Below are 57,671 nucleotides of genomic sequence, written 5' to 3' on the forward strand. Positions count from 1 at the left end.
ATAATAATGATCATATAAAGATATATCAATCAGAAACATCCGCCAAATTCTCGCCCTTTACTTCCGGTGCATACCATAAAAAAAGATGAATACAGAAATATTATTTCATAATAACAAGCATTGTTATTTTAATGGGGTGGGAGGAAATTAAGTTCACTAAGGAAATTCTGATAAAGATAACTTTAGCCCCCTGAAATTAACCATGATGATGTCAATAATGGTTAATTAGCTGTAGAGCAAAATGGATATCGCCCAGGCGATTATAGACTTTACTGCGGGTTAGATAACCCGCAAAAAGCAACAACAAGGAATGGATCATGTCTACACCCGCGAATTTTAATGGCCAACACCCAGTGATTGATGTCAATGACGCAGTTATGTTGCTTATCGATCATCAAAGCGGCCTGTTCCAGACCGTTGGCGATATGCCAATGACTGAACTGCGTGCAAGAGCAACGGCTCTGGCAAAAATCGCCACCTTATGCAAAATGCCGGTGATCACCACCGCGTCTGTGCCGCAGGGGCCAAATGGTCCGCTTATCCCGGAAATTCATGAAAACGCACCTCATGCTCATTATGTCGCGCGCAAAGGTGAAATTAACGCCTGGGATAACAAAGAGTTTGTTGCGGCGGTAAAAGCGACAGGTCGTAAAACACTGATTATTGCCGGTACCATCACCAGTGTATGCATGGCATTCCCGGCCATTAGTGCGGTAGCTGAAGGTTTTAAAGTCTTTGCAGTCATCGATGCTTCCGGCACTTACAGCAAAATGGCGCAGGAGATCACCATGGCCCGCGTCGTACAGGCTGGCGTTGTGCCGATGGATACTGCCGCAGTTGCGTCCGAACTGCAGAAAACCTGGAATCGGGAAGATGCAGCGGAATGGGCTGAAGTCTATACCAAAATCTTCCCGGCTTATCAGTTGCTGATTGAAAGCTATACCAAAGCCCAGGATGTCGTGAAAAATAACGAACTGCTGGACTCTCAGCGCGCTTAACTTTTTCCTTCTTTCACAAACGCCTGTTTAGTATAAGCAGGCGTTTTGTCATATGCGGCATCAACCCCTGTCAGCCATTACGTCCAGCCATAACACCCCCATCGACATCCCAGATGGCGCCAGTCACCCATTGCGTTTTGTCTGACAACAGGAACGCGACGGATTCAGCCACATCACGCGGCGTACCGACCCGACCAATCGGATGGAAGCTGTCAAAGCTACTCATCACACCTTGTACGTCTTCTTTCGGGATAAATCCTTCGTAGATAGGTGTATGCACGACGGCTGGCGAAACGGCGTTGACGCGAATACCGTGAGAGCCCAGTTCGATAGCCAGATTTTTGGTCAGAGCATGCAGACCCGCTTTTGCCATTGAGTACGCTGAAGAAGGCGTTGCGCCAATCGCCTGTTGTGCCCACATCGAACCAATATTCACGATGGCCCCCTGGATGTTAGCCGCCACCATATTTCGCACGACATCGCGGGTGATAAAAAATGTCGCACGGTTGAGGCTCATGTACAGTTCATAATCTTCAATGTCATGCTCAGTAAACGGTTTGGGGAAGAAGACCCCGGCCGCATTCACCAGCAGGTTAATGTCTTTGTGCTCGGCGTTCACCGTTGCCATTACCTGCTTCATTCCGGCGTCTGACATCAGATCCGCCACAATGACCGCCACATCACCCAGCGTCGCCAGTGCCTGACGGGCCCGTTCCGCTTTCTCGGCACGATTGCCAACCAGTACCACGCGGCCACCACCCTGAAGGATCAGCTTCGCGGTTTCAAATCCGATACCACTGGTGCCACCCACCACTAACAGTTTTTTTCCGGCAAATAATGCGTTCATCGCTAACCTCATTTAAAGAGTGTGTTGATGCACTAAAGATGCCAGCTGGCGGCGGTACTGACGAATGAGAAGAAATAGCGTATCAAGAAAGAAAATCTATCTTGCTGGCGTATACTCAGAACACTCAACGAGAAGGGAAAATGGCAAATGCGTTCACTCAACCGGCTAAAATGGTTACATGCTTTTGAAGCCACCGCCCGTCATGGCAGCTTTACCGGCGCAGCGCAGGAATTGGGTGTGACGCCTGCGGCCGTTGGTCAATTGGTTCGCGCGCTGGAAGATTGGGTAGGCCATCCGCTGCTGCATCGTACCCGTTCAGGCAAAGAACGTCTTACGTTGGTCAGCGAAGCACAGGAGGCGTTGCGCGAGATAACACAGGGACTGGATAACCTGGAATCCGGATTAAATAAACTTCGCGGTCGGCGGTCGCGTTCTGTGGTGATCATCACAGCCTCTCAGGTACTGGTGATGAACTGGCTGATGAGCCGTCTCAACCGTTTTTCACAGGCACATGAAAATATTGAGCTACGCCTGAACGTGACGGAAAAGCTGATGGATGTCGCCCACGGCGAAGCCGATCTGGGGGTACGCTGCGGAAAGGGTGACTGGCCGGGGGTGAACAAAACCTGGCTCATGGATGAAGAAGCCGTTCTGGTCTGCAGTCCACGAATGGTACCGGCAGATAAAATATCCTGTGGTGAATGGCTGGCGGCACAGAAGCTGATCCATGATGATACTCCCCATCCCGGTGCCAATTTCCCCGCCTGGAGCGATGTCCTGTCTGCCACCCATGCACCAGCCGTTCGCGATAACGGGCTGCATATCAACTCTACCTCAGCAGTTATTCTGGCAGCGCTCAGCGGCCAGGGTGTGGCTATCGTGCGCCGTGCTCTGGTGCAACAACTGCTCACTGACGGGCAACTGGTTCAGCTTCATCCCAACACCCGCTGGCCCCTGGCGTGGTCTTACTACATCGTCACTCCACAGCACACAACCATGCGCCCGGAGGTGAAAGTATTTAATGACTGGCTGATTGCGGATGTGCTGGCGGAGATCAATCCCTTCTCTGCTATGATACCTGCACACAAATAAGACAAAACAACATGCAGAGGAAAAGATGAGCTCCACCAGAAGAGGGATGATGAACGTCCTGATTGCCGCCGTATTGTGGGGAAGTTCAGGCGTTTGTGCACAGTACATCATGGAGCAAAGCCAGATGTCGTCACAGTTTCTGACCATGACGCGCCTGATTTTTGCCGGACTCATTCTGCTGATGCTCTCTTTTGTGCACGGCGACAAAGTCTTCTCCATTATCAAAAACCGCAAAGATGCCATCAGCCTGCTGATTTTTTCCGTGGTTGGCGCACTCACTGTACAGCTAACCTTCCTGCTGACCATTGAAAAATCCAACGCCGCGACCGCGACAGTGCTGCAGTTTTTGTCACCAACCATTATCGTGGCGTGGTTTTCTGTGGTGCGAAAAGCGCGACCGGGGATCTTAGTGCTCACAGCAATATTCACCTCGCTGGTTGGCACATTCCTGCTGGTCACCCACGGTAACCCGACGTCGCTGTCCATTTCACCTGCCGCACTGTTCTGGGGTATCGCTTCTGCATTCGCCGCGGCTTTTTATACCACCTATCCTTCAACGCTTATCGCACGCTACGGAACGTTGCCGGTCGTCGGCTGGAGTATGTTGATCGGCGGCATGATCCTGCTGCCGTTCTATGCCGGGCAGGGAACAAACTTTGTGGTAAATGGCAGTTTGATTCTGGCGTTTTTCTATCTGGTGGTTATCGGCACGTCGCTGACGTTTAGCCTGTACCTGAAAGGTGCGCAGATGATTGGCGGCCCGAAAGCAAGCATTTTGAGCTGTGCAGAACCGCTGAGTAGCGCGTTGCTGTCTCTGTTGCTGCTGGGCATTACATTCACCCTACCTGACTGGCTGGGCACACTGCTGATCCTCTCTTCCGTGGTGCTGATCTCAATGGACTCCCGCCGCCGCGCCAAAGCGGTTTAATACCCACCGGCGCGGCAACGGGCTACGATTACCAGCCCGGAACCGCGCCGCCGTTAAAGATGGTTTCCGCCGCCCTGGCCACTTCCGGTGACTGATAAGATTGCAGGAATTCTTTTACATTCTCTGCATCTTTATTGTCTTCTCGCGCCACCAGGATATTCACGTACGGTGAATTTTTGTCTTCTATAAACACGCTGTCATGCACCGGAGAAAGCCCGGTTTGCTGAATATAAGTGGTACTGATAATCGCCACATCCACTTTCTGATCGTCCAGCACACGCGGTAACTGCGCACCTTCCAGCTCCATAATTTTCAGATGCCGTGGATTATCGGTGATATCCAGCGCTGTTGGCAGCAGGCCAGTATCCGCTTTCAGAGTGATTAATTTCTCTTTTTGCAGCAGTAACAGCGCCCGCCCGAGGTTAGTCGGATCATTAGGAATGGCAATCGTCGCACCGTCTTTCAGCTCAGCAATGGTTTTGATTTTTTTCGAATAGCCGGCCATTGGGAAAACGAAGGTATTGCCTACCGCCACCAGCTTATAGCCGTGCGCTTTATTATCTTGTTCAAGGAACGGACGGTGCTGGAAGACGTTGGCATCCAGTTCGCCATGATTGGTTGCATCGTTGGGGAGCAGTGAACCACTAAATCCAACCAGTTCGACATCCAGGCCGTACTTCTCTTTAGCCACTTTCTTCGCAACTTCCGCGACATCCTGCTCTGCCCCGTTAATTACGCCGACTTTGATATGCTTTGCATCACTGCTCTGCTGATCGCAACCAGCCAGCAGTAATCCCGCCAGCAATATTGCCGCCCCGGCCCCGAAATGAGGTATCTTCAGCTTCACGTTTTTATCCTTTTGAAATAACCGCCTGATGGGTAATGAAATGACTATAACGGGAAGGCCGCTGCGGTTTAAAAAACGAAAAAGCATCAGCAAGAAGAAAAAAGCATAACGGGAACAAGATAAATTAGTCGAAAGATGCCGTTAGTTCATCACTTGAAAGCCCGGTGATAATTAGCACCAGTTCACGATCGATTCCCTTCTCAAGCATGGCATGGGCTATCCGCAACGCTTCATCCTTTTTGCCTTCACGTTTGCCCTCTAGCAACCCCTCCTGCAGGCCACGGCGATGACCCGTTCTTCGCCCCGATTCACGTAAGCATTCTGCAATCGTCATTAATCTCTCCTTATGTTGGGGAACGCGCAGGGCAACCTGTCGAATAAACGCCTCAAAACGCGGTGCGCTGCCAGACTGCACCAGGTAATTAAATAGCGTTTCTACCTGGCTGTCATTAGCGTGTCCCTTAATCAACAGGGCAACCAGTTTATCGACCAACACCATCAAATCGCGCTCGCGTATATGCTTCTGGACAAGTTCCAGGAGCGCCACTCGCCGGTGCTGCATAATCTCATCATCAGAGACCACCGAGATATCGACCAGCGGGAAGGCCGCGCCATAAAGCTTCCGTGCAGTTTCTGGATCGTCAAATTCATCCAGCCAACACAGTGAAAAAGGGTACGGGCTGGCGACACCATGATAAAAAAGTATCGGAACCACCAGCGGCAGCGTTTTGTGGCCGGCATCAAGGTGATTCTGCATCGCGGCAATGGCGTAACGCATCATCCGGAATGCCATATGAGCATCCGGTGAACTCTGGTGTTCAATCAACGCGTAGATATAGCCTTTTCCGGTCCTCGTGTTTAGCGACCACAGAACATCGGAATAACTGGCACGCAGGTCTTCCTCAATAAAACTCCCTGGCTCCAGTTTCAGTGTGTTCAGATCGCAACGTTCACGTAATGGTGCTGGGAGATAAATATCAAGAAAATCCCGTGCCGTTTCTGGATGGCTTAAGAATTTTTTAAATACGGCATCATGCGGCGTAGAAGTTGTTGGTTTTTTCATGGCGGTCCGTCACCAGAAGAACAAGATGACGTAACCTTACTCGCCAGTCGCACACACAACATCTGGGAACTTTTCTATCTGCGAGGCGGCTTGGCGGATAAATACATGCTTTTGCAATGTATTCATTTTCAGGGAATAGCGTTCGCAAAAATGCCCAGTAAGCGTGATCACTTCGGGGCATTTTTTATAGGCCATCCGGCGATAGCAACATCACACCAGAACTTTCACTATTTCCATTAACCTGACGACATCTTCAGGTCGGGTATTACCGCTATGTGGATCAATAATCGAGCTGTAAACATGCGGCATCACGCGGGGTACTCCCGCCTGCAGACAGGTTTGCAGGATAACGCCGAAGTTATCAAGATCGATTCCACCGGTCGGTTCAATCAATGTCATGCCGTTTCGCGCCACGGTCGTCGCCAGTGCGTACAGCTCAGGGAGCGACTGTTCACCGCCCATCGGGAAGAACTTCGCCGCGTGAGCCCCTGAATCGAGCATCATACGTACTGCTGCATCGCAGGAAACGCGGGCTGGCGTGCCCTGGCTGCTACTGACGCCGGTCGAGATCAACACCTCCCCCGGCGTGCCCGTCGGGCTGACCAACGCGTTGATATGGGTCTGTTCACCGCCCGTTGCCGCCAGCGCTCCGGCAGCAAAACCACAGCCGGTAAAGGTTTGGTTGACGTGTGCCGGATGGACCTGTGAGGCAATCATCGCCGCTTTGTAATACTGCGCCGGGTCGCCCGCCCCCAACCCTACAGAGATTGACGGCACATCATCCATCCAGCGTTTAACTTCGCGGACGCCTTCCTCAACCGAAGCAAATTGTGCGGAAAGTATGCCGATCACCGCATGGCCTTCAGCAGCCTCATAGATCTCACGGGCATTAGTGATATCCTTCGCCAGCACGTTAATCGCCACTTTATTACGATAAAAATTAATGTGCTGCATGCTCTGCAATCTCCTTTAATCGTGCCACGATCAGTGCCATTTCCCCTTCGGCAAGCGTACGCGGGTCAAGGCTAAAAACCCCCTGATGAAGGTTGTAACGGCGAGCGTAAATGGCGATATCGCCACCGCGCAACTGCGCTTCCACGGCATATGCATCCAGCCCCAGCGCTTGCGCGTTCACCCGAATACGAATCCGCCAGATAGCGCGACCGGCCTCGTCCTGCTCGATATCCGCATTCAATCCGCGAATGTCTGAAATCGCCTGTGCCACGGGTTGAAGTTCCTCGGCAGCCACCACAGTCTGTCCCTGATGGTAGTTTTCCAGCGCATAGACCAGCCCGACCATATTCTCCTTGCCGATTTTCATCGCTCTGGCAATTCCGTGATGCTGGGCTTTACAGGCCGCAATCCACTGTTTCTTCCCGGTGATAAACCCGGACGTCGGCGCGTTAAAAGCTTTTGCGCCGCTGTAGACCACCATATCCGCCCCGCTTGCCACCCAGGCGTGCAAATCTTCCTCTGCGGCGGCATCGACAATCAGCGGCAGGTTATAGACCTGCGCCACCTGCACAAAATCGGCAATACCCAACATACCTTTCTGCACGCAGTGGTGCGATTTCACGTACAGCAGCGCGGCAGTATTGTCGTTAATCGCGCTCTCCAGCTGCCAGCGGGCCACCAGATTACTTGAACCGACTTCCACCACACGTCCGCCGCCTAAGCGGATCGCGCTGGTGATGGGCGCCCCGTAGTCAACGTTATGCCCGCGTAGCATGACAACTTCATTCGCCATACCAGAGCTGTCCGGCATCAGCGTGACTCGCGCCCGGTCGCCGCGGGTAATGGCCGCAGCAACGGCGATAGCAATACCCGCCGACGCGCAGGAGGTGATATAGCTGTCCTCCGCGCCGGTAAAGCGGGAAACCAGCTCGCCGGTGCGATCCACCAGCCGATCAATTTCAACAAAGGCCGACGCTGCTCGTGCGGTGGCTTGCATCACTTCCGGCGCAACGCTGGAAACCCCCAAAATGGTCATCTTGCCGCAGGCGTTAATGACCTGTTTTAGGCCGAGTTGTTGATAGATATTCTGTGTCATGGCTTACAGCACTCCTAACAGCGAACAGACCACACTGAGCGCGACAATTGACAGCAAAATGGTGGTGTAACGCGGCCCTTTCTTCACCAGATAGAAGTAGATGGCGAACACCGCCGCCAGCGGTAACAGGCCGGGTGCAATAGAGTCGAGGATCTGCTGAACCACCACTTCAGAGCCTTTCAGGGCACTGAGTTTTAGCGGTGTGGTGATCTTGACGTAGCTTGCAGAAAGCGCCCCCATCATGATCAGACCCAGCACATTCGCACCGTAGATCAGTTCTTTAATTCGCCCCCCTTGCAGCAGGCCGATAATCGAATCACGTCCCAGCGTATAGCCTTTGTGAACCATGCCGTAGCTGATTGCCAACGTGATAGCTGGGTAGAGAATGAGCGGCACAATACCGCCCATCGCGCTGCCATTCGCGGCGAACGGGATGAAAATAGCAATTAACAGTGGCATGACGGCGGCCCAGATTATGGAATCGCCCATCCCGGCCAGCGGTCCCATTAATCCCGTTTTAATGCCGGTAATTGAGGCATCGCTAATTGGCTCGCCGCGCGTTTTCTGCTCCTCCATCGCAATGGAGATCCCCTGAATCACCGCACCAAACGTCTGCTCAGAGTTGAAGAAGTTCAGATGGCGTTTCAGCGCCTCTACCTGCTCTTCTTTTTGCGGGTAGAGTTTTTTGATGATCGGCGTCATCGAGGCGCAGAAAATCAGGCTTTGCAAACGTTCATAAGAGCTGGAAACTTCCGCGCCCAACCAGTAGATAAACCAGGCTTTGGTGATATCTGCTTTGGTCAACGTGCCACTTTCACGCGCACGTTCAACCAGTTCATGCTGCATTACGTCGCTGCTCATCATGCTGCTCCTTCATTTTTCGCCAGACCTTTAATCAGGAAGGCCACGCAGGTACCAAAGATTGCCATCGCCATGATGTCCACCTTCAGGTACAGCACTGCAAAGAAACCACCGATAAACCACGGCAGCAGGCTCTTTTTACCGATCACCATAATGGTGATGGCGAAGCCCAGCGCAGGCAAAATGCCGCCCATAATTTCAAAGGAGTGCGTCAGCCAATGCGGCATCAGCTTAAGGAAGCTTTCCACGACATCCTGACCAAAATAGTTTGCGGCGAAGACCACCGGGAAACGCAGGACCAGGCCAAGTAATGCCGGATAAAGAAACGCACAGCGCATAATGCCCGCCATGTTTGCCGTTTCCGCATGCTTGTCGGCCATATGTACCCACGCCGCGTTTAACGTGCGGCGCAACTGGTCGAGGAATACGCCGATGACGCCAAACGGGATCGCCAGCGCGATAGCCAGGTTCGGGTCCATACCGGCCTTCACGGCGATAGGAATTGAAATGCAGGCAGCCAGCGCTGGATCAGAGGGCACGTTGCCGCCCGGTGTAGACGTCACGCCGAGGTAGACCAGTTGCATACCCGCGCCAATGATCATTGCCGTTTCCATGTTACCCAACAGCAGGCCAACGAATACGGCAATCACTACCGGCTGTAGCAACATAGCGGAGAAGGTGTAGCCAAGGCGTAATCGGGCAAACCAGTAATACAACCCCATCAGGCTTGCGAAGACTAAAGTATCCATAGTTAAGTACCCTGTTATCAAAGAATTAGAATTTTTTCAGGATATCGTCCAGCGACTGCGGCTTATCTTCCGGGATGGTCTGGAAGAACACCTGAATCCCACGATTTTTCAGGTCGCTCAGAATGCCGACGTCTTTTTCATCCAGCGTAATGTTCTGGAATACCGCTTTGCGGTTTGGCCCACCGCCCAGTCCCCCCACCTGAATAGTGGTGACATCAAAGCCCAACTGAACCGCTTCCTGAACCGCCGCCAGGGAGGGGAACAGCACCAGAACCTTTCCGTCACCCAGTTGATTCTCTTTCCAGGCAGCGGCAAAACTTTGGTTACCGAAGCAATCCACTTTGATGTTCGGCGGCGCGGCCATCAGGTAGATGTTTTTCATAAACGGATCGGCATCAAGCTCATCGCTGACCACCGCAATCCGATTTGCCTGAGATTGCCCGACCCACTTGGTGACGACCTGCCCATGAATCAGACGGCTATCAATACGACATAAGACGATGTTTGCCATGGTGTTTCTTCCTTATTGTGATTGTTGTAATTGACGTACGTGAGCCACAACGTCCAGGCAACTGCTACGCCCGGCCTCAACCAGATCCGCCACACAAGCAGTCAGTTGGCCATGCTCACGCTTGTCCAGCGCCTCCAATAGCAAAGAGGCATTTAGCCCGGAAATCACTGCCACCGGGTAATCAGCGCTTAGCCGCGCCGCGACATTAGAGGTAGTACCGCCAATAAAATCAGTGAGGATCAGTGAGCCTTCTGGCATGATTTTCACTACGGCTTCGACGCGCTGATAAAACTCGCCAAGCGTATCAACAGGCATCAGCGCAATTTCCGTTACGCCTTTAATTTCGCCCATTACCATACGCAAGCTGTTGCAAAGCTGTTGCCCCCAGCCGCCATGGGTCAGCAGCAGGATCTGGGGCAAGGATTCAGTGGTAGTCAAAATGGCCTCCTGGCTCGATTACATAGACATAGGTAAACAGAGCAAAGGCTGTGCCAGAATTTGTGTCACGCGGGGGAGGTGTAGGTGCCGACGGGGCGCAAAGCCCCACCAGACGAGGGATTAACTGTATAACAGTTCGTAGATATAAATATATTCCGCGTCCGATAACCGAATGGCGTAGGCCTCTTCAATCGGCAGGAAGGCGGATTTAATGACACTAAACGCGCGAACATCCAGATCTGGCTTGTTCTCCAGCGCCATCTGTAACGGTTTGCGGTTAATCACGATACGCTCGACCATACAACAGCAGTGGATCAGGAAGCGCAGTGTCACCTGGCGGCTCGGTTTCAGCGAAAGCGTGGTGGTCAGATGGTTAAGTACACCTTCCATCTCCTTCAGAATACGCTGAGGGTTAAGCACTGAAATATGGTTAATGATACTTTCCATGGTCAACGCACTGATAAAACGCATCGCGCTGCGCTCCATCTCCAGACGGCGCTCACTGCTTGAAAGATCCGGCGTCAGCAGACTGAGCACCAGTTCAGGCCCCTGCTCGGAGAACAACTCTTCAAGCGAGATAAACGGGATATCAGGCAGTCCCGGCTGGAAAGTACCGACAATGCCTGCCAGTCGTTCGCTGGCGTTAATCGCCTGCTGAATGCGCTCCAGGCTGCGAACTTCGTTGTAATCAAGGATCACCATCCGCGTATCCTGCGACATCAGCTCACCAAAACTTTCTTCCAGCACCTTTTTGATTTTTTCCGCCGTGCCCATCCCGGTGATGCAAGAGATAACCAGCACTTTGCCACTGTTTTCCTGCTGTGGTGTACAGAGCTGGCAGGGTATATTTTTGCTCTGCATCAGTGCCGCCAGTTGCGGTAAATCGCTGGTTTCATAGCTTAAATCTAGTCCTATCTCCAGCAGACTGGTGAGCGTGATATTGGGCATCAGCAGAACGTCTATCTGGAATAATTTGCTGATCGTGCTACCAAAATGAACTAATGAGCCAATATCTACCATCAGGATTAACCGCCGATATTGCCGGGCCTGGATCATCTGCGTCAGGGCTTCCAGCGTGTCATGCACCGACTGCTCAAAAGGCATATCGATTGCGCTGAACACCTCGCGTTCCAGCACACGATTCACGTACTGCGCCTGGCTTGTGGCGGTCGTCGCGCCGTGGGCAATCAAAATCACCCCGCAATCCGGGCTGGCATCAATCCGTTGGCGGTAATGGCGGCACTCCTTGAGGAACAGGCACAGCCAAACCACTTCCGTTGCCGGGCACTGAATATGCAGCAGTTCATTGATTTTTCGGCATAACAGCGTGGCGTTTTCGTATTCATCTTTACAGCGGTCGAGGATCAGGCTGGAAGAATAAAGTTGTGGAATAAGCCCGCGCTGCACGTAGCCAATCAGCGCCAGGAAGTGTTTTCGCAGCGGGTTAACCAGATTTTCCGGCAGCGTGAAGCCAAGCACCTGCTCAACGCAGCCGATCAGCAGCGTGACTCGCTCTTCAATCTGATCGCCATAGCGCGGGGGATGCGCCACGCTGTCGCGACTATAGAGACCATATTCAAAAATCGAGCTGAGCTTGTTTTTGAGGATTGCCAGCGTTTCGGCTGGCGGTACATTGCTGTTACGCAGGTTGATATATTCCCGGGTCAGGAAGCTGTAAAAGAGATCGCTCTCTTCAATTTCAGCCCCGGTTGCCAGCGAATTTTTCAGCGCAGGTAACGTTCGGGCATCAATGCTCAGGTGCTCTTTACCTTCGAACAGCGCCCCAACTAGCAGACGTTGTTCCGGTGTGGCGTTAAACGGGATTTCTGCCAGACGTTTATCCAGCTGTAGCGTATCGCTGTGCTCCGTCATTCCCGAGGCCCAGGCCTGGGCACAGAGAAACTGAATGTCGCTCTTGAGCTGGCCAATGTTGCCTTCTAACGGTTTGTTCAGCAGCCAGAGCAGCAAAGTGCGGTCGATACTTACTGTTCGCTCGATTTTACGGCTCTCACGCTGTAAGAATCCGACAATCAATTCAACCTGTTCTTCCACCGAGCGCTGGCGGATGCCGGGGAGATCGATACACACCTGAATACGCCGCTGGAAGGTGCGCAGCAATGCTGAGCTGACAGGTTCGGTGGTTGCACAAATCAGACGAACCGAAATAGAACGCGCCATGGCGCTTGAACCCAACGGTCGATACTCGCCTTTGTCGAGAATAGAGAACAGCTTTTCCTGACCTTCATACGGCAAACGATGCACTTCATCGAGCAGCAGATAACCGCCGTCGGCCTGCTCGACCAGACCGGGTTTATTCTCGTTTGCTCCGGTAAACGCCCCCTGTCGATGACCAAACAGGTGTGAAGAGAGCAACTCCGGGTTATGGGCGTATTCCGCGCAGTTGAAATAAACCAGCGGCGGGGGCGCGCCCGTTGCGCGTTCACAGGCAAAACGGTGCATCAGTTCAGCAAAAAAAGTTTTGCCGACACCAGAAGGCCCCGTCAAAAGAACGTGGAGTCCGTGGGGATAAAGCACCGCCGCGCGGCCTTTTTCCACCGCATCGCGCAAACTGCGGTCGTAGCCAATCAAGCCAAAAAAAGGATCGTCTGCCGCCCGGTTTTCCTGAGCAGGCAACAGATCGGCAACGGTTTGTACTTCGCGCTCAGACTCATCGAGTTTGCGCCCCAGCAGCGTTTCAATCGCCTGGCGATGCAAAAAGAAGACCGGGCGCCCGCGGCTTTTAATCGCCAGGCCGTCGTTCCAGAGCTGATTGAGATCTTTACTGACCGAATTACGCGCCAGTCCAAGGTTAAAGCCGATAGCTTCCGCTGTGAACGCCGTTTCCTGCGCCAGATGGGCAAGATTCAGCCCTCGCGTCAGTCGTTCCAGCTCTCCCAGTATTATCTCAATCCGTCTCATCTCTTTACCGCTTAAGAAATAAATGATTGTTCAGAACATACACTATTCTGCTGCGCAAGAAAGTGAGGCGGCATCCAGTCGTTACGGGCAATCCTCCCGGACATCAAAATGTTTTTGATAAATAATGGCGTGCAGCGCCTGATTCCGGGAAATTATCGAGGGTCATTCGTAGCTGATAGCCGTTCTTTTGATAAAACGGCAGCGCCTGGAAACTCATGGTATCAACCAGCGCATGCAGACATCCTCGCTCACGTGCCGTCTGTTCTGCTACCTGCATCAGCTTTGTGCCATAACCGTCTTTGCGCAGGGCGTCATCCATCCATAAGAACTCAATGCACAACCAGTCGCCTTTGATTTTGCCGATCAGCCCACCCCGAATCTTATTGTGTTCATCACGCCAGTAGACCGCCAAATCGCCAAAATTGGTCGTTTTCAGGAACTGGAAATTGTAAGCACGCAGCCCGGTAAGCAGCGCATTTTGATCATCTTCTGTAACGGTATCAGTAATCTGTATCTGCATCCTATCCTCCTGAAAGACTACAACTTCTGGCTGATTTATTTTTAATCGTTAACACAGGCTGATGAGTGAGCCGTATGCCGTCTACACTTACTCTTGAGATGATGCGCATCAACAACAAGGATTATTATCATGAAATTAGCCGTTTTTCCGATCATTGCCGTCCTTTTCACGCTACCGGGCCTGGCACAGGCTGACTCGGCTTACGGCGGGTTACAGTCGGTGCACGAAAAGAACACTGTACTCAAGGATTTGCGCAAACTTTGCACCCCACAGGGGTCGCCATCAGATGAAGTGTGGGAAAAAACAATTATGTCTGATACACGCAATCAGCAGCATATTCGCGAAGCTATTGTGGCGATAGAAAGAAATAATCAGAACAACTACTGGGAAGCGCTTGGCAAAGTTGAATGCCCTGATTTATAGCCATTATGTTGTAAAATGAGCACTGTAACCGGTTTCTGTATCGCAAAAACACGTATTGTTGCCACAACTAATAAAGAGTAAGGGAGCAACAATAATGCGATACCGTTTTCCTGCGAACTTCTGGTGGGGCAGTGCCTGCTCCGCGCTGCAAACGGAAGGTGATAGCCTCAACGGCGGCAAAAGCCAGACCACATGGGATGTGTGGTTCGACCGCCAACCGGGTCGTTTCCATCAGGGAATTGGCCCGGCGAACACATCCACGTTTTATCAGCATTGGAAACAGGACATCGCCCTTCTCAACCAGCTGAAACATAACAGCTTTCGTACATCACTGAGCTGGTCACGCCTGATCCCAAACGGCACGGGTGAGGTGAATCCAGAGGCCGTTGATTTTTATAACAACGTCATCGACGAGCTGCTGGCTCAAGGTATTACGCCCTTTATCACCCTGTTCCACTTTGACATGCCAATGGTGATGCAGGAGAAAGGCGGCTGGGAAAACCGTGAAGTGGTCGAGGCATTTGGCCACTATGCACAGACCTGCTTTAACTTGTTCGGCAATCGGGTGAAGCACTGGTTCACCTTTAACGAACCGATTGTCACGGTAGAAGGCGGTTATCTGTATGATTTCCACTACCCTAACGTGGTGGATTTCAAACGCGCCGCGACGGTGGCGTACCACACCATTCTGGCACATTCAATGGCGGTTCGGGCCTGGCACGTCGGAGGTTATGACGGCGAAATCGGCGTAGTGTTGAATTTAACGCCTTCTTATCCACGCTCGCAAAACCCGGCAGATGTAAAAGCCGCACACCATGCAGACCTGCTCTTTAACCGTAGTTTCCTCGATCCAGTGCTGAAAGGTGAGTACCCGGAAGACCTGGTAGAACTGTTGAAAGAGTACGATCAACTGCCAGCATGTCTCCCCGGCGACAGCCAGCTGATAGCTGATGGCAAAATTGATCTGCTGGGCATCAACTATTATCAGCCGCGCCGCGTGAAATGTCGTGATAGCGCAGTCAATCCGAACGCGCCGTTTATGCCGGAATGGTTATTTGATTACTACGAAATGCCGGGACGTAAAATGAACCCTTACCGTGGCTGGGAAATATATGAGCCGGGTATTTACGATATTATTACCAACCTGCGTGATAATTACGGCAATCCACGCTGTTTTATTTCTGAAAACGGTATGGGTGTCGAAAATGAGCAGCGTTTCATTCAGCAGGATCAGATAAACGACAGCTATCGTATTGAATTTGTATCTGAACATCTGAAATGGCTACATAAAGGCATTAGCGAAGGCTGCAATTGTCTTGGCTACCATATGTGGACCTTTATTGATAACTGGTCATGGCTGAACGGATACAAAAACCGCTACGGTTTTGTCCAGCTCGATCTGGAAACGCAAAAACGCACGGTGAAAAAGAGTGGCGAATGGTTTGCTCATACCGCCGAAAACAATGGTTTTGATTAAAACCAACCTGGATGCCGGATAGCGATCCGGCATACCGAGCTTTAGTTTATTGCATACCTTTTATGCGAACTTTCGCCGCCACCAGAAGCGCCGTCAGCAGCATCAGAGCACCTGAGAGCATCAAGGGAGACAGCAAACCAAGGTTATCGAGCGCATACCCGCCAATCGCGGCACCGCAGGTGTTAGCCAGTTGGATCACGGCGACCTGAACGGACCCGGCTTTCTCTGCCTGATCGGCCAAAGAACGGGTGATCCACGTCGACCAGCCGACCGGTACCAGCGCAAACGACAACCCCCAGATAATCGCAATGGCGGCCGCCACCACTTTGTCACTCCCCCACAGAATCAGCACCAGCGCGCTGAGCGCCAGCACCAGCGGTGCACCGGCTAATGCCAGTTTGACCGAACGTTTCAGGATCACCGACGAGAGCGACGTCCCGACAAAGCTGGCAATACCAAAGCTCAGCAGCACCAGCGTCAAACCATCCACATCAAATCCCGCCAAATTCATGTACACCGGGCGGATGTAGGTAAAGAAGGCAAACTGCCCGGCAAAGGACATGAAGATAGCCATCATGCCAGCCATTACCCCCGGTCGTTGCAGCAGGCTAAACACGTTTTGTTTCTGATGTGATGGCTCACCGGGCAGCGAAGGCAGCGATCTCACCACCCAGATGGTGCACAGCACGCCCATCACCGCCGCGGCATTAAAGACGTTGCGCCAGCCAATGATGCCGCCTAAGAAACTCCCCAGCGGGGCGGCAATGACCAGTGCGATAGAGACTGCGCCAAAGATCACTGATAACGCTTTCGGCACCGTCCGTGCAGGAACCAGACGCATGGTCAGCGATGCCGACATCGCCCAGAACCCTCCGAGCGCCAGACCGAGGCAGGCACGACCAATCAACAACAGGGTAAAAGAGTTGGCAAAGGAAACCAGCAGGCAGGAGATTGTCAGCAGTACCGAAAAGAGGATCACGACATAGCGACGATCGGTTGCCTGAATAATTTGCGTCACGAACAGGCTGGCAAACATGGCGACAAACGCCGTTACGGTCACCGATTGCCCGGCAACACCTTCCGAAATACCGAGGTCCTGCGCCATTGGCGTCAACAAACTGACGGGCAGAAATTCAACGGTTATCAGGCAGGCAACACAGAACGCCACGGCAAATACCGCCGACCAGTTCGGTCGGGTATTTGCCTCAGCGCGGGATTTTTGTTCAATAGCGTCACTCATTTTGTTACCTGCGTGGGGTTATTGTAGAAAAGTTACGCAGTGTAACATTAAATTTGTGACGTATTTAACGTTTCAGCAACTGTTTATCGCCGGATAGCGACGTCGTCTTATCCGGCCTACAACAGAGGATCTTTGCTGACCCAATTAAGCGTCACGTGCAGCCCTTGCCAGCCCGACTATCCACTCCTGATGACCGTTAATCATCGGATTAGGCAGCGTGCGTGCCAGCTCCTGTGCCGGAACACCACGCTGCGACTCCTGGGTCAGAATACGTACGCGCCCGCCAGGTAAATCTTCAAACAGCCAGGCATGGACAACATCCAGACGCGAATCAGCATCCCCTTCCGCCCAACCGTGCCAGGCAATACGCGCAGCCTGACCATCGACCGGTGGCGCATATTCGATGACTTGCGCTTCAATTGGGAAGCCAAAGGTTGTGAAACGGAAACGGGCGTTCATGCTCAGTAACGGTCCAGAGCCATCGTGAAACCGGATATCCGCCACATTGCTGTAATACGTCGGCCAGCGCGTTGTGTCGTTGAGCTGAGCCCAGACAGCGCGGGTGCTCAGTCCGGCAACAATGATTTCATTGGAGGCAAAGTTATCGGTCGTCCCTGGCAAATACGCCTGTGGCCAGATAATTGCGCTTTGTTGAGTCGCTTGTTTCATGATGAACCTCGTCGTGTAAGTTAACGAGGTTCATCATGCGCGGGAGAGAGATATAAATATAATGACGATTAAAAATATCCGTCATCATATATTTTGATATCAGTGCAACCAGTGCACTCCATCTTCAGGTTGAAAAAAGGCGTTATAGCGCATCTGAAACGCATTTATCTCCTGCATATCCGGCTCCATTTCGCGCAGAAAACCCAGCGCCAGGCGTACCTGTGCGTCGGTAATCGGCGCGGCCAGCCGGGCTTTTTGCAACACCCGGTGCCACTGCAGCAGATTCTGTTCACTACCGTCTACAATGACGATTTGCCAGATTAGCAGCACCTGGGCAGCATTTTGCAGATGCGATTCGTCAGGTCGATGGAGGTACTGTAAAAACGCCTCTCCCTGCACTTTCCCCATCTGATCGATCATCGATTCTACCGGCACGACATCAATACTCAGACGTTCGCTCAGACGGCGAATCGCGCGCCGTGACCCGGACGTCAGTACCCGAAAACCCACAACAAAAACAACAACCAGCGTGGCCAGCATTATCCAAATCATGCGCACATCCATTACCCGACAGGACGCCCATCATAGCGGCAAATTCACCTGTGTCGACGACTGAACGTGTCATAATGTGACTTATCGAACCCATGAGCAGACATCATGAAATCTGATATCAGAATCCTCGATCTTAATCTGTTGAAAACGCTGGATGCCCTGCTGGATGAACGCAACGTTACCCGGGCGGCGCAACGACTATCGCTCACCCAACCGGCGGTTAGCGGCATGCTAAATCGTCTGCGCGATTATTTTGACGATCCGCTGTTTGTCCGCACACCGCACGGTATTGTCCCGACATTACGGGCTCGCGAAATGGCTGCGCCCATCAAACAGATCCTCAGCGACATTGATATCCTGCTTAAGCCCGCGCAGTTCGACCCGCTCACCGCGGTACTCACCTTTACCGTCGCCGCGACCGATTACGCCCTTAAAGCGGTGATCGTGCCGTTTATCGCCGCGCTTCGCGCACGTGCGCCAGGTATTCGTGTGCGGGTCGTTCCCGTTGAGCAGGAGCAGCTAACAACACAGTTTGAGCAGGGTAAAATTGACCTGGCGCTGCTGACGCCGGATTCAACACCGGATAATCTGCACAACCGCCCGTTATATAACGAAGAGTATGTTTGTCTCATGCGTCATGATCATCCCGATGCCCATCAGGCGTTAACACTCGATCGCTTCTGCGCGCTGGAGCATGTGCTGGTTTCTTATAAGGGGGAAAGTTTCTGGGGGGTCACCGATGATGCGCTGGCAGATGTTGGACGAAAACGACAGATTGGTTTGTCAGTCAGCAGTTTTCTGGTTCTGCCGGATATCCTCGCGATTAGCGAGATGATTGCCGTCGTCCCTGCCCGGCTGGACTATACCGATCCCCGGATGCACGTTGTGCCACCGCCGCTGCCCATTGCTGGTTTTACTAAAAGTATGGCCTGGCACGAACGCACGCACCGCGATGCGGCGCATCAGTGGCTACGCAATCTGGTGCATGAAACCAGTCAGTCTAAACCATAAAAAAACCCGCCATGAAGGCGGGTAAAAGTTACCACTACACACTTAAGCGACTTTCAATTGCTGGATCTTTTTCTCGCGACGAATTTTACGTTCTTCAAACACGGCCACGATAGCCATCAGGCAGATACAACCGATAGCGGCGGTATCCAGCGCGGCGAAGGTACCTGCCCAGCCAGTCAGACCGAAAACCGGTGTACCATCAGCAATCATCCCCAGACCCAGCTTGGCGAAGCTGTCACCGATCAGATAGGCAAATGTCCCTTTAATCCCATCGGCAGCGCCGATCGCTTTTTTCGGTACGAAACCAACGGCTGCGACACCGATTAACAGCTGCGGGCCAAACACCAGGAAGCCGAGGGCAAACAGCGAAGCCAGATAGACATACTGGTTGCTGGCGTGCTGGTAAACACCCAGTGTCGCAATGATTAATGCCAGAGCCACACAGGCCACCAGCGCCCGGCGACCGTTTGCCAGGTCAGAGAGCCAGCCCCACAGCAACGTACCGACCAGCGCACCCACTTCAAACAGAGTAAAACCCTGAATCGCCACTTCTTTGGAAAGCTTCAGTTCCTGGAACGCGTACACGGTAGACCACTGGTCGATACCAATACGGACCACGTACAGGAAGATGTTGGAGAAACACAGCAGCCAGATCACTTTGTTTTTCAGCACATACTCAACAAAGATCTGCCACTTGGTCATGTCATTTTCTTCGGTCTCTTTGTCTTCTTCGCTGATCTCTTCACCGAACAGTTCTTCAGCTTTCCCCAGACCATAAGATTCCGGGGAGTCGCTGCCATAGCGCAGGCCGATAAAGCCAACAATCAGGGCGATAATCGATGGGAAGATAAACATACCAATGACGTGACCGTCGAACAGGTAGTTGGCACCAAACAACGCCACACCCGCCGCACCGGCACCACCGAGGTTGTGGGAAATGTTCCACATACCGAGGTAAGAACCACGTTTACGGCGAGGTGTCCATTTGGTGATGGTGGAATAACTACACGAACCGCCAGTACTCTGGAAGAAACCGCTCAGCGCGTAGAAGGTAATCATCAGGAACAGGCTGGTTGAACCTGCGCCCATGCTGGCACTGAAGCCGAGCATACAGATAGCAGAGAGGATCAACATAAACGGCAGGAACTGCTTGGTGTTTTTGCCATCCGCGTAATAAGAAACCAGCGTTTTACCCACGCCGTAGGTGATGGAGAAGCCCAGGCCAATCATCCCCAACTGCGTCATGCTCAGCCCGTAGGTGGAGATCATGTCGTTCTGCGCGATGTTGAAGTTTTTGCGGATCAGATACATGGTCAGGTAGCCAATAAAGACCACCAGATAGGACTGCATGAACGGTTTGAACCACATTTTACGCCGCACATCGAGCGGCAGATCCAGGGTTGGCTTGCGCACCTGGTTTAAGAAGGCCAGCATAGGACTCTCCGAGCTAATTTTTATACCTGCGAATAGCAGGCATTGTAAAAATCAGCCCGGGATCACGCCTGAGACAGCGTCCAGGTGAAACCGGGAAAATTTCTTAGTTTTGCCCCACTCAGGGCAAAAAGGTGAGGTGCATCACGCTTCGTTGAGATCGCGCGGGGCCTGGGCGTTTAAAAACGGCAGCAGCAGCAGCGCGGAAATTCCCGCCGCAATAGCGATAACCACAAAGAATCCTGTCCAGTGCCAAACCTCCATCACCTTCGCCAGCGGCCAGCCGGAGAGTGAAGCGCCCAGATAGGCAAACAGCCCGACAAACCCGGTTGCCGCGCCCGCCGCCTCTTTATGCGAGCACTCCGCCGCCGCCATACCAATCAGCATTTGCGGGCCAAAGACGAAGAATCCGGTGGTGAAAAAGCACGCCGCCTGCATCACGTAGCTGGCGAACGGCATCAGCCACAGCGAACCGACTGAGAGCAAAATCCCGGCGGCAAAAATCAGGTTCATTGGCCCACGATTACCGTTGAACAGCTTATCTGACCCCCAACCCGCCACCAGAGCCCCGATAAACCCGCCCAGTTCAAACATGGTCACTGCGGTGTTGGCGGTCACCAGATCGACCCCCAGCGTTTCTGACATGTACAGATTACCCCAGTCGTTGATCGCTGCACGTACCACGTACACCAGCACATAACACAACGACAGCAGCCAGATGTAGGGATTCAGCAATACATAGCGGGTGAGAATTTCTTTGCGGGTTAAGCCTGCGCCCTCCTGCTGCTGGGCAATTTCTAACTCATCGTGCCGCCAGTCGCCAACCGGGGGTAAGCCAATCGCCTGCGGCCTGTCGCGCAATCGCCAGCACAGGAAAAATCCCACCACAATCGCCAGTATTCCGGCAATCATCATTCCTGCACGCCAGCCATAATGCAGCGCCGTCGCCGCCATCACCATCGGGATCAGCGCCCCGCCGACGTTATGTGCGGTGTTCCATAGCGCCCACCAGCCACCACGCTCGGTACGCGAGTACCAGGCAGTCAGCAAACGGGCGCATACCGGCGATCCCCAGCCCTGAAAGAACGCATTCAGTGCCCACAGTAGCGCAAAGGCCCAAAGCGAGGTCGAGAAACCAAACAGGATGTTTACCAAGCCGGTTGCAATCAAGCCAATGCCCATAAAATAGCGGGCGTTGGAACGATCGCTGACGATACCAGAGACAAACTTCGACAGGCCGTAAGTGATGTAAAACAGCGTTGCCAACAGACCAATATCGCTGCGGGTCAGCACACCGCTGGTCAGGATATCCGGCACCGCCGCGTTGAAGCTTTTGCGCGTGAAATAAAACAGCGCATAGCCAAGCCAGATGGTGGTCAGAATATGCCGCCGCCAGTAGCGATAACGGGCATCTACTTCACTTTTATTGGTAATGAGTGGCGCATTCGCCGGGGCTTTTAGAAACTGAAACATTGCCATTCCTTACACATAACGCTGAGGCAAAGAGACGCTGACCCGCGTACCGTGCGTACAGGATATCGAAAGCTTACCGCCGAGGGCCGTAATGCGCTCGCGCATCCCGGTGAGGCCAAATCCTTGCTGATTCGAACCCGGCGGCAGGCCGCTGCCATCGTCCTCAATCACCAGCATCAACCGCTCATCCTGTAGCCAGCCCTGCAACGTCACCGCGCTGGCATTGGCATGCTTAACAATATTGTTTAGTCCTTCCTGGCAGACGCGAAACAGCGTCACCCGCTGACTCTCGCTGAGCTCTGATTCATCAATATGCCAGTCGAGGTGGCTGACGATACCGCGACTTTCCAGCTCCATTTCCCGCATCAACGAACGGATAGCCTGCTCCAGGGTTAAATCATCTAACTGGCGCGGGCGTAAACGCCCCAACAGGCGACGTACCGAATCGTATACCCCGAGTGAAAGCTGCTCAATATGCGCCCCACTGCGCTTCACGCCCACGTTCTCCGGCGCCAGTCGCTGAACGATACCGGCCTGAGTACGAATCGCGGTAATGGTCTGCCCAATGTCATCATGCAGTTCACGCGCCACGTCGCGGCGCACGCTTTCTTCGGTTTCCAACAAACGCTCCGCCAAACGATGATTGCGTGCCAGCTCGTTTTGCAGCGACTGGTTGAGTTCACGCAGGCGCTGAATACCCGCGCCGAGCAGCAGACCGGTCAGGCTCTGCGCCAGCAAGGAGAGCAGCAAGTCGACGGGATGGTCGTGCCAGGTCTGGCTGGCAATCAGCGCGATGGCATTCATCAACGTGGCGATCAGCGCCCCCTGCCAGCCATAATGCCAGGCAAGTGCAATAATCGGCAGCGCCAGGCAAAACGGCGTAAAGCGTGACAGCTCATTCGGCAGACCCAACTGCAACCACAGGCTGACACTGAACAACAGCAGATACCAGATCAGATGTCGTCCGCGCCAGTTCACGGGTTGAGAAACCACCGCAGGTCCCAGCGGCAGCCAGGTGGTGCTGGTCAGATAGTGCCAGAACACCAGGCAGATCGGCGCCAGCGTCAGTCCACCAGTGAGTGTTAGCAGCAGCACGGTCCAGGCCTCTTCACCTTGCCCAAGCCATGGTAGCGATTGCAGCAATGCCGCCGCGGTCAGTGCTGCCCCCTGTAATAACAATGTGCGCCAGTCACGCTGATGGCGGAAACGTGAGGTCAGTGCGACGGGAAGTAAGGTGAGAAAGCTACCGATCACCAAAAGTGGCAGATGGGACAGTGCCACTTCCAGTGCCAGCCAAAACAGAAGCAGCCATTCCGCGCCCAGCAGCACCGGCCAGTAGCCGCGCGGGCATTGCAGCATCAACCCCAGGCGCAGGCCGAATGGAAACAGCAGCACTGCCAGCTCCGGGCGTTCAACCAGATGCAGGCTGATGCTCCACAGGCAAAACCATGCGGCAGAGAAGATAAAAAAGCAGGCAACAATGGTGACTAACCGGGAAAAGAACGTGTTCATTGCCAGCCGTCAAACATCCGCCGTGCCAACTCAACATCGTTGCTTACGCCCAACTTTTCCATCAGGTTGGCGCGGTGCACGTGTACCGTTTTTGGTGACAAGCCCAGTTCAGCCGCAATCTCTTTGACTGCCATCCCTTGCGCCAGTTTTTCTGCCACCTGACGTTCGCGTTTGGTGAGTGGGTCCTGACGCCCGGCCGCCAGTTTGACGGCGATATCCGGCGTTAAATAGCAGCCGCCGGTCGCCACGGTACGCACCGCGGCAATCAGCTCATCGGGGCTACAGCGTTTTGAGAGGAAGCCTCGCGCCCCTGCGTTCAACGCCTGCTCCACCAGCGCCGGGCTGTCGTGGACGGAGAGCATGATAATCGCCATGCCTTTTGGCAACTGGCTTAGCAGTTCGAGGCCGGAAATGTCAGGCATGGAGATGTCGCAGATACAGACCTGCACGCCGCGCCCTGGCAATCCTGCCAGCGCCTCGCTACCTGAGCCAAACTCAGCCACAACCTGCAAATCGGGTTCCAGCCCCAACAGTTGGGCAAACCCGGAACGGACGATAAGGTGGTCGTCGATAAGGGCAACGGTAATCATGGGTTATGTCCTGGTACTGGAAAACGCCTGATGGCGCTGCGCTTATCTGGCCTACAAGAAGGTAGGCCGGACAAGGCATGAATGCCGCCATCCAGCAAAGGCGATTACCTTAACGATATACACTTCATCCTTCAAGCGGCCTCTGCCTTGAGCGGATTACTCGAAGAAGACGGTAATTTTGTTAAACATTGAGGGATCAGACTGGTTGCGTGCCACTTTCACCACATCTTCCAGTTTGTCGATCTGGCTTATCATCTGCTCCAGACGTTGGTCGTCATTCACCAATAGCCAGATACGGCTCTTATCACTGTCCTGAATCGGTAGACAGAGGATCCCTTCCACGTTGAACGCACGGCGGGCAAACAGTCCACAAACGTGGGTCATTACACCCGGGTGATTGCGTACGGTGAGTTCCAGGATTACGTTGTCATGAGTCTGCTGTTGCATGGCTTATTCCCCCACCATTTCAGTGTTTGCCGCACCCGGCGGTACCATCGGGTACACTTTTTCTTCTGCATCAATACGTACGTGGATCAGCGCAGGTCCTGGACGATTAATTATCTCCTGCAGCGCCGCCTGTGGATCCGCTTCATGATTTAAATCGCAGGTTTCGAGACCAAAACCGGCGGCAATCTGCATAAAGTTAATCATCCCCGGATAGGTCGCAGCAAATACGCCTTGTTTATAGAACAGGCTCTGCTGCTGATACACCAGACCCAGCGCTTCGTTATTCATCAGGATGATTTTAATATCCAGCTGATTTTCACTGGCAGTCGCCATTTCCTGAATATTCATCATCAGGCTGCCGTCACCGGAGAAGCACAGCACTTTCTTGTCCGGGTTCGCCAGCGCCGCGCCAATCGCTGCGGGCAGACCGAAGCCCATGGTCCCCAGACCACCAGACGTCAGCCACTGACGTGGGCGATTCAGCGGGTAGGCCTGCGCCGCCCACATCTGATGCTGGCCCACGTCGGTAGTGATGATGGCGCTATCGTCTACGCAAGCCGCAACGGCGTTAATCAGCCCATAATGGCTGAGCGGATCGCTTTCCTGTGGAATGGTACATGGAAATTCACGCTGCAAATCCGCCACCATGTGATGCCACGCGTCGCGCGACTGCGCCTCAATTAATGGGATCAGCTGTTCCAGCACCTCATTCACATCCGCCTGAATGGCTACGTGCGGCTGTTTGATTTTACCCAGCTCGGCACGATCGATATCCACGTGGATAATCTTTGCATTCGGGCAGAACTGCTCGGTTTTACCAATCGCCCGGTCATCAAAACGTGCGCCAAGAACAATTAATAAATCAGCTTCTTGCAGAATAAAGTTGGTGCTGCGTGCGCCGTGCATGCCCAGCATACCTAACGACAGCGGATGCGCTTTTGGCAACATGCCCAGCGCCATTAAGGTCATGGTTGTGGGCAGCATCGCTTTTTCCGCCAGCTCACGTACGCGCTCAGGTGCGTTAATCACGCCGCCGCCGAGATACAACACCGGACGTTGTGCCGCATTGATCATGGCGGCAGCATCGCGAACGCTGTCCGCGCTAAAGGTTGGCGCAGGGGCTTTTTCTGCAGGCTCCGGCATCTCTTCAATGTCAAATACGGCTGTTTGAATGTCCTTAGGTATGTCTATCCACACCGGGCCTGGGCGTCCTGACTGCGCAATGCGGAAGGCATCGCTCATGACCTGCGGTAATTCATTGATATGGCGAACCAGATAATTGTGTTTGGTGATGGGGATAGAGATGCCGTAGGTGTCAACTTCCTGGAAGGCGTCAGTGCCGATCATAGAGGCCGGAACCTGCCCGGTGATACACACCAACGGAATAGAGTCCAGGCGCGCATCGGCGATAGCAGTAACCAGGTTAGTTGCCCCCGGCCCGCTACAGGCCATACACACCGCAGGTTTACCCTCGGTTCGTGCCATCCCCTGGGCGATAAACCCCGCACCCTGTTCGTGGCGCGCCAGGATATGACGGATTTGCGTGCTTTGGCTTAAGGCGTCGTAGACGGGGAGAATTGAGCCGCCAGGAATACCGGTGACGACTTTAATTCCCTGACGTTCCAGGAAATGAACGATGAATTCTGCGCCCGTAAAGCGCGTACGCTTGGATGTGATGCCCGAACTTGCCATGCTCCAGTCCTTTTATTCTGGGCCTTTGCTCCGGGCAGGTCTCTTATACGAAAAACCCCGCCCGGTTTGCGCCGGCGGGGTTTTGGAATCGTGTGTTGTTCCGGACCCTACGGCGCATTGCCGACGACCACCACCACACGCACGACGACCGCTGCGCGAGATGGCGCAGTTTTTAGTAGGGTCGCAGTCAGCATGGAAGGGTTCATTAGGGACCTTGTCTGTTTGTTGGTTAACAGGATTTATACAAACACAGGTTTTTCAGCGTGACAATGGAAAATTTTTCATCTGCGCAAAAATGCGTCAAAGATCACGTTTAGCTGTACGCAATGTAAAAACAAAAAACCCCGCCGGGGCGAGGTTTTTTTCAGGGTTTGCGGCTGGTAACCGCAGAACACACTGTGTTACGTCAACGCAAGAAGTATACGCGATCGGCAACGAACGCGCAATTTAAGGTACGGATTTTGACGTTTCTGAGTATGGATCGCTTTGCGGATTTTGTCCATAAAATACTGTTCATACATACAGTATTTATCTATACTGTGAATGTTCGCAGTGCGCGAGGGGGCCGCTGTTTTACCGGCGCAACAAAGTCCTGGCTGAAACGGGTGGTGCCGTCAGCGCCTTAACCCCCGAAGTGAGCACACTGTGTTACGTCAACAAAGGTGCTGGCAACAGGCAGCGGCGAGGTACGCCAGCACCGTGCTCCTTGTACCAAAAGGAGAGCGTATGAGCCTCGTGGATATCGCTATTCTTATCCTCAAACTCATCGTTGCAGCACTGCAACTGCTTGATGCTGTTCTGAAGTATATAAAATAGTTCAGATTCAAGTCGCACTTAAGGGGAGCGGGTTATCACCTGCTCCCCTTTCACCTTCTCCCAGGTGCTTGTGTCGAGCCAATATGTTACGTTTTTATGACATTCTCAGGGAAGAATACCGCTATGACTCTTTCTGTTTTCTGCATTTTACTGTTCGCCGCGCTGCTTCATGCCAGCTGGAACGCCATTGTTAAAGCAGGAAATGACAAACTGTACTCGGCTATCAGCGTGAGCGGCTCGGCTGCGATTATGGCTCTGATTCTCTTACCCTTCGCCCCCCAACCCTCTGCCGCCAGCCTGCCATTTTTGGCGATTTCAACCGCATTACAGGTGGTGTACACCGTTCTGGTTGCCAAAACCTATCAGGTTTCGGACATGAGCCAGACCTATCCCATCATGCGCGGCACCGCCCCATTGTTGGTCGCTATCATCAGCGTCCTGTTTCTCGGCGATAGTCTGTCAATGCTGGCCTGGGTGGGGATTGCCACAATCTGCCTGGCGATCCTCGGCATGGCATTTAACGGACGCAGCAGTTCACAACGAGGGATCGTTCTGGCGCTCATCAATGCCTGTTTTATTGCCGGCTATACGCTGGTTGATGGCACCGGTGTTCGGCTTTCAGAGACTGCTCTGGGCTACACGCTCTGGACCTTCTTCCTGAACGGCTCCTGCTTGTTGAGCTGGGCGATGATTGCCAGACGCCGCGAAGCCTCCCGCTATCTGGCGCACCAGTGGAAGAAAGGTATTCTTGGTGGTATTGGCACCATGGGCTCTTACGGGCTGGCACTATGGGCGATGACTCAGGCCCCGTTGGCGGTGGTAGCCGCACTGCGTGAAACATCCATTCTATTTGGCGCGCTGCTCGCCTGGTTGCTGCTAAAAGAGAAAGTCGCCGGAGTACGCCTTATCGCTGCCGGAGGTATTGCCGCCGGCGCAGTATTGCTACGTTTGTCATAATCGCGCTGTCGACCTGATGCAATCCGGCAACATTTGTTGCCGCTATTTGTTTACATTTCCTGCCGTTCATCGTTGGAACATTCCAGCCCACTATCTGGCCTTCTTTTTCTGTTGTGGTAGATTCCACGCGCATTTATGGGAAAGTGCAGCACCTTATTCTTATTTTTTCTTCATTTGAAAAGTAATCAGCGAAATGAAAAGGCATAGAAGCGTCAATTTGTTGTTGATGTTGGTATTACTGGTGGCGGTGGGTCAGATGGCGCAAACCATTTATATCCCTGCGATTGCTGATATGGCGCGTGAACTGAACGTTCGCGAAGGCGCGGTGCAAAGCGTAATGGCTGCCTACCTGCTGACCTACGGCGTGTCACAACTGTTTTACGGCCCGCTTTCCGACCGCGTAGGTCGTCGCCCGGTGATCCTCGCCGGGATGTCTATTTTTATGCTGGCTACGCTGGTCGCCATTACTACCCATAGTCTGACAGTATTGATCATCGCCAGTGCCATCCAGGGGATGGGCACGGGCGTTGGCGGTGTGATGGCGCGAACCCTACCGCGAGACCTGTATGAAGGTACTCAGCTTCGTCACGCGAATAGTTTGTTAAATATGGGTATCCTGGTCAGCCCGTTGCTGGCACCGCTGATTGGCGGCATGCTGGATACGCTGTGGAACTGGCGCGCTTGCTATATTTTTCTGCTGATTCTATGTGCGGGCGTCACATTTAGCATGGCGCGCTGGATGCCGGAAACTCGGCCTGCTGGCGCGCCACGTCCACGGCTTATTGCCAGCTACAAAACCCTGTTTGGCAACGGCGCATTCACCTGTTACGTGCTGATGTTGATCGGCGGCCTGGCAGGCGTTGCCGTCTTCGAAGCCTGCTCTGGGGTATTGATGGGCGCGGTGCTGGGTTTAAGCAGCATGGCGGTCAGTATCCTGTTTATTCTGCCTATTCCGGCGGCGTTTTTCGGCGCATGGTTCGCCGGTCGCCCTAACAAGCGATTTTCAACGCTAATGTGGCAGTCGGTTACCTGCTGTCTGGTTGCCGGGTTGATGATGTGGATCCCAGGTTTGTTTGATGTGATGAACGTCTGGACACTGCTGGTTCCTGCCGCGTTGTTCTTCTTCGGTGCGGGGATGTTGTTCCCACTGGCAACCAGCGGCGCAATGGAACCTTTCCCGTTCCTGGCAGGTACTGCCGGCGCGCTGGTTGGTGGCTTACAGAACATTGGCTCTGGCGTGCTGGCGTGGCTCTCCGCGATGCTACCGCAGACCGGACAAGCCAGCCTCGGGCTGCTGATGACCCTTATGGGGCTGCTGATTTTTGTGTGCTGGCTGCCGCTGGCGTCACGCGTGTCGCATCAGGGACAGGCGGTTTAAGCGCATGATGGCCCGGCTTATCGCCGGGCTTTTCACATTCAGGCGCAATCATCGTATTAATCAACGGCTCCAGTGCGGGACGCCAGGCACCTTCTTCACCATCATAAAACTGCGTATCAGCATTGATTGCATAGGGGATTTTTGCCTTGCGCAGTTCACATGCCATAAACCGTGCAAATGCAGTTTGCGCGGCAGAAGGCGCATTTTTGATGGTTTCTCCCGGTGACCACCCCCCTACCCAACTGACGTGACCCGTTTTCTGTTGCCAGTGAATGGCAGTATTAATACGGGCGCGAATGGCAGCTTTTTCTGCCGCAGTCCCCGACGTCCAGGGGTACTTACCGTTATTTTTTAGCGGCCCCCACGGGAAGATATGCCATTCAGCCAGAACGGTATTCTGGCTTTGCGGCGGTAATTTCAGATTAGGCAAATCTTCCGGTGCCGCGCGCAGGCGCGGCGCAATGAAAATCATCCGCTGCGGGTCGATGGCATGGATAGTACGAATGGTTTTGTCATACACCCGATTGAGCGAAGTCTGATTGTGATTAAGCTTATCGGCAGGCTCATAAATCAGGTCAAAGCCCAGCAACGGCGAGCTTTGACCAAAGTAATGCGCCACCGCCACCCACCAGTTAACCACCTCTTTTTCGTTGCCGCTATTGGGGTCTTTTTTATATTCATCAGCCTGATAAGCAATAATCGGGATCACGCCGTATTGCTCGCAAGCCTCTACCAGCTTGCGCAAATGGATGAGTCTGGCTTCTGTTGGCTCACCCGCCACACGAATACGCACATGAGAGATCCCCTTCGCCTTGAAATCCCGTACCACCAGCGGATCGAACTCGCGGATACCGCGATCGGTGCGAGCCCAATCTACGTCCATTCCAACCCCAAGCTGCTGTGCATACAACGCCGCCGTCAGCGCAGGGGGCGCGGCATACACGGCGGCACTGGCTAACAGTAAGAGGGAAACAATCGGCTTTAACACGGTCGTCCTTACGCAAATCATCAGGTGTGATATCACGTATTTAGCATGATTTTTGATACCTGGTGTAGAGAGAAAGCGTAAAAAATATTCGCGGCCCGCTTATTTAACCTGCTCCTGCAGCCAGCCAATAAATGCCTCGATTTTTGGCCACTGCCTGCCGGGTAACGTGGTGACGTAATAGTGTTGATGGCATTTCAGCGCCATATCACCGAAAGGCGCGACCAGTTCCCCGCTGTCGAGGCGCTTTTGTACCAGTCTCTTTCGTCCCATCGCTACGCCGATATGGTTCATCGCCGCAATGACCGCTAAATCAGAACGATCGAAGCCGATACCTGATGATGTCGGCAAATTCACGGCAAAATGCTGCGCCCAACTGTGCCATTCATCGGTCCCGGAGTCGTTACTCCATGCCTGTCTATCGTGCAACAACGTGCAGTGCGGCAGATTCACTAACGACCCCGTAAGGTCATAACGACGGGCATAGTCCGGGCTGCATACCGGCAGGATCTCTTCATCCATCAGGAAATGGTGCGTGAGCTGTGCAGAGGGGGCATCGTCAAAATAAATGGCCAGATCAACCCCGGCACGTTGCAAATTGACGTTGTCATTCCCGGTCAGGATTGTCAGGGAAATCGACGGATAGCGACGGGTAAAGTCACCGAGCGCCGGAACCAGCCAGCACTGTGCGATGGAGGGGCGTGAGTACACAGTGAGCGTCCCGGACAGCTCCTGGTTTTTGATATCGAGGATTTCCTGATTCAGCGTATCCAGCGACGATTTCAACGCCCAGAACACCCGTTTACCTTCGTGAGTGAGCTCCACTTTGCGGTGAGAGCGAACAAACAGCTGAATCCCCAACTCTTCTTCAAGCTGATTAATTCGGTGGCTGACGGCGCTGGGGCTTAAGGAAAGTTCGTCTGCCGCCAGCGCAAACGACTGATGTCTGGCCGCCACTTCAAAGGTATACAGTTTTGAGAGTTGCCAACCATTGAGCAGCCGATTTCTGACTTCACGAAGGGGGTCCATATTCACCTCTTTCATCCTGAATCATTCGCCGGAGTGTAAAAAAAATCGCTGTAAAAATCAGCATAAAGATGAATCAAGGTGAACCATATCGCATAAATAATGCGTAATTAGATGTAAATCACTCATTTGATTCAATCTGGCTCATGTGAAAGGGGATTTTTATCGTTTGTCAGACTGTGCCTTATTTTTGTCCAATACCCCTATATTAATCACAGGGCAAGGTGAGTTATGCACTCTCAAATCTGGGTTGTGAGTACGCTGCTGATAAGCATCGTATTAATCGTTTTGACCATCGTGAAGTTCAAATTCCACCCGTTTCTGGCACTGCTGTTAGCCAGCTTCTTCGTGGGTACGATGATGGGCATGGGACCGCTGGATATGGTCAACGCCATTGAGAGTGGCATCGGCGGTACGCTGGGCTTTCTCGCTGCCGTTATCGGTCTTGGTACCATTCTCGGCAAAATGATGGAAGTATCCGGCGCGGCGGAACGCATCGGTCTGACGTTGCAGCGTTGTCGCTGGCTTTCGGCTGACGTCATTATGGTACTGGTCGGGTTGATTTGCGGCATCACACTGTTCGTTGAAGTAGGCGTGGTGTTATTGATTCCGCTGGCATTCTCTATCGCTAAAAAAACCAATACCTCACTGCTGAAACTGGCGATCCCGCTGTGTACTGCGCTGATGGCTGTACATTGCGTGGTACCGCCACATCCTGCCGCCCTGTTCGTGGCCAACAAGCTGGGTGCCGATATTGGTACAGTGATCGTTTACGGTTTACTGGTTGGCTTGATGGCCTCGCTAATCGGCGGACCGCTGTACCTGAAATTCCTCGGCAACCGTCTGCCGTTTAAACCGGTTCCGGCTGAGTTTTCCGACCTGAAGGTTCGCGACGAAGGTACACTGCCATCGCTCGGTGCTACGCTGTTTACCGTGCTGCTGCCGATTGGCCTGATGCTGATGAAGACCGTCGCTGAGCTGAATATGGCGAAAGGCAGCGCGGTTTATACGCTGCTGGAGTTTATTGGTAACCCAATCACCGCGATGTTTATCGCCGTTTTCGTGGCCTATTACATCCTCGGTTTGCGTCAGCATATCGGCATGGGCGCGCTACTGACGCATACCGAAAATGGTTTTGGCTCCATAGCCAATATTCTGCTGATTATCGGCGCAGGCGGCGCATTCAACGCTATCCTGAAAAGCAGTGGGCTGGCGGATACCCTCGCGCTGATCCTCTCGAATATGCACATGCACCCGATTCTGCTGGCATGGCTGGTAGCACTGATCCTGCATGCTGCAGTGGGTTCAGCCACCGTTGCCATGATGGGTGCGACAGCGATTGTGGCCCCTATGCTACCGCTTTACCCAAACGTCAGCCCGGAGATCATCGCTATTGCCATCGGTTCTGGTGCAATTGGCTGCACAATCGTTACAGATTCCCTCTTCTGGCTGGTGAAGCAGTACTGCGGAGCCACTCTGAATGAGACGTTCAAATACTATACGACCGCGACATTTATCGCGTCCGTTATTGCACTGGCGTGCACATTCCTGCTTTCCTTTATTATCTAAGCGCAACGAGACTGACTATGGAAAACATTCAAACACTTATCGCCCAGTATCCTTTAGTGGAAGATCTGGTCGCTCTCAAGGAAACGACCTGGTTTAACCCTGGCACCACCTCTCTTGCGGAAGGTTTACCGTATGTTGGCCTGACTGAGCACGACGTTCAGGACGCCCACGCCCGTCTGACGCGCTTCGCGCCGTACCTGGCAAAAGCCTTCCCGGAAACGGCGGCGACCGGCGGCATTATCGAGTCTGAGCTGGCCGCCATTCCCGCCATGCAGAAGCGGCTGGAAAAAGAGTACGGACAGCCTATCAACGGCGAAATTCTGCTGAAGAAAGACAGCCACCTGCCAATTTCTGGCTCAATCAAAGCCCGTGGCGGTATTTATGAAGTGCTGACACACGCCGAAAAACTGGCACTGCAAGCAGGTCTGCTGACGACAAATGATGATTACAGCATGCTGCTTTCGCCCGAGTTCAAACAGTTCTTTAGCCAGTACAGCATCGCGGTAGGTTCAACCGGCAACCTGGGGATGTCTATCGGCATCATGAGCGCCCGCATCGGCTTTAAGGTGACGGTACACATGTCTGCGGACGCCCGCGCATGGAAAAAGGCTAAGCTGCGCAGCCACGGCGTTACCGTTGTGGAGTACGAAGAAGATTACGGTGTGGCAGTTGAACAAGGTCGTAAGGCGGCAGAGTCCGATCCGAACTGTTTCTTTATCGACGATGAAAACTCTCGCACGCTGTTTTTAGGTTATGCGGTTGCCGGACAGCGCCTGAAGGCCCAGTTTGCCCAGCAGGGACGTGTGGTAGATGCTGACCATCCACTGTTTGTTTACTTGCCGTGCGGTGTGGGTGGTGGCCCTGGCGGGGTGGCATTTGGTCTGAAGCTGGCATTCGGTGACAACGTTCATTGCTTCTTCGCAGAGCCGACTCATTCACCGTGCATGCTGTTGGGGATTTACACCGGACTGCACGACACGATTTCCGTGCAGGATATCGGCATCGACAACCTGACGGCGGCAGATGGGCTGGCAGTCGGTCGCGCATCGGGATTTGTAGGCCGGGCGATGGAACGTCTGCTCGACGGTCTGTACACGCTGGAAGACCAGACCATGTATGACATGCTGGGCTGGCTGGCGCAGGAAGAAGATATTCGTCTTGAGCCGTCAGCACTGGCTGGCATGGCTGGCCCGCAGCACGTTTGTGCCTCCGCGGATTACCAGCAGATGCATGGATTCAGTGCCGAACAGCTCAAAAACGCCACTCATCTGGTATGGGCGACCGGCGGCGGTATGGTTCCTGAGGCCGAAATGGCGCAATACCTGGCAAAAGGACGCTAACCCCCGCTGATCTCAACGCAGCATCGCCATCAGCTCCATCGGTGAGCGATGCTGTTTAATCAGATCGCGCATGACGCGCATATGGGGTGATGAGTGTTCAAAGAAGGCCTGATATCCCGCACACAGCACGTTTTCCCCGTGAATATCCCCATGCACCGGGCAATCACCACGGTAAAATTGCGATAAGGAACATGACCGGCAACGCGCGCTCTGCGGTGAGGTCAATTGCCGTTCAATTTGCACCGCCAGACCGCACCATCGACGCAGCGTTTTATCAAAAAGCTGAATAGATACCCGATTAATATCTTCACGAACCCAGATATCAAATATCGTATTTAAAAACTGCCCCCACCCTTCTGGTGTGACAGATTCAGCCGTCAGGTTGCCTGCTTCATCGCGCTTAATCAGCGGGATAAACTGTACGAGGCGAACATCTCCTTGTCGTAAATCACGGTACAGTTCAATAGGTTGTAAACTCTTCTGGTGATCAATCACCACCTTTAAAATACCCTCACTAACATCCATGTCCTCACATACTGTCATGCAAAATTCCCGATATATACGATAAGTTGGCGAACGTGTGTTACAGCAAACAGTATTGCAAGGGATAACACCGCGAGGGAGATCATAAATTTGTCACGCACCGCGCGAGATTCAGAAAAATCGCTATGCGTAACATCCATCAGGTTACGGCTGCGGGTGTAGCGCCAGAGAATAATCGCCACAATTGCCAGCACAGCTATCGAAACCCAGAATAACGCTCCCGCCTGATGCCAGTTATGCTTAATCGCCAGCGCCATCAGTGCACCATAGCCTAGCAACGTACGAAACCAGGCCAGCGATGTCCGTTCCGGTTGTAGACCAGGATCGGACTGGCGACGAGCCTTACGACTATCCGGCATACAGCACCAGCGCCATAACAATCACCGCCACAAGCGTCAACATAACGCTGATAATCAGCAGGCTGTTGGTGTACGGCATATCCTCTTTCAGACGCATCGCCTTTTCATTTCGCAACCAGCGCAGATAACCGTAGATCGCCAGCCCCCCAGCAAACAGACACAGCAACAAAGCAAGTGCCTCACGGATGACCGGCGTAGCAAAGTCCGGGGCCAGTTGATCAAGACCAACGCCCGCCGCCAGAAAACCCAGCGCAGTGCGGATCCACGCCAGAAACGTACGCTCATTAGCCAGTGAGAAGCGGTAATCCGGCGCTTCCCCAAGGCGGGAAATCTTCATGACGACTCCTTCAATATTGTAGTCTGGTCGTTATACCGGAACAGTGAAGGAGTATGAACCTGATTCGCAAACGAAAGGGAGCGTAATGTGATGAGACAATGGAAAAGAGAGATGTGCTTTGTAATGCCGGATGGCGACTGGCGTCTTATCCGGCCTACAGTGAACGATGTAGGTCGGATAAGCGCAGCGCATCAGGCATTCCTGGATATGCTGGCTGGATAGGTCAGTTTTAACCTAATCCCCAGAAGAGCACCGCCAGCAGTTGCGGAGTAATAATGCGCAGGAACATCACCAACGGGTAAACGGTGGCGTAGGAGAGAGCGGCTGCGCCACTGGTGGCGTGCAGGTTGTTAGCGAATGCCAGCGCAGGAGGGTCCGTCATCGACCCTGCCAGCATACCGCACAGCGTCAGATAGTTCATTTTGGCAAAGATACGTGCCAGTAAACCGACAGTAATCAGCGGAATGGCGGTAATGAAAATACCGTAGCCCACCCAGCTCAGACCGTCGCCCTGCGTCAGCGTATTCACAAAATCGCCGCCGGATTTCAGCCCAACCACCGCGAGAAAGAGCACAATACCTAGCTCACGCAACGCCAGGTTCGCGCTGGGAGGCATAAACCAGTACAGCTTACCGATACTGCCAATACGCCCCAAAATCAACGCCATAATCAGTGGTCCACCGGCCAACCCCAGTTTTAATGCCACCGGGAAACCGGGGATAAACAGCGGGATTGAACCCAACAAAACCCCAAGCCCGATCCCGATAAACACCGGCAACATCTGCACCTGCTGCAGTTTTTGCTGTGCGTTACCCACAACATTGGCAACGGCATCAATCGACGAAGGTCGCCCCACCAGATTCAGGATATCGCCAAATTGCAGGCTGGCATCGCTGCTGGCGACCAGTTCAACGCCCGCGCGGTTCAGACGGGAAATCACCACGTCGTAACGTTCTTTAAAGTGCAGGTCGCGGATCCGCTTGCCAAGCACCTGTTCGTTGGTCACAACGACACGTTCAACGCGCAAATCCGTGCCCCGCGTTGACAGTGAAGTGTCCACTTCCTGCCCAATCACCACCTTCGCATTATGCAGATCGCCTGGCTGTCCGACCAGGTGGAGCAGATCGCCCATCTGGATAATCGTCCCCGGCGACGGCACCATTAACGTTTCATCTCGCTTCAGGCGTGAACAGATGATTTTGTCGCTGTTCAGAATGGGAACATCCTGAATCGCCATGTTATTGAGGTTCGGGTTTTCCACACGAATGTTCATCGTCTGAATCAGCGTATGACCGTTGGTCAGCGTTGATTCATGCTGCTGAGCCTCGGACTCCACGTTCACGCGGAAAATGAGGCGCATCAGCCACATCGTGAGCAAAATACCGCAAATACCGAAAGGATAAGCCATGGCATAGCTCATCCCCATCTGATCGACCACATCCCCCGGCGTACCCAGATCGCGCAGAATTTGCTGCCCGGCACCCAGTGCGGGCGTATTGGTGACCGCGCCGGAGAAGATCCCCAGCACCACGGGCAGCGGAATCGCGAAGATCTTATGCAGAAGCGCGGTGACCAGCCCCCCGATAATTACGATCAGCACTGCAAACAGGTTCAGACGCAGTCCCGAAACACGCAGTGAAGCAAAGAAACCCGGCCCTACCTGGATGCCGATGGTATAGACGAAGAGTATCAGGCCAAATTCCTGAATAAAATGCAGCATATCGCCGCTCAGGGTCATCCCTGCCTGATCGACAAAGTGTCCGACGATAATACCGCCAAACAGCACGCCTCCGATGCCAAAACCAACGCCCCGTACTTTAATGTTGCCGATCCATAACCCGACAACCGCCACCAATGCCAGAACGCTGACCGTCAATGCTATATCACTCATTCTTCTGTTCCCTGTGAATAACATCATTAAGTAAATGGATTCTCGCAGAGTACAGGCGCAATGTATGGGTGGTAAAGCACAAAAAAGCCCCGTCATTTCTGGCGGGGCAAAGGCTTGGAGCTATTTAGCTATTTAGCTATTTAATGCGGGACGTTCGCTGATGGCGATACGTTGTGGAGCAATGGTTTCAGGCTCATTACGGGTCAAATCAATATGCAGCAAGCCATTGGTGAAGCTTGCGCCGGAGACTTCCATATTTTCAGCCAGCGTAAAGCTCAGGCTGAATGATTGAGTGACCAGCCCCTGATGCAACCATTTGGTCTCTTTTTCCGGCTGCTGCGGCGTACCTTTTACAGTCAGACGAGTGCCTTCCAGTTGAATATCCAAATCTTCCTGGCGGAAACCGGCTAACGCAAGGGTAATGCGGTAGTGGTTATCATCGCTCTTTTCGATGTTATAGGGTGGGAAGCTTTGGCTTTCACCGGCGTTTTGTAATGCATTGGCCAGTTTGTCAAAACCGATCCATTGACGCAGCAGTGGGGATAAATCGTAGTTACGCATAATATTCTCCTTCTAAGAAGCGAGTAAGTACCTTTCGGCTCCCTGACGGCAAGCCTGTGCTTAGCGGGGCCGCGCAAGCGGCCCGACAGATAAATTAGTTGATTTCGATGCGGCGCGGTTTGTTCGCTTCAGGAATCACGCGCTCAAGCTCGATATACAGCAGACCGTTTACCAGGTTTGCGCCGCGAACGTGGATGTTCTCCGCTAACTGGAACTTGCGTTCGAAATTGCGTTCGGCAATACCCTGGTACAGGTAAGTACGTTCTTTTTGCTCGTCCGCATGCGCGCCTTTCACCACCAGCAAATTATCCTGAGCGGTAATTTCCAGCTCGCTTTCAGCAAAGCCCGCAACGGCAATTGCAATGCGGTAATGGTTTTCGTCTACCAGCTCAACGTTGTACGGAGGGTAGCCACCATTGCTTTGGCCCTGGTTGTTTTCCAACAGGTTAAACAGACGATCAAATCCAATAGCAGAACGGTATAGCGGGGATAAATCAAAGTTACGCATAATCAATAGCTCCTGAAATCAGCGAGAATGTTGGACCTTCCATCTTGGACAGGTCAGGTAGCCAGGACACCCATCAGGCATGCCCTTCATTTGTCTACACCCTAAAAATGGGTCTTAATACAAACTTTTCAAGCGTACTCCTCTGACTTTTTTTGCAGTTTGTTGTCTATTGCATACACTGGGGGGAGCAGTCGTTATCGTTAAATCGCGATTGCCGCCACAGAGCGACAAGATGGTGATGTTATTTTCGCAACGGATCGCTTTAACTCACCATGCAAACACGATGATTAGCAGATGAAATAATGATGATAAAAAAAATGGTGTTAACACTGATGATGTGCAGCGGGATGGTTTTTATAAGCGGCTGCTCCAGCGTGATGTCACATACCGGAGGGAAAGAAGGGACCTATCCAGGCACCCGTGCCAGTGCCACAATGATTGGCGATAGCGATACGAACTGGGGAACAAAGTCGTTGGCTATTCTGGATATGCCTTTTACTGCGGTTCTGGATACGGTACTGCTCCCGTGGGATCTCTTTCGCAAGGATAACTCGGTCCGATCCCGCGTAGAAAAGAGCGAGGAGAAAACGCAAGCCACCAACGCCGTTATCCCCCCAGCTCAAATGCCTGCGCCTTAAGTTAACGTCCGGTTTCTGTCACCCATAGCTGGCGGAAACCGTCGACGTCTTCCATCCAGGCAACCTGTCGGCCATCAGGAGAGAAGACAATCGCATCTGCTGAAGGTGGGTTGCCATGGCTGGTCGTTAAAAATTCAATCTCTCCCGTCTGCGCATCGCAGCAGGCAATTCGGTTTTCCAGCACAAATCCCAACCATCGCCCCGACGGATGCCAGTTGAATGCCGACTGAATATCCGTGGCGCTACGGGTTAGTTGACGCGGCTCCCCCCCTTGCACGGTAATGAGCCATAACTGCACGATACCGTTGTCATCGCGCATCAGAAACGCAATTTCGGATGCCTTTGGATTGCTGCGTACCCAATGGCGCGGTTGATTCACCAGCCCCGGGAAGGCGCGATCGTGAGTAAACGTCAGGCGTCGTTGAACGATGCCGGCTGGTGGCGCAGGCATTGTTGCTTCCGTTCCCTCCAGAGGCGCATCGCCAGGCTGTTTCCAGCCACTTTCATGGCGTGGCAAATCAACGATAAACAGTTCCGGTACTTTTTCGCCACTGACAGACAACGTATCGCCGATAAAGGCCAGCGTATGATTTCCTACCCAACCCTCTTCATAAGCCCGGTTAATCTCATCGCTGCCCGGTTTGGGTTCCGGTGTAGTCTGACTGACCAGCACACACCAGTGGCTACCGCTGTACTCACGCGGATGATCTGCTGACACAGTCACCGGGCCATAGGGAACAGCCACGCCAACGTTACGTAAATCCAGTGTCGGAGAACGCTCATGCAGCACATGGTCGTTGTAGGTGAAGCTAACAAACTCACCGTTCGGACTAAAGACATGCACATGACTACCGCCACGCAGCGCGCCTGGGGTATATGGCGCGGTAATATCCATCGCATCCAGATTCGCCACTGCGGTCTGGGTTGCAATCACACCACGGCGATGATGAAAGTCGTAATGCCATGTTTCATCTGGGTTTTCTGGCCCATGAATAAAGACATACTGCTCAGACTTAGGATGAACGGTCACCACGCCGACATGTGCGCCTTGTGTAGCACGGTAAATGACGTCAACCTCACCATCCTGCACATTCACTCGCTCAATGGTTTCACCCGTAAATGACGCGCCGGAAGGACGCACATCATAGACCAGCCACTGGCTGTCCGGTGTCCAGGTGTTGATATTGGTAAGCTGATGATTACGCGCTGCAAAGGTGATTTGTTTCATGGCGGTGTCCCGGACAAAAAATACCGCTCCTTTTTACCATGCACAGCGCATATCCCATAAGCCTTTAGCGGGCCGCAAGCGCATCAGCTTGCTGAGCGTTCACTGCCAAAGCGGGGAAGTCCTCGAAGGTGTAGTAACGAATGGGCGGCGGTAACCGCTCCATTGCTGTACCCGGCCACAGTTGCAGCTCTCCGACAGCATTAAGATCAACGCCCTGCCAGTGGTGCGGCAGCGCCAGTCGCTGCAGAACAGCTTGCTCGCCGGGCACGCGTGTCGGCAAACGATTATCCCCCATCTGATAGTTACGCCGCAGTACCAGATATTTTTCCGGCACCCGACGCCGACTGTTCCACCAGCGACCGTCCAGCATATCGAAATGGAAACGGGTGAGTTCCGGCGACTGAGCGCCAAGATGGACAAGTGCCTGACGAAGCGCCGTTCCCATCGCCACCTCGTAAACCCCCTGAGAAACCGTTTGTCCCTCCAGAATCAGTGACACCGCCAGGCGGGCACCAAGCAGGTTGGAGTAAAGATCTTCTGGCGAAAAAGCAGAAACACCTTCAGAAAATCCGGGAACAGACTCAAAACCGTACCATTGCGCAATTTCATGCCACTCCGCGACCTGAAAAGCCAGATGAGCGGCCAGCCAGGCTGCCAGCGTATAACGCGCGACTGGATCGGTTGGTGGTGTAAAGGCATTAAACACCAACCGGCGCTGGGCCAGCTCGGTATCCAGATCGAGCGTAAAAGCCTGCCCCAGTTTCGGCAGGATCTGACTAAAGATATAGACCGTCATATCAGCGGTATCACGAACGTGGGCGGTATCAATAAAACCGCCACGGGCGGTATAGAGAATACCGTTATTCTCACGGCTTAAACCGCTCAGGTTTTCCAGCCCGGCCAGCATGCTATCGTTGTACTGATGCAATCCAAGGTGGCCTGCCGGGACCACGTTATCCAGCTGATAAAACGGTACCGGCATGCCCAGAAATTCCGCATGCAAGTTGTAGCCAAATGCACAGCAAGGACGTAACCCTTTAGGCAGTGGCTGTGGCGGCATAGCAGGCCACGCGGTGGTTGCCCTCGCTGTTGCCTGCGGAGCCAGATCTAATGCCACCGGTAATACTGCCCCAGCACTGCCTGCGAGAAGTAATGCCAGTAATGACATGGTTTTCAGCAACCTGCTCAAAATGCCTCTCCGACCTGAAAATAGAAACCACTGCTGCCTTTGCCGATGCCGTAATCCAGGCGTACGTTAACGCGCGGCTTGAATTCAAAGCGATAACCGACTCCTGCCGAGGGCAGCCAACGTCCGTCGTCCAGCGCACTAAATGATGGCCCCATAGTACCTGCGCCCAGCCAACCGACCACGCCGTGCCGCCAATCGAGCTTGCGGCGATACTCAAGTTGTCCGCTAACGACATTCTTATCCCGATAGCGCCCTTCGTAATAACCGCGCATGCGTTGATTGCTACCGAGCAGCGGCATCATGCTCCACGGCACTGATCCCTGGGTAAACGTGCCATCCGCCTCCCATGCCAGCACGTTTTTATCGTCCAGCGAGTGGTAACGACTGTAATGCAACTGGTATTCATCAAACCGGGTATCACTCCCCACCTCCGGATTAAAGCGGGTGTAGCGTACATCGGCATACTGTCCTTTACGCGGATTAGGGACGAAATCACGATCGTCCCAACTCAATTCTACGCTGCTCCCGGAACTGAGAACCGATGCCCCCTGCGGCGTGTTTTCAATTTTCGGAGGGTCGTTGTCGTCCATTTGCGCAGCATGCTGAGTATTCAGCGACCAGCCGAGTCCCAGATAGATGTTAGGTGCTAACCGCCGGTATAGCGTTGGACGCAAATCCAGGACCTGAGCGGTATATTGCTGTTTTTGGCTATCTTTATCTCCAGCGCTAAAACCCTGTCCCCAGTAGTAGGTTGGGGTATCTGTTAATGCGCCATTAAGAAAGAAACGCCAGCGATCGTCGGCGAAAAAAGCATAATTTTGCATCGTGATGCCGAAAGCCCCCGTTGAGCTAAAGTAACCGCTCAGCGTCAGCGTCGAGTTTTGACTCACCGTATCGTTCGGATCGGGTCGATACATCCCCACCACCGCCGTACCGATCCCCAACCCCAGTTCCGGGGTATAAAACGGCCCAGGCATCACTCCCCAGTCGATACCTTTACTGGCGTTAAAGTTATCGCTGGCGCCCAGTTTATTCAGCCAGCCGTCAACCTCGTTACGGGTCGGCAGCGCCGACTGAACGTATCCGGCTAAGAGGCAGAAAAACAGAAGCAGGCCGATGCGCGTCAAAAACGATACTCTCCCGCAGCAAAGAAGCTATTACGATCGGCAAAGCCAATTTCGGTGGTGATATTAAAGTTGCGGGTCAACTCATATTGCGCGCCTACCAGCACATTCCAGGGTGATTGCAGGTGCTGTTTAACATCGAAGCGACCATTGCCATCCTTGTTCGCAATATCCACCATTTTTTGCAGTGCGGCAGAAGGCATTGTGAGATCGTTCAGGCTGCCGCTAAATTCTTGCTGCACATCCTGATACATGCTGCCCACCCACAGATTTAACTTGCCGGATGGCATGTGCAGGGCCTCCACGCCGGGAGTGGTAAAGCGATAACCTACACGCGGAGAGACGGTAAAGGCATTGATACTGCCATCAAGGATATCGAACTGCGTTTGCGTATAGTTGGCATCAAAAGCCGTAAACCAGTTGCCCACTCCGCCAACCAGAGTCGTTCCTACACCGTAGGTTGTACCTTTAAAGTCGAGCTGAAATGCCAGATTCTGCAAATTAGCTGGTGTGCGGTATTTACGTGGTCCTTTGATTCCTACACCTATCTGCGAAACAGAGTGCCCGTCGGTATAGCCAATCAGGCCATAGACGTTCATAAAAGGCAGTAGCCAGGCATCCAGTTTTAAGGTTTCGGTTTTACTTCTCTCTCGGGTATTGCCAACGTTGATTTTAAACGCGTTATCCAATGAGTGACCGCGCAGGGAGAGACCGTTGAAATTAATACTGTCTACATTAATATTTTGCCTGATATTCATGTAGTTAATATTCACGCCAAACGGCTCAGGCAGGTCGTAGCCACGTTTACGTGCCTCCTCACCTAAAAACGGCAAAACAGAGTGGCTTGCGGTTGGTTTAGCCGCGGGTTTTGTCGGCAAAGAAGTAGCCTGACCATCGTCCTGATAGTCATACAGCGGTGTCAATGTTGAGCCAGAATCCGTCGCAGCCCAGGCTTGAAAAGCCAAACAGGAAGACGTCATCAACACCAGGCGGATGCGTGTGTTAGTCATAAGGAAACATAGTTGCAGGCAGGAATCGCCCGAATATAAAAGAAGGGGGGAGAGTATAGAAGTTACGTGCTAAGTGGGGGGATTAATGTGCGATTTCACATCTGATAATACAAACATGATTTTTATAACATTCTTAATGTTCTATGCCTGGCCGAAGCCAGGCACAACGTGTATCAGGAGAGAACGTATTTCTCAATTGCCCAGGCAACGCCGTCTTCAAGATTGGATTTCGTCACGAAGTTAGCCACTTCTTTCACCGACGAAATAGCATTATCCATTGCAACACCTACGCCTGCGTATTCGATCATCGCGATATCATTTTCCTGATCGCCAATCGCCATAATCTCTTCCGCTTTAATTCCCAGCGCATCGGCCAGTGATTTTACGCCCGTCCCTTTATTGACGCGTTTATCCAGAATTTCGAGGAAGTACGGCGCACTTTTCAGCACGGTGTACTTCTCTTTTACCTCTGCTGGAATACGCGAGATAGCTTTATCGAGGATCTCTGGTTCATCAATCATCATCACTTTCAGGAACTGGGTCGCCGGGTCCATTTTCTCTGCTTCACAGAACACCAGTGGGATGGTCGCGACGAAAGACTCATGTACCGTGTAGTAACTGATGTCACGGTTGGCGGTATACAGCGTATTGCGATCGAGTGCGTGGAAATGCGAGCCGACCTCCCTGGAGAGTTGCTCCAGGAAACGGTAATCATCATAGCTCAGCGCGGTTTGCGCGACGGTACTTCCGTCTCCGGCTTTCTGCACCAGTGCACCATTGTAGGTAATGCAGTAATCACCGGGTTGTTCCATATGCAGTTCTTTCAGATAGCTGTGGACGCCAGCATACGGGCGCCCCGTGGTCAGCACCACATTCACACCTCGCGCGCGCGCAGCGGCAATGGCCGTTTTGACCGCAGGTGAAATGGTGTGATCGGGCAGCAGAAGTGTGCCATCCATGTCGATAGCAATAAGTTTGATAGCCATGAGTTCCCCGGATTAAATGAGTCCGTCCTCATGCTAACGCGATTCCGCTCAAAAAACAGCTACGAAAAGGGGGATAGAAAGGGGAATCGGGATTCCCCTTTTTGTAGATGGGGTGTCGTTTGTAGGCCTGATAAGCAAGGCGCCATCAGGCACAATACAACGTCTTGCCGGATGGCGGCGTAAACCGCCTTATCCGGCCTACAGATTGGCTTAAATATCGATATTCGCCGCTTTCAGGGCGTTTTCTTCGATAAATGCACGACGCGGTTCAACAGCATCACCCATCAGGGTGGTGAAAAGTTGGTCAGCCGCAATCGCATCCTTCACCGTAACGCGCAGCATACGGCGGCTTTCCGGATCCATGGTGGTTTCCCACAGCTGTTCCGGGTTCATCTCGCCCAGGCCTTTATAGCGCTGAATAGCGAGGCCGCGACGGGACTCTTTCACCAGCCAGTCCAGTGCCTGCTCGAAGCTGGCAACCGGCTGACGACGTTCACCACGTTCAATAAATGCATCGTCTTCAATCAGGCCGCGCAGTTTCTCACCTAGCGTGCAGATACGACGATATTCGCCGCCGGTCACAAACTCGTGGTCCAGTGCGTAATCGGTATCCACGCCGTGCGTACGCACGCGAATAATCGGTTCGAACAGCCCTTGTTCAGTGTTTTCCTGAATGTCGAACTTCCACAGGCTACCGTGCTGTTCATTTTCATTCAGTTCCGTCACCAGCGCATTAACCCAACGGGTAACGGTCTGCTCGCTCGCCAAGTCGGCTTCTGTCAACGTTGGCTGATAAACCAACTCTTTCAGCAGCGTTTTCGGGAAGCGGCGTTCCATACGGCCGATCATTTTCTGCGTCGCATTGTACTCAGAAACCAGTTTTTCTAACGACTCACCGGAAAGGGCCGGCGCATTGGCGTTGGTATGCAGCGTTGCACCATCCAGAGCGATGGAGATCTGGTACTGATCCATCGCTTCATCGTCTTTAATATACTGTTCCTGCTTGCCTTTTTTCACTTTGTACAGCGGCGGCTGCGCAATGTAGACGTGACCGCGTTCCACGATTTCTGGCATCTGGCGATAGAAGAAGGTCAACAGCAGCGTACGGATATGCGAGCCGTCGACATCCGCATCGGTCATGATAATGATGCTGTGATAACGCAGTTTATCCGGGTTGTACTCGTCCCGGCCAATACCACAGCCCAGCGCGGTGATCAGCGTCGCCACTTCCTGGGAAGAGAGCATCTTGTCGAAACGCGCTTTCTCAACGTTGAGGATTTTACCCTTCAGCGGGAGGATCGCCTGATTCTTACGGTTACGGCCCTGCTTCGCAGAACCGCCCGCAGAGTCCCCTTCCACAAGGTACAGTTCAGACAGTGCCGGGTCACGTTCCTGACAGTCAGCCAGTTTGCCCGGCAGACCTGCTAAGTCCAGCGCGCCTTTACGACGGGTCATTTCACGGGCACGACGAGCCGCTTCACGCGCACGCGCAGCGTCAATAATTTTGCCGACAACGATTTTGGCGTCAGACGGGTTCTCAAGCAGGTATTCGCTCAGCAGTTCGTTCATCTGCTGTTCTACCGCCGATTTCACCTCTGAAGAAACCAGTTTGTCTTTGGTCTGAGAGGAGAATTTCGGATCCGGTACTTTTACCGATACGACGGCAATCAGGCCTTCACGGGCGTCGTCACCGGTGGCGCTAACTTTCGCTTTTTTGCTGTAACCTTCTTTGTCCATGTAGGCATTCAGAGTACGGGTCATCGCCGCACGGAAGCCTGCAAGGTGAGTACCGCCGTCACGCTGCGGAATATTGTTGGTAAAGCAGTAGATATTTTCCTGGAAGCCATCGTTCCACTGCAGCGCAACTTCAACGCCGATACCGTCTTTTTCGGTGGAGAAATAGAAGATATTTGGGTGGATCGGCGTTTTATTTTTGTTGAGATACTCAACAAATGCCTTAATACCGCCTTCGTAGTGGAAATGATCTTCTTTGCCGTCACGTTTGTCGCGCAGGCGGATGGATACGCCGGAGTTCAGGAAGGACAGCTCGCGCAGACGCTTCGCCAGAATGTCGTATTCAAACTCAACGACATTGGTGAAGGTTTCGTGGCTTGGCCAGAAACGGACCTGGGTACCGGTCAATTCTGTTTCGCCTGTTACCGCCAGCGGTGCTTGTGGCACACCGTGCACGTAAGTTTGCTGATGCACTTTGCCTTCACGACGAATCACCAGCTCCAGTTTTTGCGACAGGGCGTTAACGACGGATACACCTACGCCGTGCAGACCACCAGACACTTTATAAGAGTTATCATCGAACTTACCGCCTGCATGCAGAACGGTCATGATAACTTCTGCCGCCGAAACGCCCTCTTCCGGGTGGATACCGGTTGGGATACCACGGCCATCATCGGTAACGGACACGGAGTTGTCAGCGTGAATCGTCACAACGATATCTTTACAGTGACCCGCGAGCGCTTCGTCGATAGCGTTATCTACCACCTCGAATACCATGTGGTGCAGACCGGTGCCGTCATCCGTGTCGCCGATATACATACCCGGGCGCTTACGCACCGCATCCAGCCCTTTCAGGACTTTGATACTGGAGGAGTCATAAGAATTCGACATCAACGTTTCTCGCTCATTTTATCTTGGGTTAATCCGTTATTTTACCCTTTTCCACGGTAAACATCTTCGAATTTTCATCGGACATGTCTATAACGTGTTCAGCGCTGATTGCGCTGACAAAGACCTGAGATTGCGTGGCTTTTAAGCGGCTGGCCAGCAGCCCGCGACGCGCATCATCCAGTTCAGAGGCAAAATCATCTATCAGGTACAGGCAGCGCCGTCCGCTTTCACGGGTCAGGAACTCCCCTTGCGCCAGTCGTAAGGCGCACATTAGCAGTTTTAACTGCCCACGCGACAACGTGTCTTCCACCGGCGCACCGTCGGCGCGAATGCGGAAATCCGCCTTGTGCGGGCCGTGCGCGGTGTAGGTCAACATGCGGTCGCGTTCAAAACTGCGTTCCAGCACCTCAGCATAATCTGTCTCCTTCTCCCAACCACGCTGGAAAGAGAACGAGAGAGAGAATTCGGGAAGAAACTGCTGGCAGGTATCTGCCATATCCTGCGCGATACCCGCGCTGTACTCCGCGCGCCAGGTGCTGATTTGTTCCGCCAGCGGGATAAGTTCTCTATCCCACGGGCGCAGTTGCTCATAACGACTCACCTGGCGCAGTGCCGCATTGCGCTGCTTGAGCAGTCGCTTCAGGTTGCTCCAGGCGGTGAAAAATCCGGCTTCATTATGAAAGCATCCCCAGTCAAGGAATGCTCTTCTGTATTTGGGGCCGCCGTTGAGTAAAGTAAACCCTTCAGGCGTTATCAGCTGCATCGGCATCAGGTGCGCCAGTTCTGCGACCTTATGCCCGTCAGTGCCATCAATGCGTACTTTACTGTCGCCCTGTTTGTCTTTCGTCAGACCAATCGAGGTCTCGCGTTCCTCACCCTGTAAACGCCCGTGGAGGACAAACGATTCCTGCTCGTGGCGAATCACACGGCCAATCTGCAAACTGCGAAACGCCCGGCCATGGCCGAGTGTATAGATGGCTTCCAGCACACTGGTTTTGCCGCTGCCGTTCGCGCCAACCAGGAAGTTAAAGCCAGGGGATAAAGCGAGATCCGCGTTTTCGATATTGCGGAAGTCTTTGATTAGCAGTCGGGATAGCGACATATCAACTCATAACCAGGGCGTTATCGTCGCAGTTAGTCTGGTTACGGCCAGCGCACAGCAACCGGAGCGTACTGAAGTACGTGAGGATTGCGAGCACTGCCCGGAGCCAGAATAACAAGTAAGATAGCCCGATATTCTTTACAAGCGCATAGGCATGACGACATAGGCTGCGGATTGTGACGCTGCATCTTCAATCTGTACGCTGGATACGGAATCGGTCAGCATAATGCGCACATTTTCACACTTCAGCGCATTAAGTACGTCCAGCACGTAGCTGACGTTAAAACCGATTTCCAGTTCAGTGCCCGGATAGGTGACGTCGAGGATCTCTTCCGCCTCTTCCTGTTCCGGGTTGTTGGCCGTGATTTTGAGCTGATTTTCACTGACATACAGACGCACGCCGCGGAATTTCTCGTTAGAAAGAATTGCCGCTCGGGCAAACGCCTGTTTGAGAATATCGCAGCCCGCCTCCAGATGTTTGTCCGGGTTCTTCGGGAGTACACGACGGTAATCCGGGAAGCGGCCATCCACCAGTTTGGAGGTAAAGATGAAATCGCCCACGTGTGCGCGAATGTTATTGCTGCCGATCTGCACACGCAGCGGGTTGTCGCCACCGTCGAGCATACGCATCAATTCAATCACACCTTTACGCGGTACGATCACCGAATGGTTAGGCAGGGACTGACCAACCGGCATAGAACAAACAGCCAGACGGTGACCATCGGTCGCCACGGTACGCAGCTCTTCGCCTTCAGTTTCAAACAACATACCGTTTAAGTAATAACGCACGTCCTGATGCGCCATTGAGAACTGCGTGGCTTCAATCAGACGCTTCATCGTTGCCTGCGGCAAGGTGAATTCGACTTCGCTCTGCCAGTCATCCAGATTCGGAAAGTCAGCAGCAGGTAATGTGGACAGCGAGAAACGGCTGCGGCCAGAACGCACCAGCATACGGTCGCCTTCCAGTTGAACGGCGATTTCCGCACCTTCCGGCAACCCACGACAAATGTCGAAGAATTTACGCGCCGGAACGGTGGTTGCACCAGGCTCATGAGCCTGGATCAGCGCCACGCGTGCCACCATCTCCATTTCGAGATCGGTACCGGTCAGAGAAAGCGTTCCATCCGCAACCTGTAGCAACAGGTTTCCGAGGATCGGCAGTGTAGGACGACCACCCAGCGGGCCGCTGACCTGCTGAAGCGGTTTTAATAAATGTTCACGTTCAACGGTAAATTTCATAGCGTCACGAAGATAATGTTCTGATTAAATTGGAGAAATCTTCTTTAATATCATGGCTTTCTTCACGCAACTGCTCAATCTTGCGACAGGCATGAAGCACGGTAGTATGGTCACGCCCACCAAACGCATCGCCAATTTCCGGCAGACTGTGGTTAGTGAGCTCTTTTGCCAGCGCCATCGCCATCTGGCGCGGACGAGCTACCGAGCGAGATCGACGCTTAGAAAGCAGATCCGCAATTTTGATTTTGTAATACTCCGCCACCGTCTTTTGAATATTGTCGATGGTGACCAGTTTTTCCTGCAATGCCAGCAAATCGCGCAGCGCTTCACGCACGAAATCGATAGTAATCGCCCGGCCAGTAAAGTTAGCGTTGGCGATCACGCGGTTCAGTGCGCCTTCCAGTTCACGCACGTTAGAGCGTAGGCGCTTGGCAATAAAGAACGCCACCTCACCCGGCAGACGAATGTCGTTTTCATCTGCTTTTTTCATCAGGATCGCTACGCGCGTCTCCAGTTCAGGCGGTTCGATCGCGACGGTCAGCCCCCAGCCGAAGCGGGATTTCAGACGATCTTCAACGCCGTTGATCTCCTTCGGATAGCGATCCGATGTCAGGATGATCTGCTGATTACCTTCCAGCAGGGCATTAAAGGTGTGGAAAAATTCTTCCTGCGAACGTTCTTTATTGGCAAAGAATTGAATATCGTCAATCAGCAACGCATCAACGGAACGGTAATAGCGTTTAAACTCTTCGATCGCATTGTTTTGCAGGGCTTTAACCATGTCCTGCACAAAACGCTCGGAGTGCATATACACCACTTTTGCGTTCGGCTTACGCGCCATAATGCCGTTACCTACAGCGTGCAGCAGGTGGGTTTTACCCAGACCTGTACCACCATAAAGGAATAACGGATTGTAGGCGCCGCCAGGATTGTCCGCCACCTGACGTGCCGCCGCGCGCGCCAGTTGGTTAGATTTACCTTCAACGAAGTTATCAAACGTATGTTTGACGTTGACGTTAGAGCGATAGGTAGGTTCTGCCGGGGCTGGTACGTTATCCCAGCCGGGACGCGCCGCCGGAGCGACTCGTTGCGGTTGCACTTGTTGAGCCACATGCGCAGGTGTAACGATGTTATTCACCGGCGTCTTCAGCGTTTGCGTGACAGGTTTAGTGCCAACCTCAAAACGCAGCTGTGGGGCATCTGCTCCGCAGAAACTATTCAGCAATCCATTAATATTATTGAGGTATTTATCCCTTACCCAATCGAGCACAAAACGGTTTGGCGCATACAAAGCCAGCGTGTTATCGCTCAGTTCCGCCTGCAACGGGCGTATCCACATACTGAATTCTGTGGCTGGTAACTCATCCTGCAATCGGGCAAGACACTGCTGCCAAAGCGAAAGTGACACGGCGGACTCCACTCGAACAAAAGTCGATAAATGACAAAGGCTGAAACATTCATGATTGTTGACGCACATCGACAAGACCCTATGCAAAGGGTGACGTGCGAATTGCTATCTGCAATTTTTACCCGATCAGGATCCAATGAAACGATCAGGACCGCGGATCATAGCGTAAACTGAGAAAGAGATCTTCTGTTTCTCACAGATTCTTCCCGATTTATCCACAGGATGATCCAGAATCGGCTAAGTGTAAACGATCCTGGAGAAGTGCTGCAGGTTTTCGCGCGCATATTGAAAAAATTAATGAGTAAAGATGCTTTACTGCTTAAACGATCTAATAAAGATCCCGAGCGATCCTTGCGCTTTATCCACCAGCCCGTATAATTCTTACCCCCAGCGAGTAACGGTCGCCTTACGGCGTCAACGCTGCCTGTTTTTTACACAAAACCACGTGAAAAAAAACGGGATATAAGGAAAGAGAATTGACTCCGGAGTGTACAATTATTACAATCCGGCCTCTTTAATCACCCACACTGTGGCGTAAGTCGTTCGAAATTCGTTCGGGTATACGCAAAAGTCAGTGAATTTATTCAAGTTTAGGTAGAAATCGCCATGAAACGCACTTTTCAACCGTCTGTACTGAAGCGCAACCGTTCTCACGGCTTCCGTGCTCGTATGGCAAATAAAAATGGTCGTCAGGTTCTGGCACGTCGTCGTGCTAAAGGCCGTTCTCGTCTGACCGTTTCTAAGTAATAAAAGCTAGCCCCTGAGTGGTTAAGCTCGCATTTCCCAGGGAGTTACGTTTGTTAACTCCCACTCATTTCACATTCGTCTTCCAGCAGCCACAACGGGCTGGCACGCCGCAAATCACCATCCTCGGCCGCCTGAATTCGCTGGGGCATCCCCGTATCGGTCTTACAGTCGCCAAGAAAAATGTTAAACGTGCGCATGAACGTAATCGGATTAAACGTCTGACGCGTGAAAGCTTTCGTTTACGTCAGCACGAGCTTCCAGCAATGGATTTCGTGGTGGTGGCTAAAAAAGGGGTTGCCGACCTCGATAACCGTGCTCTCTCGGAAGCGTTGGAAAAATTATGGCGTCGCCATTGTCGCCTGGCTCGCGGGTCCTGATAGCCCTCATTCGGGTCTATCAACGCCTTATCAGTCCGCTGCTTGGGCCGCATTGCCGTTTCACTCCAACCTGTTCGAGCTACGGAATTGAGGCATTGCGCAGGTTTGGAGTGATAAAAGGCAGTTGGTTGACGGTGAAACGCGTATTAAAATGCCACCCTTTACACCCTGGTGGTGACGATCCCGTCCCGCCCGGACCATTTGATACCAGAGAACACTAACGATGGATTCGCAACGCAATCTTTTAGTCATCGCTTTGCTGTTCGTGTCTTTCATGATCTGGCAAGCTTGGGAGCAGGATAAAAATCCGCAACCTCAGGCCCAACAGACCACGCAGACAACGACCACCGCAGCGGGTAGCGCCGCCGACCAGGGCGTACCGGCCAGTGGCCAGGGGAAACTGATTACGGTTAAAACTGACGTGCTTGATCTGACCATCAACACCCGTGGTGGTGATGTGGAACAGGCTTCACTGCCAGCGTACCCGAAAGAACTGGGTTCAACCGAACCGTTCCAGTTACTGGAAACCACGCCACAGTTCATCTACCAGGCACAAAGTGGCCTGACAGGTCGTGACGGCCCGGATAACCCGGCTAACGGCCCGCGTCCGCTGTACAACGTCGAAAAAGACGCCTTTGTACTGGCTGATGGTCAGAACGAACTGCAGATCCCGATGACCTATACTGACGCAGCGGGTAACACATTCACGAAGACGTTTGTCCTCAAACGTGGTGAATATGCTGTCAACGTTAACTACAGCGTGCAGAACGCCGGCGAGAAACCGCTGGAAGTCTCCACCTTTGGTCAGTTGAAGCAATCCATCAATCTGCCCTCTCATCGCGACACCGGTAGCAGCAACTTTGCACTGCATACCTTCCGTGGCGCAGCGTACTCCACGCCTGATGAGAAGTATGAGAAATACAAATTCGACACCATTGCTGATAACGAAAACCTGAACGTCAATGCTAAAGACGGCTGGGTTGCAATGCTGCAACAGTATTTCGCAACGGCATGGGTTCCGCGTAACGACGGCACCAATAATTTCTACACAGCTAACCTGGGTAATGGCATTGCCGCTATCGGTTATAAATCTCAGCCGGTACTGGTACAGCCAGGTCAGACTGGCGCGATGACCAGCACCCTATGGGTCGGCCCGGAAATTCAGGATAAAATGGCGGCCGTTGCACCGCACCTGGATCTGACCGTGGATTACGGCTGGTTGTGGTTTATCTCTCAGCCGCTGTTCAAACTGCTGAAATGGATCCATAGCTTCCTGGGTAACTGGGGCTTCTCCATCATCGTTATCACCTTTATCGTTCGTGGCATCATGTACCCGCTGACCAAAGCGCAGTACACCTCCATGGCGAAGATGCGTATGCTGCAGCCGAAGATTCAGGCAATGCGTGAGCGTCTGGGCGATGACAAACAGCGTCAGAGCCAGGAAATGATGGCCCTGTACAAAGCTGAGAAGGTTAACCCGCTGGGTGGCTGCTTCCCGCTGATCATCCAGATGCCAATCTTCCTGGCGTTGTACTACATGCTGATGGGCTCCATTGAACTGCGCCATGCGCCGTTCGCACTGTGGATCCATGACCTGTCTGCACAGGACCCGTACTACATCCTGCCGATCCTGATGGGCGTGACGATGTTCTTCATCCAGAAGATGTCTCCGACCACCGTGACCGACCCGATGCAGCAGAAGATCATGACCTTTATGCCGGTCATCTTCACCGTGTTCTTCCTGTGGTTCCCATCAGGTCTGGTGCTGTACTATATCGTCAGCAACCTGGTAACCATTATTCAGCAACAGCTGATTTACCGTGGTCTGGAGAAACGTGGCCTGCATAGCCGCGAGAAGAAAAACTCCTGATTCGGTGTAGGCCGGATTAGGCGAAACCGCCATCCGGCAAACGGAACATAAAGCAAAGGGCGGTCATTAGACCGCCTTTTTTATTGCATGACAAAGAGACATATCATGAGCCATAACGACACCATCGTCGCTCAGGCAACCCCACCGGGACGTGGTGGTGTGGGTATTCTGCGCATCTCCGGCCTGAAAGCCCGCGAGGTCGCCGAAACCGTACTGGGTAAACTGCCAAAACCGCGTTATGCCGACTACCTGCCATTTAAAGACGCGGATGGCAGCGTGCTGGATCAGGGGATTGCGCTGTGGTTCCCTGGCCCGAACTCCTTTACCGGTGAAGACGTCTTAGAGCTTCAGGGTCACGGCGGTCCGGTCATTCTCGATCTGCTGCTTAAACGTATTCTGACCATTCCCGGCCTGCGCATTGCCAGACCGGGTGAGTTCTCCGAGCGCGCATTTCTTAACGATAAGCTCGATTTAGCCCAGGCTGAAGCAATTGCCGATCTGATCGACGCCAGCTCTGAGCAGGCGGCACGCTCGGCGCTAAATTCCTTACAGGGTGCGTTTTCTGCACGAGTCAATCATCTTGTGGAAGCACTCACTCACCTGCGCATCTATGTGGAGGCTGCGATTGATTTTCCTGATGAGGAAATTGACTTCCTGTCTGACGGCAAGATTGAAGCCCAGCTCAATAGCGTAATAGCCGATCTTGATGCCGTGCGTGCCGAAGCACGTCAGGGCAGCCTGCTACGCGAAGGCATGAAAGTGGTGATTGCCGGGCGTCCTAACGCCGGTAAATCAAGTCTGTTGAACGCCCTCGCTGGCCGTGAAGCAGCTATTGTCACCGATATCGCCGGCACCACCCGCGACGTGCTGCGTGAGCATATCCATATCGACGGTATGCCGTTGCACATCATCGATACCGCCGGTCTGCGCGACGCCAGTGACGAAGTTGAACGCATTGGTATTGAACGCGCCTGGCAGGAGATCGAACAGGCTGACCGCGTACTGTTTATGGTTGATGGCACCACCACCGACGCGGTTGACCCCGCAGACATCTGGCCAGACTTTATTGCGCGTTTACCTGCAAAACTGCCGATTACCGTCGTGCGTAACAAAGCGGATATCACGGGTGAAACGCTGGGTCTCAGCGAAGTAAATGGCCACTCACTGGTTCGCCTCTCTGCGCGTACCGGCGAAGGTGTTGACGTATTGCGCAACCATCTCAAACAGAGCATGGGCTTTGAAACCAATATGGAAGGCGGCTTCCTGGCGCGTCGTCGTCATCTGCAGGCACTGGCAGAAGCAGCGGAACATCTTCAGCAGGGTAAAGCTCAGCTATTAGGAGCATGGGCCGGAGAGTTGTTAGCAGAGGAGTTGCGCCTTGCACAGCAAAACCTCAGTGAGATAACTGGAGAATTTACTTCCGACGATCTGCTGGGGCGGATTTTCTCCAGCTTCTGTATTGGTAAATAAGTTTTAGTCCATCCTCGTCCGTGAACGTTCACTAACCCGCATTAACTGCCTGTTAATGCGGGTTTTTACTTTCCGTACTCGTCCATAGTCGTGCGGGTTCATCCGCGATTTTTGTGTCCTGAATTGTGCCCATCTTTAAATTCCCCGTGTGTCATTGTTTGTTTTTTGAGCTAAAAATCACATCAAATGGACACAAAAAACGGTATAAAAAACGCTCAAATCTGCCTTCTCATGGACACAGTGAAAAAGAAGGCGTTAATAATCCAATATTAAACAATCTATTAGAAAGGATGCTCATGGACACACTGTAGAGGTGAGATGTGGCACTTTCAGATACCAAACTACGCACACTTACTCCCAGAAACCGCCCCTGGCAACTTGCCGATCATGACGGGCTGGTGATTGAAGTTCTTCCCACCGGACGAAAAATCTGGCGTTTCCGCTACCGCTTTGACAACAAATCGCAAAAGATCACGCTGGGCGAATACCCGGCTTTCTCACTTGCAGAAGCACGGCTTTGGCGTGAAAAGTGTCGCTCAATGGTTGCTCATGGCATCAATCCCGCGCAGAAAAAGCAGGAAGAAAAACTTAAACAGAAAGACCCAACGACAGTCAAAACATTCGCCAAACGCTGGCTGACCGATATCGTTGAAAAAAGTAACCGCGATCCGCGCAACATCACTCGCGTTATCAAGAAGGACATCATTCCCATCATCGGGAAGCTGGAACTCGAAGAACTCACAACTGCCCACATTCAGGTCGTGCTCGACCGCATCAAGCAACGAGGTTCGGATCACGTCGCATTACTGACGCGAAACGTGCTTAAACGCATGCTGGCCTATGCGATTTCCAGGGGAATCATCTTCAACAACCCGGCAGCCGCTATCGAGGCCCGTTATATCGCACAAGCATCAAGCCGCGACGTGGCGCTAACGGCAGAAGAGATCGGCATCCTGCTACGGGGGATCTACACCTCTAACATGAACCGACGCCACAAGCTGGCTTTGCACCTGCTGATCATCTGCATGGTGCGTAAATCGGAGATGATTGAAGCGACATGGAGTGAAGTTAACTTCAACGCGCTGGAATGGCGTATACCCGGCGAAAGAATGAAGATGGATAACCCGCATATTGTTCCGCTGTCAAAGCAGGCGCTGGCGATGTTCGAAGAGCTAAAATTTCTGGCCGGAGATTCCCCTTACGTCTTCCCCAGCCGAAACGACCACCGACGCCCGATCTCCAAAACAACGCTTAACTGCGCGGTGCGTACGCTGGATCTGAACGTCAGGGATTTTGTTATTCATGACTTCCGGCGTACTGCCAGCACATTGCTCCATGAGCAAGGCTACAACTCAGACTGGGTGGAGAAATGCCTGGCGCATAAGATCGGCGGCGTTCGCGGTGTCTACAACCGTGCGGAGTACCTGAATCAGCGCCGGGAGATGCTTCAGTCCTGGGCGGACTTTGTTGATGCGCAGATTGAGGAGGGAAGGAAGGTGGTTATCGGGAAGTTTGGGAAGGCTTATGAGATAAATAACGGCACATAGCCTCCATTCATGTTCACCAATCTATCAGAGCTAACATTTGTATATAACTTGCTCTCCTATAACTACATTCTATTTGTCAAAAAAATAATAATTCTTACAAATTTGAGACTTATGGCGGGGTTTCACTTGAAAAACTAATAGATTATAAAAGGGTTAATAAAGATCTTGGATGTTTCTTTGTCACCAAGGTGAAAAAGAGCTAAGTTTATGAGTATTTTATGAACGATTTCCCACAATCTTTAAATTTAAATGGCATAAGCTATTCAGTTGAGAGAACAGGATCTAAACTAGCTCATATTTTTATGAGAATTTTCTGTCAAAAAGCCATTAAATACAACCTCAATAATACCGCCACGAAATTATTCAAGATTAAAATAACCCCAAAAATCTCTACTTATAGCTCAAGATTAATAATCTTTACTAAGACTAAAGCCTTTTCATTTTCAACAGAGTATTTATTATCCATAGGTAATATTTTAATTAGACAACCTTTACTGTCAA

The 57,671-nt window shown here is 52.7% G+C and carries 57 protein-coding genes and 1 other annotated feature; of the genes, 19 read left to right on the forward strand and 38 right to left on the reverse strand.

Annotated features, from left to right (window positions below; genetic code table 11):
- Positions 1-317 precede the first annotated feature (317 nt).
- Complete coding sequence (locus NNO02_RS06865; protein WP_271454465.1) at positions 318-998, forward strand: hydrolase; 681 nt, start codon at positions 318-320, stop codon at positions 996-998.
- Between the two features lie 70 nt (positions 999-1,068).
- Here NNO02_RS06865 and NNO02_RS06870 read toward each other — a convergent pair whose 3' ends face one another.
- Positions 1,069-1,845 carry an SDR family NAD(P)-dependent oxidoreductase gene (locus NNO02_RS06870; protein ID WP_271454466.1) on the reverse strand — a complete coding sequence of 259 codons (777 nt, stop codon included), beginning with the start codon at positions 1,843-1,845 and terminating at the stop codon, positions 1,069-1,071.
- 147 nt (positions 1,846-1,992) lie between these two features.
- Here NNO02_RS06870 and NNO02_RS06875 point away from each other — a divergent pair, with 147 nt between their 5' ends.
- Both NNO02_RS06875 and NNO02_RS06880 read left to right on the forward strand, forming a co-directional pair.
- Positions 1,993-2,937, forward strand: a complete 945-nt coding sequence (locus tag NNO02_RS06875) for a LysR substrate-binding domain-containing protein (RefSeq protein ID WP_271454467.1) — start codon at positions 1,993-1,995, stop codon at positions 2,935-2,937.
- A gap of 25 nt (positions 2,938-2,962) precedes the next feature.
- Positions 2,963-3,865, forward strand: a complete 903-nt coding sequence (locus NNO02_RS06880) for a carboxylate/amino acid/amine transporter (protein WP_271441409.1) — start codon at positions 2,963-2,965, stop codon at positions 3,863-3,865.
- A gap of 28 nt (positions 3,866-3,893) precedes the next feature.
- On the opposite strand, the gene nlpA is transcribed toward NNO02_RS06880, so the two are convergent.
- The 10 genes from nlpA to NNO02_RS06930 all read right to left on the reverse strand — a co-directional run bounded on the left by nlpA (position 3,894) and on the right by NNO02_RS06930 (position 13,823).
- Positions 3,894-4,712 carry a lipoprotein NlpA gene (gene nlpA / locus NNO02_RS06885; protein ID WP_271449764.1) on the reverse strand — a complete coding sequence of 273 codons (819 nt, stop codon included), beginning with the start codon at positions 4,710-4,712 and terminating at the stop codon, positions 3,894-3,896.
- Positions 4,713-4,836: 124 nt separating this feature from the next.
- Positions 4,837-5,775 (reverse strand): Rpn family recombination-promoting nuclease/putative transposase, encoded by a 939-nt coding sequence (locus tag NNO02_RS06890; protein WP_271454468.1) that lies wholly within the window; start codon positions 5,773-5,775, stop codon positions 4,837-4,839.
- A 210-nt stretch (positions 5,776-5,985) separates the two neighbouring features.
- On the reverse strand, positions 5,986-6,729 hold the full coding sequence (dagF, locus tag NNO02_RS06895) for a 2-dehydro-3-deoxy-phosphogluconate aldolase (RefSeq protein ID WP_271454469.1): 744 nt from the start codon (positions 6,727-6,729) through the stop codon (positions 5,986-5,988).
- Positions 6,716-7,825, reverse strand: coding sequence for a D-glucosaminate-6-phosphate ammonia lyase (gene dgaE / locus NNO02_RS06900; RefSeq protein WP_271454470.1), 1,110 nt, complete (start codon positions 7,823-7,825; stop codon positions 6,716-6,718). Before dgaE ends, dagF begins: the two co-directional genes overlap by 14 nt.
- A gap of 3 nt (positions 7,826-7,828) precedes the next feature.
- On the reverse strand, positions 7,829-8,689 hold the full coding sequence (locus NNO02_RS06905) for a PTS system mannose/fructose/sorbose family transporter subunit IID (protein ID WP_005121522.1): 861 nt from the start codon (positions 8,687-8,689) through the stop codon (positions 7,829-7,831).
- Positions 8,686-9,435, reverse strand: coding sequence for a PTS mannose/fructose/sorbose/N-acetylgalactosamine transporter subunit IIC (locus NNO02_RS06910; RefSeq protein WP_003023960.1), 750 nt, complete (start codon positions 9,433-9,435; stop codon positions 8,686-8,688). Before NNO02_RS06910 ends, NNO02_RS06905 begins: the two co-directional genes overlap by 4 nt.
- 25 nt (positions 9,436-9,460) lie before the next feature.
- The gene (locus NNO02_RS06915) at positions 9,461-9,946 is read right to left on the reverse strand and encodes a PTS system mannose/fructose/N-acetylgalactosamine-transporter subunit IIB (RefSeq protein ID WP_003023959.1); all 486 of its coding nucleotides are present in this window, start codon (positions 9,944-9,946) and stop codon (positions 9,461-9,463) included.
- 12 nt (positions 9,947-9,958) lie between these two features.
- Positions 9,959-10,384, reverse strand: a complete 426-nt coding sequence (locus tag NNO02_RS06920; protein WP_271441414.1) for a PTS sugar transporter subunit IIA — start codon at positions 10,382-10,384, stop codon at positions 9,959-9,961.
- A 120-nt stretch (positions 10,385-10,504) separates the two neighbouring features.
- Complete coding sequence (dagR, locus tag NNO02_RS06925; RefSeq protein WP_271454471.1) at positions 10,505-13,303, reverse strand: transcriptional regulator DagR; 2,799 nt, start codon at positions 13,301-13,303, stop codon at positions 10,505-10,507.
- Positions 13,304-13,406: 103 nt separating this feature from the next.
- Positions 13,407-13,823: a GNAT family N-acetyltransferase gene (locus NNO02_RS06930; RefSeq protein ID WP_271454472.1), complete on the reverse strand. Its 417-nt coding sequence runs from the start codon at positions 13,821-13,823 to the stop codon at positions 13,407-13,409.
- A 129-nt stretch (positions 13,824-13,952) separates the two neighbouring features.
- Here NNO02_RS06930 and NNO02_RS06935 point away from each other — a divergent pair, with 129 nt between their 5' ends.
- Complete coding sequence (locus NNO02_RS06935; protein WP_202037365.1) at positions 13,953-14,246, forward strand: YicS family protein; 294 nt, start codon at positions 13,953-13,955, stop codon at positions 14,244-14,246.
- Between the two features lie 94 nt (positions 14,247-14,340).
- Positions 14,341-15,723 carry a glycoside hydrolase family 1 protein gene (locus NNO02_RS06940; RefSeq protein WP_271454473.1) on the forward strand — a complete coding sequence of 461 codons (1,383 nt, stop codon included), beginning with the start codon at positions 14,341-14,343 and terminating at the stop codon, positions 15,721-15,723.
- Positions 15,724-15,769: 46 nt separating this feature from the next.
- Here the strand turns inward: NNO02_RS06940 and nepI are convergent, their stop codons facing one another.
- From nepI to NNO02_RS06955, 3 genes are all read right to left on the reverse strand, one after another.
- Positions 15,770-16,963 carry a purine ribonucleoside efflux pump NepI gene (gene nepI / locus NNO02_RS06945; RefSeq protein WP_271454474.1) on the reverse strand — a complete coding sequence of 398 codons (1,194 nt, stop codon included), beginning with the start codon at positions 16,961-16,963 and terminating at the stop codon, positions 15,770-15,772.
- Between the two features lie 144 nt (positions 16,964-17,107).
- Positions 17,108-17,632 (reverse strand): SRPBCC domain-containing protein, encoded by a 525-nt coding sequence (locus tag NNO02_RS06950; RefSeq protein ID WP_271454475.1) that lies wholly within the window; start codon positions 17,630-17,632, stop codon positions 17,108-17,110.
- Positions 17,633-17,731: 99 nt separating this feature from the next.
- Entirely contained in the window at positions 17,732-18,184 is a 453-nt protein-coding gene (locus NNO02_RS06955) for a DUF1198 family protein (protein ID WP_271441420.1), read from the reverse strand.
- 105 nt (positions 18,185-18,289) lie between these two features.
- Here NNO02_RS06955 and NNO02_RS06960 point away from each other — a divergent pair, with 105 nt between their 5' ends.
- Positions 18,290-19,195: a LysR family transcriptional regulator gene (locus tag NNO02_RS06960; RefSeq protein ID WP_271454476.1), complete on the forward strand. Its 906-nt coding sequence runs from the start codon at positions 18,290-18,292 to the stop codon at positions 19,193-19,195.
- Positions 19,196-19,237: 42 nt separating this feature from the next.
- On the opposite strand, the gene uhpT is transcribed toward NNO02_RS06960, so the two are convergent.
- The 7 genes from uhpT to ivbL all read right to left on the reverse strand — a co-directional run bounded on the left by uhpT (position 19,238) and on the right by ivbL (position 26,546).
- Positions 19,238-20,629, reverse strand: coding sequence for a hexose-6-phosphate:phosphate antiporter (uhpT, locus tag NNO02_RS06965; RefSeq protein ID WP_271441422.1), 1,392 nt, complete (start codon positions 20,627-20,629; stop codon positions 19,238-19,240).
- Between the two features lie 141 nt (positions 20,630-20,770).
- A complete protein-coding gene (locus NNO02_RS06970; RefSeq protein ID WP_271454477.1) occupies positions 20,771-22,099 on the reverse strand; it encodes an MFS transporter in 1,329 nt (442 codons plus the stop codon).
- A gap of 9 nt (positions 22,100-22,108) precedes the next feature.
- A complete protein-coding gene (gene uhpB, locus NNO02_RS06975; RefSeq protein WP_271454478.1) occupies positions 22,109-23,611 on the reverse strand; it encodes a signal transduction histidine-protein kinase/phosphatase UhpB in 1,503 nt (500 codons plus the stop codon).
- Positions 23,608-24,201: a transcriptional regulator UhpA gene (gene uhpA, locus NNO02_RS06980; protein ID WP_005121502.1), complete on the reverse strand. Its 594-nt coding sequence runs from the start codon at positions 24,199-24,201 to the stop codon at positions 23,608-23,610. The genes uhpB and uhpA overlap by 4 nt, the downstream gene beginning before the upstream one ends.
- A 156-nt stretch (positions 24,202-24,357) precedes the next feature.
- Positions 24,358-24,648, reverse strand: coding sequence for an acetolactate synthase small subunit (gene ilvN, locus NNO02_RS06985; RefSeq protein ID WP_003023914.1), 291 nt, complete (start codon positions 24,646-24,648; stop codon positions 24,358-24,360).
- Positions 24,649-24,651: 3 nt separating this feature from the next.
- On the reverse strand, positions 24,652-26,340 hold the full coding sequence (ilvB, locus tag NNO02_RS06990; protein ID WP_202037356.1) for an acetolactate synthase large subunit: 1,689 nt from the start codon (positions 26,338-26,340) through the stop codon (positions 24,652-24,654).
- A 107-nt stretch (positions 26,341-26,447) separates the two neighbouring features.
- Positions 26,448-26,546, reverse strand: coding sequence for an ilvB operon leader peptide IvbL (gene ivbL / locus NNO02_RS06995; protein WP_003827118.1), 99 nt, complete (start codon positions 26,544-26,546; stop codon positions 26,448-26,450).
- A 520-nt stretch (positions 26,547-27,066) separates the two neighbouring features.
- Here ivbL and tisB point away from each other — a divergent pair.
- The 3 genes from tisB (at position 27,067) to emrD (ending at position 29,491) form a co-directional block, all read left to right on the forward strand.
- The gene (gene tisB / locus NNO02_RS07000; RefSeq protein ID WP_003840643.1) at positions 27,067-27,156 is read left to right on the forward strand and encodes a type I toxin-antitoxin system toxin TisB; all 90 of its coding nucleotides are present in this window, start codon (positions 27,067-27,069) and stop codon (positions 27,154-27,156) included.
- A gap of 123 nt (positions 27,157-27,279) precedes the next feature.
- On the forward strand, positions 27,280-28,113 hold the full coding sequence (locus tag NNO02_RS07005; RefSeq protein WP_271454479.1) for a DMT family transporter: 834 nt from the start codon (positions 27,280-27,282) through the stop codon (positions 28,111-28,113).
- Positions 28,114-28,306: 193 nt separating this feature from the next.
- On the forward strand, positions 28,307-29,491 hold the full coding sequence (gene emrD, locus NNO02_RS07010; protein ID WP_271441427.1) for a multidrug efflux MFS transporter EmrD: 1,185 nt from the start codon (positions 28,307-28,309) through the stop codon (positions 29,489-29,491).
- Here emrD and NNO02_RS07015 read toward each other — a convergent pair.
- Positions 29,418-30,500 (reverse strand): cellulase family glycosylhydrolase, encoded by a 1,083-nt coding sequence (locus tag NNO02_RS07015; RefSeq protein WP_271454480.1) that lies wholly within the window; start codon positions 30,498-30,500, stop codon positions 29,418-29,420. The two genes, emrD and NNO02_RS07015, sit on opposite strands and share 74 nt — an antisense overlap.
- A 78-nt stretch (positions 30,501-30,578) precedes the next feature.
- Positions 30,579-31,505 carry a DNA-binding transcriptional regulator DsdC gene (dsdC, locus tag NNO02_RS07020; RefSeq protein ID WP_271454488.1) on the reverse strand — a complete coding sequence of 309 codons (927 nt, stop codon included), beginning with the start codon at positions 31,503-31,505 and terminating at the stop codon, positions 30,579-30,581.
- A 228-nt stretch (positions 31,506-31,733) separates the two neighbouring features.
- On the opposite strand from dsdC, the gene dsdX reads away from it, so the two are divergent.
- Together dsdX and dsdA are read left to right on the forward strand one after the other, a co-directional pair.
- A complete protein-coding gene (dsdX, locus tag NNO02_RS07025) occupies positions 31,734-33,071 on the forward strand; it encodes a D-serine transporter DsdX (protein ID WP_271454481.1) in 1,338 nt (445 codons plus the stop codon).
- Positions 33,072-33,088: 17 nt separating this feature from the next.
- Positions 33,089-34,411 carry a D-serine ammonia-lyase gene (gene dsdA, locus NNO02_RS07030; protein ID WP_271454482.1) on the forward strand — a complete coding sequence of 441 codons (1,323 nt, stop codon included), beginning with the start codon at positions 33,089-33,091 and terminating at the stop codon, positions 34,409-34,411.
- Between the two features lie 12 nt (positions 34,412-34,423).
- Here dsdA and NNO02_RS07035 read toward each other — a convergent pair whose 3' ends face one another.
- The 6 genes from NNO02_RS07035 to ibpA all read right to left on the reverse strand — a co-directional run bounded on the left by NNO02_RS07035 (position 34,424) and on the right by ibpA (position 38,610).
- A complete protein-coding gene (locus NNO02_RS07035; protein WP_271454483.1) occupies positions 34,424-34,954 on the reverse strand; it encodes a radical SAM protein in 531 nt (176 codons plus the stop codon).
- On the reverse strand, positions 34,951-35,313 hold the full coding sequence (locus tag NNO02_RS07040; protein WP_137382181.1) for a DUF202 domain-containing protein: 363 nt from the start codon (positions 35,311-35,313) through the stop codon (positions 34,951-34,953). Before NNO02_RS07040 ends, NNO02_RS07035 begins: the two co-directional genes overlap by 4 nt.
- Positions 35,303-35,650 carry a YidH family protein gene (locus NNO02_RS07045; protein WP_005121491.1) on the reverse strand — a complete coding sequence of 116 codons (348 nt, stop codon included), beginning with the start codon at positions 35,648-35,650 and terminating at the stop codon, positions 35,303-35,305. The genes NNO02_RS07040 and NNO02_RS07045 overlap by 11 nt, the downstream gene beginning before the upstream one ends.
- 229 nt (positions 35,651-35,879) lie before the next feature.
- Positions 35,880-37,541, reverse strand: coding sequence for a putative transporter (locus NNO02_RS07050; RefSeq protein WP_137382182.1), 1,662 nt, complete (start codon positions 37,539-37,541; stop codon positions 35,880-35,882).
- A gap of 132 nt (positions 37,542-37,673) precedes the next feature.
- Positions 37,674-38,102, reverse strand: coding sequence for a small heat shock chaperone IbpB (ibpB, locus tag NNO02_RS07055; protein WP_005121488.1), 429 nt, complete (start codon positions 38,100-38,102; stop codon positions 37,674-37,676).
- A 94-nt stretch (positions 38,103-38,196) separates the two neighbouring features.
- Positions 38,197-38,610, reverse strand: coding sequence for a small heat shock chaperone IbpA (gene ibpA / locus NNO02_RS07060; RefSeq protein ID WP_040231504.1), 414 nt, complete (start codon positions 38,608-38,610; stop codon positions 38,197-38,199).
- Positions 38,604-38,676 (reverse strand) — a sequence feature (ROSE (Repression Of Heat Shock gene Expression) occurs in the 5'-region of heat shock genes and acts as an RNA thermometer to modulate expression.). It overlaps the preceding gene by 7 nt.
- 239 nt (positions 38,677-38,915) lie before the next feature.
- Here ibpA and NNO02_RS07065 point away from each other — a divergent pair.
- On the forward strand, positions 38,916-39,248 hold the full coding sequence (locus NNO02_RS07065; RefSeq protein ID WP_170974358.1) for a YceK/YidQ family lipoprotein: 333 nt from the start codon (positions 38,916-38,918) through the stop codon (positions 39,246-39,248).
- A 1-nt stretch (position 39,249) separates the two neighbouring features.
- On the opposite strand, the gene NNO02_RS07070 is transcribed toward NNO02_RS07065, so the two are convergent.
- The 9 genes from NNO02_RS07070 to dnaA form a co-directional block, all read right to left on the reverse strand.
- Positions 39,250-40,476: a DUF3748 domain-containing protein gene (locus NNO02_RS07070; protein WP_271454484.1), complete on the reverse strand. Its 1,227-nt coding sequence runs from the start codon at positions 40,474-40,476 to the stop codon at positions 39,250-39,252.
- A gap of 64 nt (positions 40,477-40,540) precedes the next feature.
- Positions 40,541-41,665, reverse strand: coding sequence for a DUF4056 domain-containing protein (locus NNO02_RS07075; RefSeq protein ID WP_271454485.1), 1,125 nt, complete (start codon positions 41,663-41,665; stop codon positions 40,541-40,543).
- Complete coding sequence (locus tag NNO02_RS07080; RefSeq protein ID WP_442867893.1) at positions 41,662-42,792, reverse strand: BamA/TamA family outer membrane protein; 1,131 nt, start codon at positions 42,790-42,792, stop codon at positions 41,662-41,664. Before NNO02_RS07080 ends, NNO02_RS07075 begins: the two co-directional genes overlap by 4 nt.
- On the reverse strand, positions 42,789-43,799 hold the full coding sequence (locus NNO02_RS07085; protein WP_271454486.1) for a hypothetical protein: 1,011 nt from the start codon (positions 43,797-43,799) through the stop codon (positions 42,789-42,791). The genes NNO02_RS07080 and NNO02_RS07085 overlap by 4 nt, the downstream gene beginning before the upstream one ends.
- Positions 43,800-43,972: 173 nt before the next feature.
- Positions 43,973-44,785: a sugar-phosphatase gene (yidA, locus tag NNO02_RS07090; RefSeq protein ID WP_271441436.1), complete on the reverse strand. Its 813-nt coding sequence runs from the start codon at positions 44,783-44,785 to the stop codon at positions 43,973-43,975.
- A gap of 210 nt (positions 44,786-44,995) precedes the next feature.
- Positions 44,996-47,410, reverse strand: coding sequence for a DNA topoisomerase (ATP-hydrolyzing) subunit B (gene gyrB / locus NNO02_RS07095; RefSeq protein ID WP_271441437.1), 2,415 nt, complete (start codon positions 47,408-47,410; stop codon positions 44,996-44,998).
- A gap of 28 nt (positions 47,411-47,438) precedes the next feature.
- Positions 47,439-48,512: a DNA replication/repair protein RecF gene (gene recF / locus NNO02_RS07100; RefSeq protein WP_271441438.1), complete on the reverse strand. Its 1,074-nt coding sequence runs from the start codon at positions 48,510-48,512 to the stop codon at positions 47,439-47,441.
- 138 nt (positions 48,513-48,650) lie between these two features.
- Complete coding sequence (dnaN, locus tag NNO02_RS07105) at positions 48,651-49,751, reverse strand: DNA polymerase III subunit beta (RefSeq protein WP_137382192.1); 1,101 nt, start codon at positions 49,749-49,751, stop codon at positions 48,651-48,653.
- A 4-nt stretch (positions 49,752-49,755) separates the two neighbouring features.
- Positions 49,756-51,159: a chromosomal replication initiator protein DnaA gene (gene dnaA, locus NNO02_RS07110; RefSeq protein ID WP_271449746.1), complete on the reverse strand. Its 1,404-nt coding sequence runs from the start codon at positions 51,157-51,159 to the stop codon at positions 49,756-49,758.
- Between the two features lie 297 nt (positions 51,160-51,456).
- Here dnaA and NNO02_RS23835 point away from each other — a divergent pair, with 297 nt between their 5' ends.
- The 7 genes from NNO02_RS23835 to NNO02_RS07140 all read left to right on the forward strand — a co-directional run bounded on the left by NNO02_RS23835 (position 51,457) and on the right by NNO02_RS07140 (position 57,170).
- On the forward strand, positions 51,457-51,537 hold the full coding sequence (locus tag NNO02_RS23835) for a hypothetical protein (RefSeq protein ID WP_418222139.1): 81 nt from the start codon (positions 51,457-51,459) through the stop codon (positions 51,535-51,537).
- A 228-nt stretch (positions 51,538-51,765) separates the two neighbouring features.
- Positions 51,766-51,906 carry a 50S ribosomal protein L34 gene (rpmH, locus tag NNO02_RS07115; RefSeq protein WP_003023858.1) on the forward strand — a complete coding sequence of 47 codons (141 nt, stop codon included), beginning with the start codon at positions 51,766-51,768 and terminating at the stop codon, positions 51,904-51,906.
- 17 nt (positions 51,907-51,923) lie between these two features.
- A complete protein-coding gene (gene rnpA / locus NNO02_RS07120) occupies positions 51,924-52,283 on the forward strand; it encodes a ribonuclease P protein component (RefSeq protein ID WP_003844432.1) in 360 nt (119 codons plus the stop codon).
- Positions 52,247-52,504 carry a membrane protein insertion efficiency factor YidD gene (gene yidD, locus NNO02_RS07125; protein WP_003023846.1) on the forward strand — a complete coding sequence of 86 codons (258 nt, stop codon included), beginning with the start codon at positions 52,247-52,249 and terminating at the stop codon, positions 52,502-52,504. Before rnpA ends, yidD begins: the two co-directional genes overlap by 37 nt.
- A gap of 2 nt (positions 52,505-52,506) precedes the next feature.
- Positions 52,507-54,153, forward strand: coding sequence for a membrane protein insertase YidC (gene yidC, locus NNO02_RS07130; RefSeq protein WP_048213774.1), 1,647 nt, complete (start codon positions 52,507-52,509; stop codon positions 54,151-54,153).
- Positions 54,154-54,258: 105 nt separating this feature from the next.
- Positions 54,259-55,623 carry a tRNA uridine-5-carboxymethylaminomethyl(34) synthesis GTPase MnmE gene (gene mnmE, locus NNO02_RS07135; RefSeq protein ID WP_271441439.1) on the forward strand — a complete coding sequence of 455 codons (1,365 nt, stop codon included), beginning with the start codon at positions 54,259-54,261 and terminating at the stop codon, positions 55,621-55,623.
- Positions 55,624-55,943: 320 nt separating this feature from the next.
- A complete protein-coding gene (locus NNO02_RS07140; RefSeq protein WP_271454487.1) occupies positions 55,944-57,170 on the forward strand; it encodes a tyrosine-type recombinase/integrase in 1,227 nt (408 codons plus the stop codon).
- The last annotated feature ends 501 nt before the right edge of the window (positions 57,171-57,671 follow it).

It is taken from the genome of Citrobacter sp. Awk 2 (assembly GCF_028069815.1).
In the GTDB taxonomy this organism is placed as follows: domain Bacteria; phylum Pseudomonadota; class Gammaproteobacteria; order Enterobacterales; family Enterobacteriaceae; genus Citrobacter.

Coding starts and splice junctions, on each gene's coding strand:
- recF (WP_271441438.1), bottom strand. CDS start 48,512: ATGTCGCTATCCCGACTGCTAATCAAAGACTTCCGCAATATCGAAAAC.
- dsdX (WP_271454481.1), top strand. CDS start 31,734: ATGCACTCTCAAATCTGGGTTGTGAGTACGCTGCTGATAAGCATCGTA.
- uhpA (WP_005121502.1), bottom strand. CDS start 24,201: ATGATTACCGTTGCCCTTATCGACGACCACCTTATCGTCCGTTCCGGG.
- mnmE (WP_271441439.1), top strand. CDS start 54,259: ATGAGCCATAACGACACCATCGTCGCTCAGGCAACCCCACCGGGACGT.
- ivbL (WP_003827118.1), bottom strand. CDS start 26,546: ATGAACCCTTCCATGCTGACTGCGACCCTACTAAAAACTGCGCCATCT.
- NNO02_RS06970 (WP_271454477.1), bottom strand. CDS start 22,099: ATGTTTCAGTTTCTAAAAGCCCCGGCGAATGCGCCACTCATTACCAAT.
- rpmH (WP_003023858.1), top strand. CDS start 51,766: ATGAAACGCACTTTTCAACCGTCTGTACTGAAGCGCAACCGTTCTCAC.
- NNO02_RS06890 (WP_271454468.1), bottom strand. CDS start 5,775: ATGAAAAAACCAACAACTTCTACGCCGCATGATGCCGTATTTAAAAAA.
- NNO02_RS06875 (WP_271454467.1), top strand. CDS start 1,993: ATGCGTTCACTCAACCGGCTAAAATGGTTACATGCTTTTGAAGCCACC.
- NNO02_RS07005 (WP_271454479.1), top strand. CDS start 27,280: ATGACTCTTTCTGTTTTCTGCATTTTACTGTTCGCCGCGCTGCTTCAT.
- NNO02_RS06955 (WP_271441420.1), bottom strand. CDS start 18,184: ATGATTTGGATAATGCTGGCCACGCTGGTTGTTGTTTTTGTTGTGGGT.
- nepI (WP_271454474.1), bottom strand. CDS start 16,963: ATGAGTGACGCTATTGAACAAAAATCCCGCGCTGAGGCAAATACCCGA.
- dsdA (WP_271454482.1), top strand. CDS start 33,089: ATGGAAAACATTCAAACACTTATCGCCCAGTATCCTTTAGTGGAAGAT.
- yidC (WP_048213774.1), top strand. CDS start 52,507: ATGGATTCGCAACGCAATCTTTTAGTCATCGCTTTGCTGTTCGTGTCT.
- NNO02_RS06960 (WP_271454476.1), top strand. CDS start 18,290: ATGAAATCTGATATCAGAATCCTCGATCTTAATCTGTTGAAAACGCTG.
- NNO02_RS06940 (WP_271454473.1), top strand. CDS start 14,341: ATGCGATACCGTTTTCCTGCGAACTTCTGGTGGGGCAGTGCCTGCTCC.
- NNO02_RS07070 (WP_271454484.1), bottom strand. CDS start 40,476: ATGAAACAAATCACCTTTGCAGCGCGTAATCATCAGCTTACCAATATC.
- NNO02_RS06910 (WP_003023960.1), bottom strand. CDS start 9,435: ATGGATACTTTAGTCTTCGCAAGCCTGATGGGGTTGTATTACTGGTTT.
- NNO02_RS07085 (WP_271454486.1), bottom strand. CDS start 43,799: ATGACTAACACACGCATCCGCCTGGTGTTGATGACGTCTTCCTGTTTG.
- uhpB (WP_271454478.1), bottom strand. CDS start 23,611: ATGAACACGTTCTTTTCCCGGTTAGTCACCATTGTTGCCTGCTTTTTT.
- dagF (WP_271454469.1), bottom strand. CDS start 6,729: ATGCAGCACATTAATTTTTATCGTAATAAAGTGGCGATTAACGTGCTG.
- NNO02_RS06915 (WP_003023959.1), bottom strand. CDS start 9,946: ATGGCAAACATCGTCTTATGTCGTATTGATAGCCGTCTGATTCATGGG.
- NNO02_RS06950 (WP_271454475.1), bottom strand. CDS start 17,632: ATGAAACAAGCGACTCAACAAAGCGCAATTATCTGGCCACAGGCGTAT.
- NNO02_RS06935 (WP_202037365.1), top strand. CDS start 13,953: ATGAAATTAGCCGTTTTTCCGATCATTGCCGTCCTTTTCACGCTACCG.
- NNO02_RS07015 (WP_271454480.1), bottom strand. CDS start 30,500: ATGATTTGCGTAAGGACGACCGTGTTAAAGCCGATTGTTTCCCTCTTA.
- dsdC (WP_271454488.1), bottom strand. CDS start 31,505: ATGGACCCCCTTCGTGAAGTCAGAAATCGGCTGCTCAATGGTTGGCAA.
- NNO02_RS06880 (WP_271441409.1), top strand. CDS start 2,963: ATGAGCTCCACCAGAAGAGGGATGATGAACGTCCTGATTGCCGCCGTA.
- NNO02_RS07045 (WP_005121491.1), bottom strand. CDS start 35,650: ATGAAGATTTCCCGCCTTGGGGAAGCGCCGGATTACCGCTTCTCACTG.
- uhpT (WP_271441422.1), bottom strand. CDS start 20,629: ATGCTGGCCTTCTTAAACCAGGTGCGCAAGCCAACCCTGGATCTGCCG.
- NNO02_RS06870 (WP_271454466.1), bottom strand. CDS start 1,845: ATGAACGCATTATTTGCCGGAAAAAAACTGTTAGTGGTGGGTGGCACC.
- NNO02_RS06905 (WP_005121522.1), bottom strand. CDS start 8,689: ATGATGAGCAGCGACGTAATGCAGCATGAACTGGTTGAACGTGCGCGT.
- gyrB (WP_271441437.1), bottom strand. CDS start 47,410: ATGTCGAATTCTTATGACTCCTCCAGTATCAAAGTCCTGAAAGGGCTG.
- NNO02_RS06930 (WP_271454472.1), bottom strand. CDS start 13,823: ATGCAGATACAGATTACTGATACCGTTACAGAAGATGATCAAAATGCG.
- NNO02_RS06865 (WP_271454465.1), top strand. CDS start 318: ATGTCTACACCCGCGAATTTTAATGGCCAACACCCAGTGATTGATGTC.
- NNO02_RS23835 (WP_418222139.1), top strand. CDS start 51,457: ATGAGTAAAGATGCTTTACTGCTTAAACGATCTAATAAAGATCCCGAG.
- NNO02_RS07050 (WP_137382182.1), bottom strand. CDS start 37,541: ATGAGTGATATAGCATTGACGGTCAGCGTTCTGGCATTGGTGGCGGTT.
- ilvN (WP_003023914.1), bottom strand. CDS start 24,648: ATGCAACAGCAGACTCATGACAACGTAATCCTGGAACTCACCGTACGC.
- ilvB (WP_202037356.1), bottom strand. CDS start 26,340: ATGGCAAGTTCGGGCATCACATCCAAGCGTACGCGCTTTACGGGCGCA.
- NNO02_RS07035 (WP_271454483.1), bottom strand. CDS start 34,954: ATGACAGTATGTGAGGACATGGATGTTAGTGAGGGTATTTTAAAGGTG.
- emrD (WP_271441427.1), top strand. CDS start 28,307: ATGAAAAGGCATAGAAGCGTCAATTTGTTGTTGATGTTGGTATTACTG.
- ibpA (WP_040231504.1), bottom strand. CDS start 38,610: ATGCGTAACTTTGATTTATCCCCGCTATACCGTTCTGCTATTGGATTT.
- NNO02_RS07040 (WP_137382181.1), bottom strand. CDS start 35,313: ATGCCGGATAGTCGTAAGGCTCGTCGCCAGTCCGATCCTGGTCTACAA.
- yidD (WP_003023846.1), top strand. CDS start 52,247: ATGGCGTCGCCATTGTCGCCTGGCTCGCGGGTCCTGATAGCCCTCATT.
- dgaE (WP_271454470.1), bottom strand. CDS start 7,825: ATGACACAGAATATCTATCAACAACTCGGCCTAAAACAGGTCATTAAC.
- dnaN (WP_137382192.1), bottom strand. CDS start 49,751: ATGAAATTTACCGTTGAACGTGAACATTTATTAAAACCGCTTCAGCAG.
- dagR (WP_271454471.1), bottom strand. CDS start 13,303: ATGAGACGGATTGAGATAATACTGGGAGAGCTGGAACGACTGACGCGA.
- NNO02_RS07065 (WP_170974358.1), top strand. CDS start 38,916: ATGATAAAAAAAATGGTGTTAACACTGATGATGTGCAGCGGGATGGTT.
- yidA (WP_271441436.1), bottom strand. CDS start 44,785: ATGGCTATCAAACTTATTGCTATCGACATGGATGGCACACTTCTGCTG.
- ibpB (WP_005121488.1), bottom strand. CDS start 38,102: ATGCGTAACTACGATTTATCCCCACTGCTGCGTCAATGGATCGGTTTT.
- tisB (WP_003840643.1), top strand. CDS start 27,067: ATGAGCCTCGTGGATATCGCTATTCTTATCCTCAAACTCATCGTTGCA.